We start from the raw sequence: 55,384 nt of genomic DNA, 5'->3' as shown, positions 1-55,384 counted from the left end.
CGGCTGAGCTGCACTGCGCCACGCGCATCTATCAGCCCTGCCCGCCTGCCGGTCGGTCCGGCGGTTTGCTGGAAGGTGTGGCGCTCGCGCACAAGGATGCATTCGAGACCGGCGCGCATGCGCCTGGCCGTGGCCGGCCGTTGCGCGACGATGCGCCGGGACCGATGGCGACCGTACTGCGGCGCTTGCAGGACCAGGGCGCGCTCAATCTCGGCGCCCTGGCGATGGCCGAGCACGCCTGCGGGGCCACGGCCGAGAATCCGCATGGCCCGGCCCTGGTCAATCCGCTTGATCCCGCCGCCGCGGTGGGCGGCTCTTCCAGCGGCTGTGCGGTGGCGGTGGCGGCCGGCCTGGTGCCCGCCTCGCTCGGCACCGACACGGCCGGCTCGGTGCGGATGCCGGCGGCTACCTGCGGCCTGGTGGGGCTCAAGCCGACCCAAGGGGTGATCCCGGCGGACGGCGTGGCGGCCTTGGCGCCGACGCTGGACACGGTGGGGGTGATCGGCCGAGACGCGCTGGACGCCGCCTGCGTCTATGTCGCGTTGCTGCCATCGGCGACGGTCGCGCCGGCGCTGCCCACGGATGCGGCGGGTATCGAACAGGAACTTTCCAGGCCCCGGCGCTGGCGGGTGGCGTCCACGCTCGCGACCGCCGGCGCGCGCGCCGACGTGGGCGCGGCGATGGCGTGCTTCGAACAGCGATTGCGGGATTCGGCGCGGATCGATGCCCAAGCGGGGCCCGATCTGGACCGCCTCAACCGCCTGGCGCAGATCGTGCTGCACGCGGAGGCTGCTGCCACGCTCGCCGGCAGCGTGCGCCGCGAGTTTGCGTCGCTGGCGCCCGCCACCCAGGCCATCGCGCTGCCTGGTTGGGCCATGCCGGCGATCTGGTATCGGCATGCCCTGTCTCAAATCGCGTTGTCGCGCGCCGCGTTCGTGGCCACGTATCTCGCCGATGCGGACCTGCTGCTCACGCCCTGCCTGCCGCAAGGGGTGCCGGACCGCTCGGCGGTCACCACCAGCAGCCCTGCTTTCGAGCCGCGCGTGCTCGCGGCGCTGCATCGCCACCACGCCTACCTCAACTATCTGGGCCTGCCCGCGCTGGTACTGCCCGTCGGCATCGACGCGCTGGGCCGCCCCGTCTGCGTGCAAGCGGTCGGCGCGCCTGGCAGCGATGCCCTGCTGCTGGCCTTCGCGCACCAGTTCGCCCTGCCCTTTTCCGCCATCCTGCAACGCTAATCCACGGACTCATCATGGCCAGAATCAATGCCTCCCCCACCCTTGCGCGTTTTCGCGTGCTGGACCTTTCGCGCGTGCGCGCCGGCCCGACCTGCGTGCGCATCCTGGCCGATTTCGGCGCGGACGTGATCCGCATCGAGCCGCCGGCCGGAATCGATCCCAACGAAGCCATGTTCGCCGCCGACCGCACCGGCGGCGACTTCCAGAACCTGAACCGCAACAAGCGGTCGATGACGCTGAACCTGAAGAAGCCCGAAGGCCTGGCCGTGTTCAAGCAGCTGGTGGCCACGGCCGATGTGGTGGTGGAGAACTGGCGTCCCGACGTCAAGGCGCGCCTTGGGGTGGACTACGAGGCGCTGCGCGCCATCAATCCCCGCGTCATCCTGGCCAGCATTTCCGGCTTTGGCCAGGACGGTCCCTACGCGGATCGGCCAGGCTTTGACCAGATCATCCAGGGCATGGGCGGCCTCATGTCGGTCACGGGCTTTGCCGGCGGCGGTCCGCTGCGCGCCGGGCTGGCGGTCGCCGATTGCGGCACCGGCATCTACGCCGCGGTCGGCGTCCTGCTTGCCTTGCTGGAACGGGAACAATCCGGCGTCGGCCAGTGGGTCCACAGTTCCCTGCTGCACACGCAGATCGCGCTCATGGATTTCCAGGCGGCGCGCTACCTGAACGACGGCGACACGCCGGTGCAGGCGGGCAACGATCATCCGACCAGCAGCCCGATGGGCCTGTTCGAAGCCAGCGACGGCGCCTTCAACCTGGGCGCGTCGGGCGAAGGCAACTGGCGCCGCCTGTGCCAGTGCCTGGACGCGCCGCAATGGCTGGAGGATCCGCGCTATGCGACCGAGAAGCTGCGCGTGGCCAACCGCGCCGCTCTCAATGAATCGCTGGCGCAGCGCTTCCGCCAGCAAAGCGTCGCGCATTGGGTCGGGCTGCTGAACGGCGCCGGCGTGCCGGCAGGTCCGGTCTACAGCATCCCGCAAGTATTCGAGGACGAGCAGGTCCGCCATCTGGGCGTGGCGCAGCCGGTCGCGGACGAGACCGGACATGAATACCGCCTGATCTCGCAGCCCGTGGCGTTGACGCGCACGCCCGCCCAGATCGCTCGGCCTGCCCCCGGCTGGGGCGAGCACACCCGCGAGATGCTGGCGGAGATAGGCTATGCCGAGGGCGACATCGAGCGCCTGTATGGCCAGGGGGTGGTATGAGCGGCGGCCAGATCCAGGTGGACCTCCGGGAAGGTATTGCGACCCTGACGGTCTGCCATCCGGAAAAGCGCAATGCGATGACGCTGGCCATGTGGCAGCAATTGGCCGCCGCACTGCGTGAACTGGAGGGCGCCGGGGTCCGGGTGCTGGCGCTGACCGGCGCCGGCACCCGGGCCTTCGTGTCCGGCGCCGACATCAGCGAGTTCGACCAGGCGCGCGACGGCGCCGCCGCGGTCGCCAGGTACAACCAGGCGGTGGCGGACGCGCAACAGCTGCTGGCGGAGTTCGCGGCCCCGACCGTGGCGCTGATACAGGGCGCCTGCATGGGCGGCGGCATCGGCCTGGCGCTGGCCTGCGACCTGCGCTATGCCAGCGCCAGCGCCCGTTTCCGCATGCCGGCCGCGCGGCTGGGGCTGGGCTACTCCTATGCCGACATGCGCCGGCTGGTGGACGTGGTGGGCGCGGCATCCGCGTTCGATCTGTTCTATACCGCCCGCAATCTCGACGCCGAGCAGGCCGAACGCCGCGGCCTGGTCCATGAACGGTACGCCGACGACGATTTCGCCCGTCAGACCCAGGCCCGGGTGCGCGGCATTGCCGCCAATGCGCCCCTCTCCCTGCGCGCGGCAAAGGCGGCCATACTGGCGACCATGAATCCGCCCGCGCCTGCCCGGCTTGACGCGATCGATGCCCTGGTGGCCGACTGCTTCGCCAGCGAGGACTACGCCGAAGGCCGGCGGGCGTTCGCCGAAAAACGCGAGCCGGTCTTTCTCGGCCGTTGAGACGTCTTTGAACCATGAGCAAGATGCCATGAACAACCCACGCATTCCTTTCATGCTTTCCAGCCAGCGCCCCCCCTTGGCGGCGCTGGACGGCCGGCCCATCCTGGTGCACCTGGTGGTCAATGTGGAGCACTGGCCGTTCGACCAGCCCATGCCCCGTACCTTGCTTACCGCGCCGCATGGACGCGAGACGGTGCCGGACGTGCCCAACTACAGCTGGGCCGAATACGGCCTGCGCTGCGGGCTGCCCCGGATGATCGACGCCATACGCGGCCGCGGCCTGCCGGCCTCGGCCAGCCTGAATGCTTCGGTCATCGATGCCTATCCCGAGGCGGCGCAGGCGCTGCTGGAGGCCGGCTGGGAATTCATCGGCCACGGCATCCACCAGCGGGCGCTGTCGCAAGAGGACGGCGACGGCCAGGCCCGCACCATCGCTGCGGCGCTGGACCGGATCGAGCGCTTCAGCGGCAGCCGTCCGCGCGGCTGGCTCTCGCCCGGCCTGCGCGAAACGCTGGACACGCCGGATCTGCTGGCCCAGGCCGGCATCGACTACCTGTTCGACTGGTGCCTGGACGATCTGCCCAACTGGATGCAGACCGCCGGGAGGCCGTTGCTGGCGCTGCCCTACGCGCTGGAGCTGAACGATTCCGTCATCCACGCGGTGGAAAAGCATGCCACCGGGGAATTCAGCCGGCGCCTGGAACGGACGCTGGACCTGTATGCCCAAGAGGCCCAAGCCGCGGGCTGTCCGCGCGTCCTTACGCTGGGATTGCATCCGCATCTGATGGGCGTGCCGCACCGCTACGCCGATCTGCTGGCCATGCTGGACCTGTTGCAGCGGCATCCGATGACGACCTTTGTCACCGGCGCCGCGATGTATGACTGGTACGCCAGCCAGGTTGCCGCCAAATCCGCCGGAGCCGCCGCATGAACGCCATCGATACCTTGGTCGCGCACTTGCTGCGCACCCGCTACCAGGACCTGCCGGCGGCGGCGGTGGCGGCGGCCCAGACCTTCATCCTCGATGCGGTCGGCGTCGGGCTCTCCGGCTCGCGCCATCCCCGCATGGCATCGCTGCGCCAGGCGGCCCAGACTTTGGGCCAGGGCGCGGAGGCCACCGTCTGGGGCAGCGGCGAGCGGCTGCCGCTGGCCAGCGCGGTCATGCTGAACGCCTATCAGGTCTTCAACCAGGAGTTCGACGCGATTCACGACCGCGCCGTGGTGCATGCGTTTGCTTGCATCGTGCCCGCGGCGCTGGGCTACGCCGAGCGCGAAGGCGGCATCGATGGCCCTCAGCTGATCACGGCGGTCGCGGCCGGATTGGACTTCGCCATCTACGTCGCGCTGGCCCAGCGCGCGCCCATGCGCTTCTTCCGGCCCGCCATGTGCGGCGGCCTGGGCGCCACGGCCACGCTGTGCAAGCTGGCGGGACTGGATGAAACCGCCACGCGCGACGCGCTGGGGCTGGCATACAGCCATCTCTCCGGCACCATGCAGGCACATATCGAAGGCTCTCCCGCAGTCGGCCTGCAGGTCGGCCTGAACGCCAGGGCCGCCGTCACATCGTTCGAACTGGCGCGCGCGGGCTTCCCCGGGCCGCGCGACATCCTGGAAGGCCCCTACGGCTACTTCGCGCTCTACGACGCTGGCCAGGCCGACTGGGACGCGGTCCGCGAGGATGTGGGCCGGGTGTTCCAGATCACCCGCATGAGCCACAAACCGTATCCGACCGGCCGCGCCACGCACAGCGGCATCGGCGCCGTGCTGGACCTGATGCGCGCCCATGCGCTGCAGCCCGAGGACGTGGACCAGATCACGGTTCGCGCGTCTTCATTGATCGTGCGCCTGGTCGGACGCCCGGCCCATCCGGGCATGGATTCCGCCACCGCCAGGCTGTGCATGGGTTATGCCATGGCCACGGCCATGCTGCGCGGCCGGGTCGGCATCCCCGATTTCGATCCGGCCGCGCTGGCCGAAGCCAGGACTTTCGAACTGGCCGCCCGCATTCTGGTGGTGGATGATGGCAATCCCGACCCCAACGCCATGTGCCCCCAGCGGGTCGAATTGCGGCTCAAGGACGGCCGCGAATTCACGGTCGACATGCCGGCCTTTCCCGGCAGTCCGGAACGCCCATTGGGTGTGGCCGAACAGGACGCGAAGTTCGAAGCCTGCTGCGCCTCCGCGCAGCCGCCCTTGCCTGCCGCGCAGACGCGGGAGCTGGCGCGCAGGCTGCGCGGGCTGGAGGACGAACCGGACGTGCGCGGTATCGTCGGGCTGTTGACGGCTCCGCGCGCGTCCTGATTGCGCCTGCCGGACTGGGCGTGTCAGTACTTGAAGCTCAAGCGCGCCCAGACCGTGCGGCCTGGTTCGTTTACCGCGGTGTTGGCGGCATAGCCGAAGCCGGCGTTGCCGGCCAGGTTCAGGTGCTCGCTGTAGGTCTTGTTGAACAGGTTGTCGACGCCCAGCGACAGGCGAACCTGCTTGTTGACCGTATAGCCGCCGTTGATGGAAAACACGCCGAAGCCCGCGCTGGGGCCGAAGTCCTTGCCCACGACATTGCCTTGGTTCAAGGCGTAGCGGCGCTGCGCGGCCACGACGCGCCACAACGCGCCGGCGGACCACGTACCGTCGTCGTAGGCGGCGCTGAGCTTGGCCTCCAGCGGCGGCATCTGCGGCAGCGCGCTGCCGTCGCTGCGGTTCTGGCCCCAGGCATACGCCAGCGTGGCGCCCAGCTTCCATGATGGCGCCGGCTTGTATGAGGCGCCCAGCTCGCCGCCCGCGATGCGCGCGTTGACGTTCGTGGCCTGCGACGTCGGACCCATCATGCCGCCCGAGGTGTAGCTGAACAGGATGTAGTCGTTGACGTAGCCGGCGTAGCCCGAGAACCAGGCGTCCAGCGTTTCTGTCTTGTATTGCGCGCCAAAGTCCAGCTGGGTGGTCTTCTCGGGCTTCACGCCCTGGAAAGCGTTGACGGAACCCGCCGGGCCGCGGTCCGGGGAAAACAGCTCCCAGTAGTCCGGGAAGCGTTCCACGTGGCCCAGGCCGACATAGAGCGTGGCTGGCAGCGAGGCCAGATCCTTTTCGTAGCGCAAGAAGCCGCTGGGCAGCGTGTCGTTGCGGCGTTCATCCGCCGTGGGATTGGGCATGGGCATCATCATCGACCCGTTGTCCTGGCGAAAATCCTTGGCCGAGGCCCAGTCGATCCGCGCGCCGCCGATGACGCGGCTGTCCGGCGCGGCGCGCCAGGTCAGCTCGCCGAACAGTCCGGTGTTGGAAAAGTCCGCGTCCTTGATCCAGCTCTGGCTGCTGTACGGCACGGTGTCGGTGCCGTTGCGGGAGCGGTGGCGGCTCTGCTGGAAATCCAGGCCAGTGACCAGGCTGACATCCTGCGATAGTTCCCAGGTGCCGGCGTAGCGGCCGCCCCAGGTCGCGCGGTCCACGTCGGCGGCCATGGCCATGGGCATGGCGCTCATGGGGTCCGGCGCGCGCAGCGTGTAGTTGTCCATCACGTGGTCGGCGTAGTTGTAGTACAGCTGTGCTTCGACCTTGCTCAGCACCGGACCCAGGTTGCGCTTCTCGAAGCGCAGGCCGAAGCTCTCGCGCTTGAATTGGGAGCCATCCATGCCGCGCCCGGCGTAGCGCGCTTCGCCGTCGCCCGTGCCAGCAGTCAGTTCGTACAGCGTGTCGGCGTCGGGCGTGAAGCCCAGGGTCAGGTCGGCGTTCCACTTGTCCCAGCGCGAAGGCACGGTGTTGCCGTCGCCGTCCTTGTAGTCCTGGGAATGGGAATGGTTGGCCGTGATGCGCGTGTAGACCTTGTCGTTGCCCACGGTCAGATCGGCGGCCTGGTCGTTGCGGCCGAACGAGCCACCCGTCAGGCTGCCGTCGAATCGCACGCCGGCGGCCGTGAATCGCGGCGTGTCGCGGTCGAACTTGACCGTGCCGGCCGACGCGCCCGGTCCCCACAGCACGGTCTGCGGTCCCTTGATGACCGTAAGCTGGTCGAAGTTCTCGGGCGAAATATAGGAGCTGGGCGCGTCCATGCGCGCCGGGCAGGCGCCCGGCATGGAGGTGCCGTTGGTCAGCAGATTCAGGCGCGAGCCGAACATGCCGCGCAACACGGGATCGCCATTGGTGCCGCCATTGCGGATGGCCGAGAAGCCGGGAATCGTCTTCAGATAGTCAGTCCCGTCGCTGGCCGGCAGCGGCTGGCGCGGGATCTTGGGATCCGTGGTGAAGGTCAACGGCGCGCTGGGTTCCACGCCCGTAATGACCACGGGATCGGTGGTGTAGATCTTGTTCGTCTCGGCGGCTTGGGGCCAGGCGGGGAATGAGGCAGCCAGGGCGGCGGCCAGGCAACTCATACGCAGGAATTCCTCTTTCTTGGTCATGTCAGGTTTCTATCGATCGGGAAAGTTTTGTAGCGGGCGCGGACTGACGGCAACGCGCGCCTTCAGGGGTGAAGGCCCGCAGTCGCCACGTCTGAGGCGCGCATCGATGGCACGTGGACGCCCCTCCCCGCGGCGCGCGGGACCCGTGGTCCGGTGCGTGCCGGCGATGCTGGCGCAGCCGTTCAGGCCCGCAGGCTTGCGGGCTGAGCGGATGGCCTGTCGATAACGTCAGGGAAGGAGGTCAGGCGGACTGAGGCGGCGCTCGCGACCGTTGTGGCAGCCGGGCTAAAGCGCTGGAGAATTGCGGTTCCGCGGCCGGAGGATGGACGGCGGGCGCCGCCGCCGGCAGGAACCAGGCGAGCAGGAGAATTTCGGGAGGCGTGGCCCCGCTGAGCATGGCGCAGCCTGCGCTGCAGCAATGCGGCAAGGCGCCGCTGTGCTGCTGTGCGCCCTGCCCCTGCCCATCGACATCCAGCGTGACCACGCGCGGGCCGCTGGCGGTGCAGACGATGGTGGTGACTCCCGCCTTGGCCGTTCCCATGCCGGAGGCCGCCAGCGCGGAGGACGCGATCAGCGCCTGAAAGACGAACAGGGCCATCGCGACCAGCGCGACCCAACGTCTACGGGCATAGGCAGATGCGTGCATCAGGGATTCCTTATCGGCGCAGATGCTATCACGCAGGGCGGAGCAGATGCCGCGGATGCATCGGGTCTTGCGGTCAATTCGGATTGCGACATGATGTAGATCAGATATCGTGAGCGGTTCTATCCATACGGACGGCCAACGTGGCAATGACACGCTTGATTGACGAAACGCGGCTCGTGGCGGCAACCGCGATACCCGTTGCATGTAACGACTTCCCCGTGTACTCTGTTACATGCAACAGGGAGGCTGCCATGGTGACATCCAGTGTGAACGACCGCGTGAACAAGCATCGCACCGCGCTGCGCATGGCCGGCTTGCGTCCGGTCCAGATCTGGGTGCCTGATACCCGGCGGCCGGATTTCGCCGAGGAATGCCTGAGGCAATCGCGCCTGGCGACCGAGGCCGATGCGGCAGATCACGCAACGCATCGCCTGATGCATCAGGCGATGTCCGAGCTGGAAGGCTGGGAGCCCTGATGCGCGGCGAACTGGTGACAGTCGTGGCGCAAGGCGATTTTGGCAAACCGCGTCCGGCCCTGGTCATTCAGGCTGACCTGTTCAGCGAACATGGAAGCATCACCGTCCTGCCGGTGACCAGCAGTCTGGTCGAGGCTCCCTTGCTGCGGGTCAACGCAAGGCCGACTGCTCAGAACGGTTTGCAACAGCTATCTCAAATCATGGTCGACAAGGCGCTGACCGTAAGGCGGGACAAGCTTGGCCCTGCTTTCGGCCGCATCGAGGCTGCAACGCTGCTGGAAGTCGAGCGCTGTCTGGCCGTCTTTATTGGAATCGCCAAGTGATCCGGCTACCCTATCGCGGGCAGCTTGTTGTGGCGACCCGGCTTTTCACCCATTGAACAAAGAGGATGCAGATGTCCCGTTGGACTTTTTATTCCGCCCCCGGCACCTGTGCGCTGGCGACGCATATCGCGCTGCACGAAGCAGGCGCCGATTTCGAACTGGTCAAGCTTGATATGGGCGCCCAGCAGCAGCAGAGCCCCGAGTACCTGCGCGTCAATCCCAAGGGCCGCGTGCCGGCGCTGGCGACCGAACATGGCGTGCTGACCGAGACCCCCGCCCTGCTCGCCTTCGTGGCGCAGAGCTTTCCGGACGCGCAGCTGGCGCCGGTCGACGATCCGTTCGCATTCGCGCGCATGCAGGAATTGGCCAGCTATCTGGCGTCCACCGCGCACGTGGCGCACGCGCACAAGCGCCGCGGTGCGCGCTGGGCGGACGATCCGGCCGCGCACGCCGCCATGCAGGCCAAGGTGCCGCAATCCATGACCGCCTGCGCCGCCTATCTCGAATCGCAAATCGCCGGTCCCTGGGCGGCAGGCGAGCGCTATAGCGTGGTCGACGGCTATCTGTACACCATAGGCAGCTGGCTGGAGGGCGACGGCGTCGACCTGACGCAGTTTCCCAAGCTGACGGCCTATCTGGCCCGGGTCGCCGCCCGGCCGGCCGTGCAGCGAGCGCTGGCCGAAGCGCAGGCCGCCGCCTGACGCCCATGCAATGAACCCGCGGGGACTGGCCGGCATGCGATGTCCGGCCAGCACGGCCTGCGGGGCGCGTCGATGCTCCAAGCAACGGGTTTGATTGCCACCAAAGTTTGATTGCCATCAAAAATGGAACGCTGCGGCCAGTTCCTTGCGGCTACCGCGATATTGCATCATTTCCTATCCTTCTTTCGTGCCGTCTTTGTCAGCTCGGTTTAAGCCAGCAGACGACGGAATGAGCGCCCGGACTTCTCCGGGCGCCGAACATCAAGAGAATCAAATGAAGCACACCTACGCTGCGTTCCTGGCCGCATCCCTCCTTACCTTGGGCAGTCTTCCCGCGCATGCCGCGCCCGTGGACTACCAGATCGATCCGGAACATACGGAAATCGTGGTGACCTGGGACCATCTGGGCTTTTCCAAGCCCACGGCCCATGCCGGCGCCGTGACTGGCGTGATCCGCTACGACGCCGCCCAGCCGGCAAAGTCGGCGGTGGACCTGAGCGTGCCGGTGGCGCGTCTGACTTCCCACGTGCCGAAGCTGGATGAGATGCTGCAAGGCGCGGAATTCTTCCAGGCGGCCAAGTACCCGGACATCCAGTTCAAGAGCACCTCGGTCGCCGACCATGGCGACGGCAAGCTCAGCATCAATGGCGTCTTGCGCATCAAGGGCATCGAAAAGCCGGTGGTGCTGCAGGCGCGCCAGAACAAGCAAGGCATGCACCCGATGGCGCAACGCCCGGCCATTGGCTTTGACGCCATGACGGTCGTGAAGCGCAGCGATTTCGGCGTGGATGCATTCGCGCCGGGCGTGAGCGACGAAGTGCAACTGCGCATCACGGTCGAGGCCGTCGCCAGCGCAACGCGCTGATGCTCGGGGCGCCGGAATCGCGACCGCGCCTGCCGCGGACGCAGGCTCAGGCCGCCTTCAAAGGAATCCGATCCAGCGCCCCGCGACCAGGCAACCCAGCCACAAAAATAAAGACGCGCCTGCTCGCAGGCGCATTCCAGCCGAGGCCATGCCCTGCTCCTGGAGCATCTCCCAGGCTTTGCTGCGCCGTGCCAGCAGCGCGTTGACCGCGCCTGCGGCCAAGAGACCCATCTTGACTCCAAAGGCGGGATTTTCCAGGTATTCCAGCGGCCGCACGCTGAAGAGCATGGCACCGGTCAACACAGCCAGCGCCAGGCCCACGGCCGCCGTGCGTGCCAGCACAGGCGCCAGCATGGCCAGCGGTCCGGGCTTCAGCAGCCCCAGCAGGCGCAGGTCCAGCGGGACGATGGAGCCGATGAGCAGACCGATGGCTCCGATGTGAGCGGCGTTTACCAGCAGATATAGCGTCCCCGACCGCCGCAGCCAGATCGACGGCGGCAGCGATTCAAGCTGTTCCAGCGCCAGGCGCAGCAGCTCAGGCATGGGCGCAGCCGCGCTTCAGGGCTTCTTGATGCGGCTGGGATAGATGTCGTAGGTCTTGCCGCCCACCTTGATCTGAACGGCCTTCATGCGTTTGGTGCCGGCTTCGCTGTCGCGGTTGCCAATGGCGATGATGGCATCGCCCGGCTTGGCGGAACCCTCGACGAATCCGGCGTCCTTGGTCTGGGTGGGATTGCCCAGTTCAACGCGCCAGACGCCGTCGTCGGCGCGCACGTCCAGCCAGGGATGCGGAGGCGCGATCTGCACCTGCTGGACGGTGCCTTGCAGCGTCATCTGTTCGGTCTCGGCCCAAGACCAGCCATGGTGCGCCAGCGCAGCGGGCGTCACGCCCAGCAGCGCGGAAAGCGCCAGTCCTGCCGTTGCCACGCGTATGGATAGCTTCATATCGCTGCTCCTGAATTGCGGTTGGCTCCCTTCCCTTTGCGGCTGCGGCTCGTGTGGCGCGCGTCCGGCGCAATCAGCATAGCGCGGTAAGCGCGGCATATCGAGATCGTCACAAACTTAAGAAATTACTTTAAATAAAGCACTTTCAAGAGCATTAAAAATATAACAAAAACAATGAGTTAAGAATTACTTATTAGGTGGTATCTAATATCTGAATGCAAGCTGAATTAGCGTAATCGACGCACTCCCTGGGAAAACCCGGAGAAACTTTTACGCACCGCTGCCGGTCGCAATTTGTTCAGGTGATTGTCAGGCCCCGTCCCCGAAACGCCGTTGCCTCCCGCGCCCGCCGCGCCCCACCGAGAGCCTCCGATGACACAGCCCACCCTGCGCTCGTCCGCGAATCCGGCCCTGCTGCTCCAGCCGCGCGCGCCTGCCGGCTTGTCGGTAATGGATGCCACCATGGTGCTGGTGGGCGTGGTGATCGGAATCGGCATATTCGGTTTTCCGCCCCTGGTGGCACAGCACGCTGGTTCCGAGGCGGCCTATATCGGGCTCTGGTGCGCGGGCGGCCTGGTGATGCTGGTCGGCGCGCTTTGCTATGCGGAGCTGGGATCGGCCTATCCCGGCGCGGGCGGCGAGTACCTGTACCTGACGCGCGCTTGGGGGCGCCGTGTGGGACTTATGTTCGCCTGGGCGCGTTGCTCCGTCATCCAGACCGGCGCCATCGCGGTCGTGGCCTATATCTATGGCGACTACGCGCAACGTCTCGCGCCACTGGGCACCTATGGCCCGGCGCTGCACGCGGCAATATCGGTGGTGGCGTTGACCGCCTTGAACGTGGCGGGCACACGCTACTCGAAACGCCTGCAATGGCTGTTCACCGCGCTGACGGTCGCGGCTTTGGCTGCGGTGCTGGTCGCCAGCCTGACGGCGGCGGGAGACAGCGCGCCGCGCGCCAATGCCGAACTGGCGCCGCTGACGGGCAATGCCGCGGGCCTGCTGGGCATGGGCATGGTGTTCGTGCTGTTGACCTATGGCGGCTGGAACGAGGCCGCCTATCTGAGCGGCGAGTTGCGCGATCCCGGCCGCAACATGAGCCGCGTGCTGCTGATCGGCACGCTGCTCGTGACCGGGGCGTACGTGTTGACCAATCTGGCGCTGCTGGAGATCTTCGGCCTGCAAGGCTTGCGCGACACGCCGGCCCTGGGCGCCGACGTGATGCAACTGGCCGCTGGTCCGTACGCGGCGGCCTTGCTCAGCCTGACGATCTGCGCCACCGCGCTCAGCACCATCAACGGCACCATCATCACCGGCGCGCGCGTGTATTGCGCGCTGGGCCGCGACGTGCCGCGCCTGCGGGCGCTGGCGGCCTGGAGTGCGCAGGGCCAGACGCCCACGTCCGCGCTGCTGGTCCAGGGGGCGATCACGCTGGCGCTGATCGCGCTGGGCGCTTTCAGCCAGAACAGCGTGCAGACCCTGGTCGCCTACACCGCGCCCGTGTTCTGGATCTTCATGCTGCTGGTCGCGGCCTCGGTATGGCGGCTGCGCCGCATCGATCCCGACCGCCCGCGCCCGTTCCGCGTGCCGCTCTATCCCCTGCCCCCGCTGTTGCTGGCGCTGACCTGCGCCGGCCTGGTGTACTCCAGCGCCATGTACGCCGGGGCTGGCGCCTTGATCGGCCTGGCAGTGCTGGCCGCGGGCCTGCCCTTGCTGCGCCTGCTGGAGCCGGCGCAGCCGCAGGCCTAGCCTTGTTTCCCGGGACGGCCGCCAAGCAAGATTCGTCCGTCCGCATGCCTTACCTGCAAGGAGCCCACATCATGCAAATCGCGATCCCGTCCTTCAGGCCCGTGGCCCGGGCAAACCCGCCGCGGCTGCGCGGCGCCCTGCTCGCCTCGGCGATGGCTCTGGCCTTGGCCTCCGTGCCGCCAGCCGCGCACAGCGCGTCCGCAGCGGCGCAGTCCGCCGAACAGAAAGAGTATGTTCCCGACGTCGGCCAGGACGGCAAGGACGTCATCTGGGTGCCCACCCCACAGGCCCTGGTCGATACCATGCTGGACATGGCGAAAGTCACGCCCAAGGACCGGCTGATGGACCTGGGCTCGGGCGACGGCCGCACCGTCATTACCGCCGCCCAGCGCGGCCTTACGGCTCAAGGCATCGAATACAACCCGGATCTGGTCGAGCTGTCGCGCCGCAACGCGGAGCGCGCCGGCGTCGCCGACCGCGCCACCTTCGTAACGGCGGACCTGTTCGCCACCGATCTGTCGAAGGCGGACGTCATCACCATGTTCCTCCTGTCGACCATCAACGAAAAGCTGCGGCCCAGGCTGCTTGAACTGGCGCCCGGCACGCGGATCGTGTCGAACTCCTTCCGCATGGGCGATTGGGAGCCGGACGCCGAGGAAACGATCCGGCAGGATTGCAGTACCTACTGCACGGCGTTGCTGTGGATCGTGCCCGCCAAGGTGGCGGGCAACTGGGAAGTGGACGGCCAGCCCTTGCAGCTGGAGCAGCGCTACCAGCGCCTGTCCGGCAAGCTGGGCAGCGCGCCGATCTCCGAGGCGCGCCTGAACGGCAGCGAGATCTCGTTTGTCGCCAACGGCGTGCGCTATACCGGAACGGTCAATGGCAAGCAGATGAGCGGCAGCGCCGCTGGCCGGGGGAACTGGTCGGCCAGGCGGGTGTAGCGGGCCTAGCGCGGCGGCCGTTGCGGGAAGCTGCGCTCGAAGATGCCTTCGGCGATGCGGTTTTTCAGAATTTCGATCGAGCCGCCCGCGATCATCCAGCCGCGGCAGCGCCGCACGCAGTACTCGACCAGCGATTCGCGGCTGTAGCCCAGCCCGCCCAGGACCTGCAGCGCGTCGTTGGCGACGTCAAAGCCGACCTGGTTGCAGTAGGCCTTGGCGATGGCGGTTTCCGTGGCCGAAGGAAAGCCGGTGTCGGCCGCGCTGGCGGCGCGGTACAGCAGCAGCTGGGCTGCGTCCAGCTTGATGCGCATGTCGGCGAACTTCCACTGCAAGCCCTGGAACTCGCACAGCAGGCGGCCGAACTGCTTGCGCTGCATGGCCCAGTTGCGCGCTTCTTCGTAGGCATAGCGGCCCAATGCCAGCGAGCGCGCCGTGTTGCCGATGCGCTCCACATTGAAACCGGCGATCTGCTTCTTGAAGCCGCCCTCTCCCAGCACCACCATGTCGTCGGCGACAAACACGTTGTCGAAGAAGATTTCCACCCATTCCTCGCCGGACATGAAGGCGGAGCGCTTGCCCAGCTTGACGCCTTGCGCCTTGGTGTCTATCAGCACCGAGCCGATCCCGCCGGTGCCCGGGCCGAAGCGCACATAGGTCAGGATCACGCTGGCGTGCGGACCGTGGGTGGTGAAGATCTTGGTGCCGTTGATGCGCCAGCCGCCATCGGCGCGCGTGGCGCTGGTCTTGAGTTCGGTCACCGCCGAGCCGGCATCCGGCTCCGTCATGCCGACCGAGATCAGTCCTTCGCCCGCCAGCAGCGCGCTCAGGTACTTTTGCTTCTGCAGGCTGCTGCCGTACTCGGCCAGCACGCGGATCGCGCCGAAGTTGCCTGCCTGCACCACGTCGGCGCTGCGCGGACACACCGAGGCGACCGTTTCGATGGCGATCACGGCATCCATCAGCGAACCGCCCACCCCGCCGTCAGCCTCGGCGATGGTGATGCCCAGCAGGCCCTGGCTGGCCATCTTGCGAGCGACGTCCCAGGGGTAGTCGTCGGAATGGGCGCGCTCGACCGCGCCCGCGCGAAGTTCGCCTTGCGCGAAACGCCGCACGGCGCCTTGAAAATCCAGTTGTTCCGGAGTCAGGTTGAAATCCATCTTGGGTTCCTGGTAAGGGGTAATCTGAACGGGCTTCAGGCCAGACGGGCCAGGCCGTCGACCGCGACCACGCCATCGGCGCGGACGAACAAGGGGTTGATTTCGGCTTCTTCGATCTGCACACCGGTGGCGCAAGCCAGGCGGGAAAACGCGGCAATGGCGCGAGCCAGCGCCTCGCAATCGCCCTGGGGCAAGCCGCGAAAGCCGCGTATCAGCCGGGTCTGGCGGACTTCGAGGATCATCCTGCGGGCCTCTTCCTGGTCCACCGGCGCCAGGCGCACGGCGTAGTCGGGCGACAGTTCGGCGGCAACGCCGCCCGCGCCCAGCAGCACGGTCGGACCGACCTGGGGATCATGGCGATAGCCCAGGATCATTTCGATCAGGCGCGTTTCCATGGGCTGCACGAGGATGCCGTCGATCCGCGCGTCCGGGGCCTGGCGCCGGACGTTGTCCAGCATTTCCTGCACGGCGCCGCGCAGGGCGTCGCCATCGGCGATGCCGACGCGCACGGCGCCCAGCTCCGTCTTGTGCGCCAGGTCGCGCGAGCAGATCTTGGCGACCACGGGATACGGCACGGCATGCTGCAGCGTGGCCGGATCCACAAGCTGACCCTGCGCCACCGGCACGCCCAGTTCGCGAAACAAGGCGCCGGCCTCGTGCTCGCTCAGCATGCCTGAGCGGGGCAATCCGGCCGGCCAGGCCATCGCCGCGCCAGCCGCCGGCGGCCTGCCACCCGCGGCGAAGTACACCGCCAGGGCGTCCGCACACGCTTCCGGCGTGCGGAATGCAGCGATGCCGCCCGCGCGCAGCAGCGCCAGCGATTCGGGCGCCTCCGGGGCCAGGAATACCGCCAGGGGTTTATCCGCGGGTTTGTCGGCTTCCAGCAGCGGCTGGACCGCCAGCCCGGGATGAAACTGCGCAGACGAGCCGACCACGCTCAGCACCGCATCGCACCAGCCGGCGCGCAGCAAATGTTCCAGCAGCATCTTGTACTGGGCGCTGCTGGCCGCCAGGGTCAGGTCTATGACGGGTGTTTCGCGGATGCGCAGGCCGTGCTCGCCCATGCGTTGCACGAAGTCGGCGGGCGGCGCCACCGCCACCATGCCGTGCAGCCCCAGATTGTCGACCACCGTCGCCGCGCCGCCGCCTGTGGTCGTGATCACCGCGACCCGCGCGGGCTGGTCCGGGGCACGCAGCGAACTGCCTGCGCGGGAATGGCGCGACGCCAGCGGCGCCAACTCGAACAGCGTCTCCAAGTTGCGCACCCGCATGACACCGTAGGCTTTGAGGAACGCATCCACCGCGACGTCATTGCCCGCCATGGCGCCGGTGTGCGACTGCGCCAGCGCATCGCCCTGTTCGGAGCGCCCCAGTTTGTAGGCAATCACGGGCTTGCCCGCGGCTCGCGCCCGACTCAGCGCCCGGGCCAGGGTGGCGGCGTCGCGCAAAGTCTCCAGGAACAGCAGGATGGCCCTGGTCTGCGGATCGTCCACCAGCGCATCGACCACTTCACCGACCGTGATGTCGCTCTCGTTGCCGACGGAGACGGACTTGGCAAAGCCGAAGCCGCGCGCCGCCGCACGCGACAGCAGCGATCCCATCATCGAACCGCTTTGCGACACCAGGCTGAGGTCGCCCGCCAGCAGGGTATCCGCCTCGAATGCCGCGTTGACCGACAGGATGCCGCCGGTATGCAGGTTGGCGGACCCGATGCTGTTGGGCCCCAGCAGGCGCAAGCCCAGCGCCCGGGCCTGCGCCACCAGCGCCGCCTGGCGCGCCTGGCCTTCGGCGCCGGTCTCGCCAAACCCGTCGGAATAGATGGTCACGACCCGGGCGCCGGCCTGGGCGCATTGCGCCAGCATGGCCGCGACTTCGCTGCCGGGGATCATGACGAAAACGTGGTCGACCGGCCCTGGCAGTCCGGCCAGCGAGGGATAGGCTTTTTCGCCCAGGATTTCCGCGCGCCCCGCGTTGATGGGATAGACCGCGCCGGCATAGCCGTGCTTGCGCATGAAGCGCAGCGGCCGGGCGGTATTCTTGCGCGCGTCGCCGGAAGCGCCGACCAGGGCGATGGCACGGGGCGACAGGAGCGCTTCTGCAAAAGAGATGTCTGACATGGATGAGGCTGGTGTCATGGATGGACGGAGGGGAAATGCGTCAGGGCCGGGGCATGTCGGCGGCCAGCCGCAGCGCGCGGACCGGCATGCCGTCCAGGCGCCAGACGGCGTCGCGCAGCGCCAGGGCGCGCTCGCGGCCCAGCACCGGACCGGCAAGTTCTTCGAACTTGTCATTCAGTTCGGCGTCGGAGAGCGGCGCTTCGGGATCGCCCTTGCGGTAGGGAGCATGGTGTTCCAGCGTCTGGCCGCTGGCGGTGGTGATGGAGACGCGGGCGGCGCGCACGCGCGGAAAGCCGGCGGTCAGCGCGGCATCGGCGCGCAGTTCCAGCTTTTGCATCAGCTGGCGCACCTGAGGATCCCGCAAGCGTTCTGGCTCGAAAGCGTCCAGCCGTACCGAGCCGTGGACCAGGGCATGCGCCACCACATAAGGCAGGCTGAACTTGGCCTCGAAGGCCGTGGCGGGGGCGAAGTTGCCGGTGACGTCCAGGGCCGTCTGGTAGGCGTCCACGCGCAAGGATGCGATGTCGTCCGCGCGCACACCGCGGGCCCGCAGCGCCAGCGCGCCGTCGATCGCGGCAAAAGTGTGGCCGCAGCAGCCGTGGTTCTTCTGGGTGATGCGCAGGATGTTGTAGCGCTGGCCCAGGCCGTCGATCGCCAGGTTCCAGTCGGGGTCTTGCGCCAGCGCGGCGCCGAAGCCGACCTCGCCTTCCAGGATGTCCGGTACGCCGGTGATGCCGTGGGCGGCGCCCTGCCCCGCGCGCACGCCGACGGCCGCCGCATGTCCCGCGTGCAGCGCCTTGCTCATGGCGTCGGAGCGGAAAGCCTGCTGCAGGCCGCTAGCGAGCGTGCCCGCCGTAGCCAGCGCATGCAGCATGACCTGGGCGTCGCCCGGCGCGCACAAGGCGGCCGCAGCCGCCGCGCCGCCGAAGCAGCCCACGGTGCCAGTCGTATGGAAATAGCGGTAATGCGCCGGCTGTACCGCCGCACCGATACGGGTCGAGATCTCGTAGCCCACCACGATGGCGTTGAGCAGTTGCTGGCCGCTGGCATCAGCGTCTTCCGCCAGCGCCAGCGCCGCGGCGATGGTCGGACAGCCGGGGTGGTAGATCGCGTCGCGGTAAATGTCGTCGAACTCGACGGCATGGGAGACGCTGCCGTTGATCCAGGCCGCGGTGGCCGGAAAGGCCGTGGTGGCGCAGCCCGGCAGACTGGATTTGCCCGCACCGAGTTCCGCGCCATGGGCGCCCAGCAACTGCAGGCAGGGTTGGCCGCGGGTGCCCGGATACAGGGCCGACAACCAGTCCAGGAAGGCGCGCTTGGCGTGGTGGATGACTTCGTCGGGCAAGCGGGCCCGGGTGTCGTGCGCGCCATAGGCTGCAATCGTGTCCAGCAACATGCATGTCTCCGTTGTCGTCGCGGCGCGGCGGCGCCTCGCTCATATTCATCTCTGCCGATCACTCTATGCGTCGCCGGCCGGCCAGCGTTGATAAAAAGGAAAACGAGCGTTCTTGATCCCGGGGGGACGGAAATGGAGAAGGTTGCTTTGCCAATTTTTCATACCGGCAGCCCGGCGCGCTCCGTAAGCTGCATGCAACAACTAAAAAACCCGCAACACAAAGGAGGAAGTAATGAGCGACAGCAAGACCCCGCTGGGCTTCATCGGCCTGGGCGTCATGGGCGAACCCATGTGCGCCAACCTGGTCCGCAAGTCCGGCCATCCGGTATATGTGACCGATATCAGCCCCGATCCGGTGGCGCGGATCGGCGCGCTCGGAGGCCATGCCTGCGCCTCCATCATCGAGGTGGCGCAAAGCGCGGAGATCGTGTTCCTGTCCCTGCCCAGCATCGTGCAGGTGGAACAGGTGTGCACCGGTCCGGGGGGCCTGGTGGAGGCGGCCGGACGCGTGCGCATCGTGGTGGATATGAGCACCAGCGACGTCACCCGCACGCGCAAGCTGGCCGAGACCTTGCGCGACCACGGCATCCTGCTGATCGACGCGCCCGTCGCCCGCATGCGCGAGGCCGCCAGGCTGGGCACGCTGATGATCACCGTGGGCGCCACGCCCGAAGACTACGAGACCGTGCTGCCCTATCTGTCGTGCATGGGCACCGACGTGCTGCTTTGCGGCGGCGTGGGCAATGGCCAGGTGGTCAAGATCATGAACAACATGGTGGTGTTCATGACGGTGCATGCGCTGGCCGAGGCCATCACCATAGGCCGCAGCGCCGGCGTCGACGGCGCGCTGCTGCTGAACGCGCTGAGCAAGGGGTCGGCCGACAGCTTCGTGCTGCGCAATCCCGGTCTGAAGGCGCTGGCCGCCGAGACTTACCCCGAAAAGACCTTTCCGACCGAGTACGCGATCAAGGACATCCTGCTGGCGCTGGAACTGGCTCGGCAGGGAGAGGTGGACGCCCGCTCCGCCAAGCTGACGCATGACCTGCTGGAACGCACCCGCGCAGCCGGCTTCGTCAAGGAGTACTACCCGGTGATGGTCAAGCTGATATGAAATCACTCTTAGCCAGGTGCGCGCTGCCCGCGCTCGCCGCCATCATCAGTTGCAACGCGGCCGCGGCCGACTATCCCTCCAAGCCGGTCACGCTGGTCATCGGCTTCACCGCGGGCGGCCCCACCGACGCGGTGGGCCGATACCTTGCGCGCAAGCTCGAGGCCGAATTGGGCCAGACCGTCGTGGTCGAGAACCGCGCAGGGGCCAACGGCGTGGTCGCCGTGCAGTCGGTCAAGCGCGCCGCCGCCGACGGCTACACGCTGATGCTGGGCAGCAGCGGCACCCTGTCCATCGAGCCCGTCTACAAGCAGAAGGTCGACTACCAGGTGCTGAAGGACTTCCAACCCGTGGCGCTGGTGGCCAGTTATCCCTACCTGCTGGTGGTGCCCTCCAGCTCTCCCTTCAACACCGTGCAGGAACTGATCGCCGGGGCGCGCCAGAAGCCGGGCAGCTTGACCTTCGCGTCGGCCGGCAGCGGCGCGGTCAACCATCTGGCGGGGGAATGGTTCAAGAGCGCTGCGAAGCTGGACATAACGCATGTGCCCTACAAGGGCGATTCGGCCGCCATCGCCGACCTGGTCGCGGGCCGGGTCGACATGGCGTTCCTGAGCGCGATCGCTGCCATGCCCCAGGTGCAGGCCGGCAAGATGCGCGCCTTGGCGATCGCCAGCGCGGAACCCTCGGCCGTCGCGCCCGGCATCCCGACTGTGGCGCAAGCCGCGGGGATCCCGGGTTTCACCGCCGAACCCTGGAACGGCGTGCTGGCGCCGGCGGGCTTGCCACCCGACGTGACGCTGCGCCTGAACACGGCGGTCAACAAGGTCATGGGCACGCCGGAATCGCGCGAGGCGCTGCTGAAACTGGGCCAGTTTCCGATGACGGGCAGCGCGGATGACTTCGCGCGGCACATCCAGTCCCAGACCGAACGTTGGGCGCAAGTGATCCGGGACGGCAACATCGGCAAGGCGGAATAAATGGATAGCTCATTGCATTACCCCGAACTGAAGCTGTTGATCGGCGGCCATGCCCTGCCGGCGGGAAACCGCCGCACGCTGGACGTGGTGGATCCCGCCACGCAGGCGGTACTGGGCCGCCTGCCCGTCGCTACATCGGAAGATATCGACGCGGCGCTGGACTCGGCGCATCGCAGCTTTCCGCGCTGGCGCGACACGCCCGCGCTGGAACGGGCCGCGATCCTGCGGCGCGCGGCGGCGCTGATGCGCGAGCGCACGCCGCGCCTGGCCTGGCTGATCACCCGCGAGCTGGGCAAACCGCTGGCGGAATCCGAAAAGGAAGTGGCCACGGCCGCCGAAATGTTCGAATGGGCGGCCGAGGAAGCCCGCCGCACTTATGGCCGCTTGATCCCCGGGCGCGTCGCCGGAATCCGCCAGATGGCGATTCCGGAACCAGTGGGACCGGTGGCGGCTTTCTCCGGCTGGAACGCGCCGGCCATCACGCCTTCGCGCAAGATCGCGGGCGCGCTCGGCGCCGGCTGCTCCGTCGTCATCAAGCCTTCCGAAGAGACTCCCGCGATCGCGCTGGAAATCGGCCGCGCGCTAGCCGACGCCGGACTGCCCGCCGGCACGCTCAACATGCTGTTCGGCGACCCGGGCGAAATCTCGCGCCGGCTGATCGAGTCGCCGCTGATCCGCATGGTGACGTTCACCGGATCCACTTCCATCGGGCGCGAGTTGGCCGTGATGGCGGCCGCCGGCCTGAAGCGCGCCACGCTGGAACTGGGCGGCCACGCCCCGGTGCTGGTGTTCAATGACGCCGACGCCGAGGCTGCCGCCGATACCGTGCTGGCGGCCAAGCTGCGCAACTCCGGCCAGATCTGCACTTCGCCCACGCGCATGTATGTGCAGCAAGGCGCATATGAACGCTTTATGGCGCGCTTGGCGGAACGCGCTCGCGGATGGCGGGTCGGCAACGGCCTGGACGCGGGCGTGCAGATGGGACCGCTGGCCAACCCCAGGCGCCTGGCGGCGATGGAGTCCATGGTGGCCGACGCGCTGGCGCATGGCGCGCAACTGGCGGCCGGCGGCACGCGGCCCGATCTGCCGGGCTGGTTCTGGTCGCCGACCGTGCTGCGCGACGTGGCGACCGACAGTCTCGCCGCCAACACTGAACCTTTCGGCCCCTTGGCGCTGGTCAGTCCATTCAGGGACCTGGACGAAGGCCTGGCGCTGGCCAACCGCCTGCCTTTCGGCCTGGCCGCCTATGTCTTCACGCGTGATGCCGCCATCGCGCGGGCCGCGACCGAACGCATCGAAAGCGGCGTCGTCTGCGTCAACCATTGCCAGGCGTCCCTGCCGGAGACGCCCTTCGGCGGCTTCAAGGACAGCGGCCTGGGCAAGGAAGGCGGCATCGAGGGCCTGCAGGAATTCATGCAGATCAAGTACGTAAGCCAGATATAGGCCAAACCAGGAGACAAACCATGAACAAGAAAATCACCGTCCTGCTGGCGCTCGTCGCCGGCACCGGACTGGCGCAGGCACAGGCGCCATCGGCGGAGGGCATATCGGACGGCGTCGTGCGCATCGGGGTGTTGACGGACATGTCCGGCGCCTATTCCGGCAACGTCGGACCCGGATCGGTACTCGCCACCAAGCTCGCCATCGAGGACTTCGGCGGCAAGGTCCTGGGCAAGCCGGTGGAGATGCTCTCCGCCGACCACCTCAACAAGACCGACGTGGCCGCGGGCCGCGCCCGCGAATGGATGGACCGCGAGCAGGTCGACGTGGTGACCGAATTGGGCAATAGCGCCGTGGCCCTGGCCGTCATGAACATCGCCCGCGAAAAGGGGCGGATGACCATGGTGACGGGTGCGGGCGCCACCCGCATCACCGGCGAAGACTGCTCGCCCAACAACGTGCAGTGGGTCTATGACACCTACGCGCTGGCCAAGGTGGGCACCCTGCCCCTGGTCGAGGCCGGCGCGAAGAAGTGGTACTTCGTCACGGCGGACTACGCTTTCGGGCATTCGCTGGAAAGCGATGGCATGCGCTTCGTGAAGGACGGCGGCGGCACGGTCGCGGGAACGGTCCGCTACCCCTTCCCCGGCACCGACTTCGCGTCCTTCCTGCTGGCCGCCCAGTCCAGCAAGGCGGACGCGGTGGCTTTCGCCAGCGCCGGCGCGGACCTGCAGAACGAGATCAAGCAAGCGCGCGAGTTCGGCCTGTCCGAACGGCAAAAACTGGTCGCCATGCTGATGAGCATCACCGACGTGCATGGCGTGGGGCTGGAGGCGGCGCAGGGCATGACCTTCGCCGAGACCTTCTACTGGAACATGGACGACGAGACGCGCGCGTTTTCGCAACGCTTCTTCAAGGCCGCCGGCAAGATGCCTACCGCCTTGCAGGCAGGCCAGTACTCGGCGGTGCTGAACTACCTGCGCGCGGTCGAGAAATCCGGGTCGGACAATGTGGACGTGGTCATGCGGACGCTGCACGGCATGCCGATACGCGACGCCTTTGCGCGCAATGCCCGCCTGCGCGAAGACGGCAAGCTGATCCACGACACCTACGTCGTCGAAGTGAAGTCGCCGAAGGAGTCCACCGCGGCCTGGGATTACTACAAGATCGTCAAGACGGTGCCGGGCGACCAGGCCTTCATGCCGCTGGCCGAAAGCCAGTGCAAACTGGTCAAGAAATGAGCGCAGTGCAACCGGCACCCGAGGCCCCGCCCATCCACGAGGTCTATGCGATCCGCTATGCCAGCGTGGAGCGGCGGGCCGTGGACAACTTCCTGTCGCGCGGCGACGTGCACGATGGGCCGATGCCTCTGGACTTCTATTGCTGGCTGGTGCGCGGCGCCGGCCGCGCGGTGCTGGTCGACACCGGCTTCAGCGCCTGCTCGGCGCGGGCCCGCGGCCGCGCTTTCAGCCTGCAGCCCGAAGCCGCGCTGGCGCGGCTGGGGCTGGCGCAGGAAGACATAGACGATATCGTCCTGACCCACCTGCACTATGACCACGCGGGCAACGTCGAAGCCTATCCGCAGGCGCAGGTCCATCTGCAGGATGCCGAAATGCGCTACGCCACGGGCCGCTACATGTGCTTCGAGGCGATGCGGCATTTTTTCTCGGCCGACGACGTCCAGGCAGTCGTGCGCCGGCTCTATGCCGGACGGGTGCATTTCCACGACGGCGATGCCCAACTGGCGCCGGGCGTGGAACTCTACCGGATCGGCGGGCACACGCCGGGCCTGCAAGTGGTGCGCGTGCATACCGCCCGCGGCTGGATCGTGCTGGCGTCCGACGCGCTGCACTATTACCGCAACTACACTGAACACAACCCCTTCCCTGCCATCTTCCATGTCGGCGACATGCTGGAGGGCTATGCGCGCATCCGGTCGTTGGCGGATTCCGATGCGCACATCGTGCCGGGCCATGATCCCCTGGTGGCCGGGCGCTATCCGCGCGCGGACGCGGGAGACGGCATCTACCGGCTGGATCTACCGCCGTCCTGACAAGGAACCCGATATGCAAGACGACGATTTCATTCTGCATCGCCTGGCTGGCGCCGTGAACGCGCGCGAACCGCTGGTGTGGCGGGGCCGGCACCTGAACACCGTGTTCCTGCTGGAATCCGGTGATACCGCACACCTGATCACGGTGGCGCGCGGCCGCATCGAACAGGTGCGGCGCGGCCCCTTCGTCATGCCGCGCTGGGATTTCGCGCTGCGGGCGCAAGCCGAGGACTGGGCCCGCTACTGGATGCCCAGGCCGGCGCCGGGCTTTCATGACCTGATGGCCATGATCAAGTTCCGCCGCCTGCGCGCCGAGGGCGATCTCTATCCCTTCATGTCCAACCTGCTGTATTTCAAGGAGGTGCTGGCCTGCCCGCGCACCCCGGGAGCATCCTCGTGAACCCGCAACAAGCCGTATTCGAACCTGTCGTCGGCCGCTACCTGCGTTTGGCATTGGGCGGGCGCGAGCACCGCGTCTACGTTGAAGAAGCCGGCGCCGGCGCGCCCCTGCTGTGCCTGCATACCGCGGGCGCCGATACCCGCCAGTACCGTGCGCTGATGAACGATCCGGAGATACTGCGGAATTTCCGCGTCATCGCCTTTGATTTGCCCTGGCATGGCAAATCCTCGCCGCCCGAGGGTTGGCACGAAGAGACCTATCGCCTGACCTCCAAGGACTATGCCGAGGCGGTCCTGGGCGTGGCCGACGCGCTGGCGCTGGAACGCCCGATCGTCATGGGCTGCTCCATCGGAGGCCGCATGGTGCTGCATCTGGCGCTGGAACATGCCCAACGTTTTGGCGGGGCCATCGGCCTGCAATCGGGCGCCCACGTGGACCCCTACTACGACCTGGAATGGCTGAACCGTCCCGACGTGCATGGTGGAGAAGTCTGCGCCGGCATCGTTTCGGGCCTGGTGGGCCCGGGCAGTCCCGACAAGCACCGCTGGGAGACGCTATGGCACTACATGCAAAGCGGACCGGGCGTGTTCAAGGGCGACCTGCACTTCTACACCGCGGACGGCGACATCCGGGAACGCGTGGCCCAGATCGACACGCAGCGATGCCCACTGTGGCTGCTGACTGGCGAATATGACTACTCATGCACGCCGCAGGACACCGAGTTCCTGGCGGGCCGCATCGCGGGCTCGAAGTGGCAGATCATGGAAGGCATGGGGCATTTCCCCATGAGCGAGGATCCGGAACGGTTCCTGTCGTATCTGCGGCCGGTGTTGCAGGAAGCCGCCACGGCCCGTTTGGGGAAATAGCTGCGGGCGGCTAGCTGCGGGCGGCGGGCAGGCGCCCGTCAGCCGCGCACGCTGCGGCGCCTAGCTTGCGTCCGCCGCCGGCGCCGTCAGGGCGCGCAGCAGTTCTTCCACGGGGCGCGCCAATTGCGTCGCGTCGCGCACGCAGACATAGAACTGGCGCTCGGCCCAGGCATCGCGCAGCCGCAGCAGCACCAGTCCCATCGAGGCCAGATAGGTGCGGGCGATGCCTTCGGGCACGATGCCTATCCCCAGCCCTTCGCGGATCATGCGGCAGCGGGTTTCAAAATTGGAGACCTGCAACTTGACGTTGGGCGGGCGCGTCAGCGTCTGGCCCGCATAGGCCAGGAACTGATCGAGAGAATGGCGCGGAAAGTAGCCCAGCAGGTCATAGTCCAACGCGTCCTCGAGGAACAGCTCGGCGCGTCCGGCCAGGGGATGCCCCACCGGGACGACCAGTCCGACGCGGTCGCGGCGGAACGGGAACGAGGACACGCCCGGCACCGGATGATCGGCGTGATAGATGCCTATGTCGACCGACGCTTCCGCCACCATGCGCGGAATGTCGTAGCTGTGGGCATCGAGCAGGTCGACGCTGACATCGCGCCGGTCGGCCAGGAAGCGGCCCATCACGCCAGGCAGGAACTGCAGGATGGTCGATGGATTGGAAGCGAGGCGAATTTTCGCCTGACCATCCGTCGAATAGCCATTGATGGCGCTTTCCGTCAGCTGCACGCTGCGCAGGATGGCTTTGGCGCGCTGGTAAAGCAAGGCGCCGGCCGGCGTCGGCTCGACCCCGCGTCCGTGGCGGTGCAGCAGCGTCCGCTCCAGGTGGCGCTCCAGTTCCGCCACGCGCTTGCTGGCGGCGGAAGTGACCAGGTTTTCGCGCTCGGCCGCTTTCGACAGGCTCTTTTCTTCGACGGCCGCGACGAAGATCTCCAGTGCGGGAATATCCAGCTTTTTCATACCGGCAATATACCGTGGCGCCACGCCATCAAGGACGCTTCCACGTACCCGATTTCTTCCGCCGTCATGCCGGCCATGGCGTAGTAGCGCTGGCGTGCGGCTACCACCTCGCGCACATGATCGAGGATGGCGCGCGCGACGGATTCCGAGCGCAGGCCGAAGCGCCGGTACTCGCTCAAGCAGTTCTGGAACGAACTTTCCCGGCCGGCCGCGCCGATGTGCAGATAGTGCCTGGCGGAGCCTTCCTGCGTCACCACGTCGAACAAGGGCGACAGGCGGTAGGTCTGCGCGCCCGCGTCCTTCAGGAAGCCGACGTTCTTCAGGTGGTCGTCGGTGTTGTGGACGGCCACGTTCAGGATCATGCGCGCGTACAGCTCCTTCAAGTCCTGCACCGGGTTGGACGACACGCGGCGGACCACGTCCGCCAGCCGGGCGTAGGAATAGGTGGCCTTGCCGCGCGGCCCGTCCAGTTCGCGCTTGCCGATCTGGGCCGACGGGCTGATGAGCGAGGCGCCGCTGAGGAAATGCCGGCGGGAGACCACCGGATCTCCGCCCTTCCCGGCCGGCAGCAATTCGCGGTCGAAGCGGTGCGTCAGCAGCACCGCGCCCAGGTGCGTCTCGACCAGCCGGATTTCGGGCACGGTCAGGCCGATAGCCCGGGCCATCTCCAGGTTGGCGTACTCGACGCGCTGGCGGTCGTAGGAGTCGCCCTTGCGCGGAAACTTGGCGATCCACATTTCGCCATGCTCGTCGCGCACGATGGTTTTGGGGCGCGCGCCGCCTATGTCCCAGGAGCTGCCCAGGATGTCGCGGTACAAGCCCTTGGGTTTGACGCCCTGGTCAATGTCCGTAAGCAGGCCCGCGAGCGATTCGAGCTGGCCGAGTTCCGGCAGGCGATAGGTCTTGCGCATGTTCGGCGTGAGCGGGCGGGCGCTGAAGAACAGCGCCCCCACGCCCATGCCGCGGCCCTTGAGCAGGACTTCGTCTTCCGTCACGCGGGCGCCGGCGTTGTCTACGCGCATGACGTTGCGGCCCCAGGCGTCCGGGGCGGCGTCGAAGATGGCGCCCAGCGTTTCGTAGCGGCTTTCGGTGCGGAACGTGGTGCGCGCGTCCACAAGCGGCAGATTCAGCGGATCCAGCGCAAAGGCGCGCGGGTCGTTCACATAGGACTGCACATAGGTGAATTCGGCGTAGAAGTGATTTTCGTCCGTGTCGTCCAGCGTCAGCAGGCCAGCCAGCACCGCCTCGCCGCGGATGTCCACGTAGACATACAGCTCGCTTTCCACCGACTTGTGTTTTCGGGTCTGCACCATAGGCCGGCGCTACAGCTGGGTGGGATCGGCGCGGTGCGCGTTCGGCGCCTTGCCGCTGCCGCGGCTGGGCCGGCGCACCGCGTCCAGGCGCTTGCCCACGCCGTCGAGTTCGGGGTCGCCCAGGGCGTAGACCTGGTCGGCGTAGCCGTACTGCAGCAAGGCTTCGATGGCCAGCGCCAGGGACACGCCGCCGTCGCCGCGCTCCAGGCGCGTGATGGTGGCGCGCGACACGCCCATGCGGCTGGCCAGCGTGGACTCGGTTTCGGCGCGCCGCAATCTGGCGGTGCGGATGTTGGCGCCGATCCGGGCAAGCGCTTGGGCGCCATCGAAGCTGGGTTCGATCTTCTTTTTCATGACTCAATAATAGCGCTTGATTGAAGGAATTGCACTATTAATGAGTCATGGCAAAACCTGCTAAAGATCTATTAATAAGTCATATCTTAAATTTATGACTTATTAATAGTGCAAATTTTGCCTAAACGACTACCGCCTGCTCCAGGCGCAACCCGCCGCGCCGCGTGTCCAAAGTCACTTGCGCGCCCAGCGGCAAGGTCAGGTTCGGATCGCCGTGGCCGCTGGGCCATCCCGCCAGCACGGGAATCCCGCGGGAGCGGAATTGGTCCAGTATCAGCGGATACAGCAGCCCCTGGGCCTGGGCATCGTCGCCAGACACGCCCAGGATCCGGGTGAAGTTGCCGACCAGCACGCCTTTGAGCTCGTCGAATTTGCCGGCAGCCGCCATCTGGCTCAACAACCGGTCGATGCGGGGCAAGGCTTCATTGACGTCCTCGATGAAGAGGATGGCGCCTCGAGTGTCGATTTCGCTGTCGGAGCCCATCAATGCGCCGATCAGCGCCAGGTTGCCGCCGATCAGCCGTCCGGTCGCCGTACCCGATATCAGTTCCGTGGCGGTCGCATACGGGGGCGGCATAATCCATGCCCCCTGCCCCAACTGGCCGGTGATCATCGACAGCAAATGCGATTCGGTGGGCTCGCGTTTGCCGGCCAGCAGGTCCTGCGCCAGCATCGGCCCATGGAATGTGACGAAGCCTGCGTGTCGCTGCATGGCCAGGTGCAATGCCGTGATATCGCTGTAACCGATGAACGGCTTGGGATGGCGGCGCAGCAGATCGAAATCCAGCTGGTCCAGCAGGCGCCAGGAGCCGAAGCCGCCCTGCAGGCACCAGACGGCGCCGATCTCGGGCGAGGCGAAGGCGGCGTGCAGATCGGCCAGCCTGTCGGCGTCCGCGCCGGCCAGATAGTCATAGGGCGCGTCCAGCCGCGAGCGTGACGCCGGCATGACCTGCGGGTCGTAGCCGCGCGCCAGCAGCCATTCGGCGGCATCGTCCGCGGCATTCAGCGCGGCGGACGCCGGCGCCACGATGGCGATGCGCGCGCCGGGCTTGAGCGCGGGCACTGGCGCCACGCTGCCGTTGACTAGCAGGGGCGCCGCCGATCCGGGCTTGGCCGATTGCGGCATACGGCGCGGCGGCTTGGGCGCAGCGCAGCCGGCCAGGGCGGCGGACAGGCACAGCCCCCCTGCGGTGATCAGAAAACTCCTGCGTCCGGGACTAGGCTCCGGTCGCCGGTCTTGCGGCGCTTGTTCCATGGTCATTCCTGCTGCCGTCAGAAGCGTTCGTATTCCAGGCGGTAACGCCACTGTCCGGGAACCAGCCCTGCCATGGGCAGACGGCCGATGCGGATGCGCCGCAGGGCCTGCAGGCGCAATCCGGCCGCGTCGCATACGTATTCGATGAATCCGGGCGCAGGCGTCTTCAAGGCGAAGCGCAGGTGGGTCTCGTTCTGCCAACTGACCTTCATGGGCGTGGCGGCGCGGCCGTCATAAGCCATCCCGCGCTGCAAGCGCGCCAGATCGGCAGCGCTGAGCTGGCCGGATACCTGCGCCACGTACTCCTGCTCGACGTAGCGCCCTTCCTCCACCAGCTTGCGCGCCACCGGATATTCCTGCGTGTAGACGACCAGGCCGCTGGCCGCGCGCTCCAGCGGCGTGACAAGCTTCAGGCCGTTGAACATGCGCTTCAGATAGCGTTGCCCAGAGCGGTCGCCGGGCATCAGGTTTTCCGGCAGGATCAGGTCGCGCGCGGAGCCGGGCTCGTCATTGGCGTAAATGCCCGCGGGCTTGTGCAGCAGGATGGTCACGGGCCGCACATCTTCCAGGCGCGCGCCGGGCAGGAGGCCGACGGACTGGCCGGGCTCGACGCGAAAGCCTGGTTCCTCGACCGGCTTGCCGTCCACCGCGGCCCATCCGCCTTCTATGTATCGTTCGGCGTCGCCGCGCGAGCACGACAGTTCCTCGGCCAAGCGCTTGGCCAGGCGTACGCTTGCGCTCATTGCGTCACCGCCTTGTGGAAGGAGGCTGCGCAATCGGTCCAGGTAGCGGACCAGAAAGGAAAGCCGTCTTGGAGCGGCGCCAGAGGGTGCATCGTCATGAAGTATTGCCGGGGTGTTGCCAGGAAAGCGGGCCATGGGCCCGCGACGTGAGGCAGATGTTACGCCCTTCCCTGGCCTGCTGCCCGGCGCGCCCGATTGATCTTGGAGGCCGCCTGCCGTTCTAGACCGGTGGGAATCCGGCCCGCTCCGCGGGCGTCTCGGTCGGCTGCGCTTCGGTGGCCAGCGCGCTCGGCGGCGGCACTTCGTCGATCCAGGCCTTGAGCAGCGTATGGGTCACCGCCAGGATCACCGGGCCGATGAACAGACCGACGATGCCGAACGCGAACAGCCCGCCCAGCACGCCCACCAGGATCAGCAGCAGCGACAGGTTGACCCCGCGCTTGATGAGCAGCGGCCGCAGCAGGTTGTCCAGCATCGCCACCAGCACCGCCCAGACCAGCAGCACCGCGGCCGCCAGCTTCATGTCGTTCTGGAACAGCCAGACCACGCCGCCCAGCATGGGCAGAAAAGGCCCAAGCTGCGCCAGGCACAGCATCACCATCAGCGCGGTGAGAATGCCTGCGGCCGGCACGCCCGCGATCCACAGGCCGATGCCGCCCAGGCCGGACTGCACTACGGCGGTCACGACGATGCCGAGCGCCACGGCGCGTATCGCCTGCCCGGCCAGCTTGACCGCCGCCAGGCCGCGCTGGCCCGCCAGCCGGTTGAAGAAACGCCGCACGAAGTCGACCGCCACCTCGCCCTTGGTATAGAGGATGCCGGCCACGACCACCGTGATCAGCATGTGCATCATGAAGGCGCCGACGATGGCGGCGTGCCCCAGCAGCCATGTCACGGCGCTAGTCAGATAAGGTTCCAGCTTGGCCAGCAGGCCGTCAGCGCCGGCGTCGGAAAGCGTCTGCCATTCGTGCGCGATCTTGGGGCCGACCAAGGGAATCCCCTGGACCCAGGCGGGCGGCGCCAGCAGCGCGTAGTCGGGCAGGCTCTTGACCGCCGCCATGATGCTGCTGCTATGCAGCGCCAGCGTCGAGATCACCTCGTACAGCGGCAGCACAATGACGAACAGGAGGATGACCAGCATGGTCATCGTGCCGATCCAGCGCCGCCCGCCGCAATAGCGCTGTATCGCCAGCATGACCGGCCAGGTGGCCACGACGATGGTGGTGGCCCAGACCAGCCCGGGCAGGAAGGGGCGCAGGATGTAGAGGCTGCCCGCCATGAGGCCGGCCAGGATCACGATGACGAGGATGATGCGGGCGAGATCGACCGTCTGGCGTGGAAGAGGATTCAACCGCTGCTCCTGACAGGGCCCGTGGCCCTGATCTGTGGCGCATCGATGCCGGCGGGGCGTCTGCCGGATGGGTGCATGCGGATGCGCCTGTGGCGAATTTATCCGAAATTCCCGCGGACATATACCGCGGACGCCCGCAAGCCGTGGGAACGCCCCGCCCTAGCCCGGCGCCGCGCCCGCGCCCTGGGCGCGGATCAACGTATAGGCGATGTAGTACTTGTAGATGTTGCTCACGTATTGCACCGTTTCGCGCCCGATGCGTTCGGCCGCCACGCGCTCGACGTTGTCGAACCAGACATTCGGGTCCAGTCCCTTGGCGGCGGCTTCCTTGCGCAGCTGGTTGATCCGGCCCGGTCCGGCGTTATAGGCCGCGAAGGCGAACAAGCCCTTGTTCAAATCGGTCATGGGTTCCTTGGCGTAGTACTGGTCGATCATGAAGCGGATGTACTTGACGCCGCCATGGATGTTGTATTCCTCGCGCCGGATATCGCCGACTTTCAGTTCCTTGCCGGTGGCCGGCATGATCTGCATGACGCCGATCGCCCCGACCGAGCTCTTGGCGTCCTGGTCCAGCCTGGACTCCTGGTAGCCCTGCGCCATCATGAGCAGCCAGTCGATGTTGTATTGGTCGCCGTACTTGCGGAAGAAGTCCGCCAGGCGGTGGAATTTCTCGATTTCATCGGGGTCGGTGGCGGCCTTTACCCACTTTACGGATTTCAGGTACTTGGTCAGCTGCTGATTGCCGAACGACGTGCCGATGCGGTTCTTCTCCATAAAGGGGTTCAGCACCGCCGCGAGCTTGGGGGAGTTCTTGCGGAAGGCGAAAGCGATATCGTTGCCGCTGTCGACCTCCAGGTTTTCATAGACCCGGATCTGCGGGAATATCTGCTTCCAGAAATTGGCCAGATAGCGGTCGGCGACGGTGTACTTCACCAGGTCCGCGCTGGCCATCTCCAGGATGTCATCGGTCTCGAAGGTGCCAGGCGCGTCGCGGATGATGGCAGGCTTGAGCCCCCGGGACTGGAGGTCCGCGTTCAATTGCTTGACGCTGCCGTAGTAGCTGCTGACCGGGCTGATGAAGATCTCCTGCCCGGCCAGATCGTCCAGCGACTTCAGCTCGGGCGCCCCGGGCGAGGCGACTATGAGTTCCCGCACGCCACTCGCCAGGGGCGTGGAGAAGTCCACCAGCTTCTGGCGCTCGTCGGTGATCGTCAAATTGGCCGCAATGATGTCGCCCTTGCCCGCCAGCAGGTCGGGAATGAGGCGTTCGCGCGAGGTAGGCAGGAACACCACGTACACGCGGATGTTCTTGGTCTTGAGCTGCTTGTTCAGGTCGTTCTCGAACGCAGTCATCATGTCCGCGATGATGCCGCGCTGGGTGCCGCCCTTGTCCAGGAAGTACAGCGTCTTGTTGTAGGGCACCAGCACCCGGACCTGGCGGCGCTTGACCATGCCGTCGAAATCGCCGGTCCAGGGTTTGACGTTGTAGGCCAGCGCCAGCGGGTCGCCCTTGCCCTTCGCCGGCTGGGCATACCCGGCCGTTGGAGGCAACCATTGCAACAGCGCGCAAAGCATCAAGGCAATCACGCGAAATGACATAGTTCCTCCGGCAGGCCCGGTCGTGCTGCTACGCTTTTCGTACGCCGCGCGGCGAGGCGCTTTGCGCGGCCCGCCGTGTCTATAACAATAATCCGAATCGAGGCGCTAGGGATGGGAATTATCGGGCGGGGCAAGCGCCGCATCCTGCCGCTGGACTTGCGCCATCAGATGCCGGGTCAATTCGCCCAGTTGCGCGTCCTTTCCTTTCAGTTGCGCCAGGTACTCGGACGAGCGCTGCTCGGCGGTCGCGAGCCTGGCTTCGAGCGATTGTTCGCGCTCACGGGCCGCTGCCAGGGCTGCGCTTGCCGCTGTCTGTTCAGCCTGCTGGCGCATTTGCAGGGCCTGGACGTTGGCGCGTAAGCCCTGCGCGTCCTGCTCTGCCTGCCGGCGCTGATCTTGCTCCTGCTCCAATCCCTTGCGGGCCTGAGCCGCCTGTTGTTGGCTGGCCGCTTGCGCTTCGTCCAGCCGCGCTTGCAGCCGCTTGACGGCGCCGCGCTCGCCGTCAAGTTCGTTCAGCCAGCGGCGCTCATGGGCGGCGTGACGGGCTTCGGTTGCTGCGAGCGCCTGGGCATGTTGCGCGCGGATATTCTCGTTTTCCGCCAGCGCAGCCTGGGTGGCGCTGCGGGCGTCTTCCAATTGCAGCTGGTTCCGCTTGAGCAATTCGTCACGCTGCCGCAGCTGCTGTTCGGCTGCTTGCAGCCGATCTTCGGCGGCGGCCAATTGGGCAGTGGCTACCCTGAGCGCTTCCTGCAAATCCTGTTCGCGATGCGCAAGCTGGGTTTCGCGTTGTTGTAGCTGTTCGGCGTCGGACGCCAACTGCTCCCCTTCCCGCGCAAGTTCTTCCCAGCGTCCGCGATAAGCCTGTTCCTGTTGTGCGCGGGCCTCGGCCAAGGCGGCTTCCCAGAAGTGGGCCGCCGCCTGGGCCACTGGGTCCGGCACCGCTGCGGGCGCCGCGAACGCGCCCGGGTCCTTGATGCGCGCGCCTAACGAGCGAAACCAGGTTTCCAGGTAAGGACTGACGGTATTGGGCGATCCGCGGCCTATCTTTTGCCGCACGCGCTCGATGGTGGGCCGCGCGCCCTCCAGCAGCAAGGCGTCGGCGGCGGTCCAGACGTCAGTTTCGGTAATTCCGGTGGCCATGCGCTTGCTCCGTGCCCGATTCGGCATCTGTAGGATATTTACTCACGATAATGGAACCTTATCGCGAGTAATTTCATATTTATGTTAGATATCATACAGCATACATAATAAAATGCATGAAATATGATTTCCTACAGATTTCCGACCCGGGCGGCCCTGCTGTCACGCACTTCGCGCCGCCCATCCAATGAACACGCGCGGTAGGGAGTCCAGCCCTCGCCGAGCGCGGCCGCACCCTATTCGTCCGGGAACGCGAGCTACTGGGGGCGGCGGTGGCGCGTTTTGGCGCCCTACCGCTGCGTGCCGGAGCCGGCGACGAGCGGCGGGACGGAGGCATGGCGCAATGCGATTCCCTGTTGCCGCTTGTGCTTTTTGTCAGACGGATGCGGGCGACTGCAGATGCGCTTCTTTGCCAGCGTCCTGATCCAGCGCTTTGCGTGTTTTCTCGGGATCCAGCACCATCAAGGCGAGGATGCTCACCCCTACCGCCACCGCCCCGCACACCGTGAAGAACTGTCCGAAGCCGGCGAGGACGTCTCCGCCGGTGGCGGAGATCATGTAGCCGATCAAGGCGGGGGCCAGGATCCCGCCAGTGGTAATAATGCCGTTGTAGATCGCCAGCATGGAGGCTCGTTGCGAATCCGGCGACAGGTACGCAACGATTGCGAACCCGAACGCGGGCATGATGTTTATGGCGATCGAGCCGGCGAAGAACAACGCCAAGGTCGCCGGCATGCTTCCGCCTACGTACTGCAGTCCAAGGTATATCGCGCCCCCCACCATGCAGGCAAAGAGTGGAGGCCGGACCATTGCCTTCCTGAACGAGGCGCCTCTCTGCAATGCCCTCTTGCTGCGCGCCGACGCAATCAGATTGGTGAGAATGACCGCCAGGGTCGTCGATATGAGGTAGGCAGACATCTGCGCAGGGCTTAGCCCCACTCCTTTCTGCAGAAAGACGGGCAGCCAACTGACGGCCAGGACGTTCGGTATGTATCCGATGAAACCCATCACCGCAATCATCAGGAACGACCTGCTCAGCAACATCCGGCGGTACGACACCCTTGAGTGTGCTTCGCCCGCCGCCTGCTCGCCAATCGAGCCTTCCCGGCCAAATGGCAGCCAGAGCGCGACCCAAACCACGCTGACCACGCCTAGCAACAGATAGGAGAGCCGCCAGCCTAGGTGCTGGATGGACAACGGCATGACTGCGCTGGCAAGCAATCCGCCCAACAGCATGCTGACCTGTATCAGCGTCGAGACGCCGATACGCTCATTGGCTGGATACCACTTGAAGCCGGCATGCTGAGTGGTGGCGGTTGCAGGCCCCGTTGCGGCTCCCAGCAACACTCGGCTGGCGACGAGCGCGGCGAAGCTGCTGACGAAACTGACGATGAACTGCGCAGCGGCCCACAGCAGCGACATGGCCAGCAAGATCCATTTGGTCTTGACTCTATTGGCGAGGAAGCCAACCGCCACGCCGGCAAAGGAGTAAACGAAGTAGAACGCACTGCCTGCGAATCCAAACTCCACGGGCGTCAAGCCCAAGTCGTGGATGATGGACGGACCGGCAAAGGCAAAAATCAGCTTATCCAGGGTGCAGATGACCGCAACGGCCATCACCATGGTCAGGGTGACGCGTCGATAAGGAGGGTTTTTCATGGCAGTCTCGATCCTTGCCCAGCACTGTTATATCGATTTCCATATTCGAAAAACATTACGAATATGGATAAATTGATTGATGGATTCTTGAAATCGCCATCGCTGAGAAAATTCTCGGTAAAAATCGGCAGCGATTGCCGATCGATCATGTCACCTTTGTTGGGCAGGTCTCGCGACTTTTTTTTGATCAAAAAACTTTTGGTTGTGGCCCAAGTCAGGTGCAAGGGAAAATTCCTCACAAGGGTGCGGTAGCCAGAAGTAGAATCCTCCCGCTTAGGAGCGCCACAGAATGAAGAAATCGGGGATTACGTATCGTTGGATCAGAGAGGCCAGCAGCCGCGCGAAACCCGGATCGACGCAACCCGTGCCCCAGGTTTCATGAAACTAAACCAATTGCGGGCCTTTCTGGCTGTTGTGGAGACACGCAACATCAACCGCGCAGCCGATCGATTGCATCTCACTCAATCGGCCGTAAGTAAATCGCTGAGAGAACTGGAAGCAGATCTGGAAGTGCCGCTCCTGGTGCGGACCGCGCAAGGGATGCGGCTGACAGAGGCCGGCGCCGCGATTGCAGACCGGGCGCGCTTGATAAATGCGGAGGTCGCGCGCGCTCGCCAGGATATTGCGGCGCTAAAGGGACGCCTCACTGGCGCATTGACCATCGGCGTCGCGCCAGTGGCTGGCACTGCCGGTGTGGCGAAGGCGATTCTGGAATTCAGGAAACGGAACGCCGATGTCCAGATCACGATTGTCGAAGAGAGGCCAGGCAAACTGCTCACTTTGTTGCGGGATGGGACGCTTGATTTCGCCATATCGACCGAGATGCCTGCGGAGTCTGCCGCCTGCTCGGCGATTCCACTGTCGACGGTAAAGACGATGATTGGGGTCAGGCCCGGCCATCCCGCCCTGAACGCCACCACTCTTGAGGAAATCCTGCGCTATGAGTGGATTACACTCGACCCGATAAGCGACGAGACCTCGCCCTTGGTCAGATGTTTTCAGATGCTGGGCTGCGCATTGCCCGAACGGATTATTCATTGCGCGTCGATCGGACTGTATATAGAGCTGGCAAGGAATTCGGACGCAATCAGCATATGGTCGGCTACGCCATTCAACATGGCCGCATTTCGTCAGGTCCTCTCCCCGCTTGCTCTCACTGATAATCTCCCGGACCGAAACATCTGTTTATTGAGCAGGGATTTTCACCTCCTGAGCCAAGCCGCCAAGGGTCTTATGAAGGAAATAAAGGCTGCTTTTTTCCAGGCCTGACGGCAACGTCATAATGCTTTCCGGGGCAATCTATAATGCATCCGAAAGATCATGCCAAGTACACAATAATAGGCATGAAGGAAGATTGCCCCTACTCATCCGCCCATGACACAGCTGAAATCGCAGGCGCCGCTGCCCGCCTTGGACCCGCTCACCCTGGACGCCCAGGCCGATGCCGCGGCAAGCGTCCTGCTGCGCGAAGGCAGCTCGGCCAACACGCTCGCCAGCTACCGCGCCGCCATCCGCTATTGGAGCGCGTGGTTCGAGCTGCGCTATTCCCGTCCCTTCGCCCTGCCCGTCCCGGAAGCCGCGGTGATTCAGTTCGTGGTCGACCATGCCCAGCGCTCGACCGAGCAAGGGCTCAAATGGGAGTTGCCTTTGGCGCTGGACCAGGAGCTGGTCCGGCTCAAGGCCAAAGGCAGGCTGGGCGCGCCTAGCCTCAACACGCTGTTGCAGCGCATATCGGTGCTGTCGAAGGCGCATGAACTGCACGGCCACCCCAACCCCTGCCGCGCCGCGGCGGTGCGCGAATTGCTTTCCAGGACGCGCCGCGCCTACGCCCGGCGCGGCGTGGCGCCGGCCAAGAAGGTGGCGCTGACGCGCGAGCCGCTGGAAGCCATGCTGGCGACCTGCGACGATTCCTTGCGCGGAGTGCGCGACCGCGCCCTGCTGCTGTTCGCCTGGGCCAGCGGCGGCCGCAGGCGCTCCGAGGTGGTGCGCGCGACGATGGAAAACACGCGGCGCACGGCCGATGGCTTTCTGTTTGCGCTGGCGCATTCCAAGACCAATCAATCGGGCGCCGCCCGTGCCAACGACCAGAAGCCCATCGCCGGCGTGGCGGCCCAGGCGCTCGATGCATGGCTGCGCGCCAGCGGCATCACGCAAGGCCCGCTGTTCCGGCGGGTGCGGCGCGGCGACGTGCTGGGCGAGCCGCTGGCCGCGGCCGCGGTGCGGGACATCGTGCTGGAACGCTGCAAGCTGGCCGGGCTGGAGGGCGACTATTCAGCTCACAGCCTGCGTTCCGGATTCGTGACCGAGGCGGGCCGCCGGAACGTGCCGCTGGGCGACACCATGGCCATGACCGGCCACGCCAGCGTGGCCACCGTGATGGGTTACTTCCGCGCCGGGGCGGCGGCCGAATCACCCGCGGCCCGCTTGCTGGACGAACCGGACGCTCCGCGCGGGTAAAATCGCGCGCACTCGCCGCAATCCGAATTCAGCCTGACACGATCCACATGCGAATCAACCTACGCGGGCTGGTGCTTGCGCTTACCGTATTCAGCGCCCTCGCCGCCACCGCCAACGCCCTGTACGCCAGCTATCGGGTGCAGCGCGAACAACTCATCGCCAACACGCTGGAAGCCAACCGGGTCTACGCCGCCAAGCTGGCCGCAAGCGCCGGCACCTTTCTGGATTCGGCCCTGCGGCAGCTGGAATACAGCGCCCGCTACGTGGCGGCGCGCTTCGATTCGCGGGAATTGCTGGCCGTGGAAGTTGAGCGCCTGCGCGAGCAGACCGACAGCTTCAACTCCGTGGGCATCGTGCGCGCCGACGGCATCATGCTGGCCGCCAGCCAGGGCATCCGCAACTTCGAGGGTTCGCGGGTCGACAATGCCAGCAGCCGCATGGCGCTGCAAACGCGCAAGCCGCTGATCAGCAAGCCCTATGTGTCCATTGCCGGCAATCTGCTGATCAACGTTTCCCATCCGATTCATTCGGAGAGCGGCGCCTACCTGGGTTATGTCTCAGGCACGATCTACCTGCGCGACGAGGGAGCCTTGCATAATCTGTTGGGCAAGCATCCCTACCAGGACGGCTCCTATCTGTATGTGGTGGACAGCGATGGGCGGCTGATCTATCACCTCGACAGTAAACGCGTGGGCGAGGATGTGAGCGGCAACCCGGTGGTGGCGGCGGTGATGCGGGGCGAGGACGGCGCGCAGCGCCTGGTCAATACGCACGGCGTGGACATGCTGGCGGGATATGCCCACGTGTCGCGCAGCGGCTGGGGCGTGGTCGCGCAGCGTCCCGCGCAGGCCACGCTGGAACCCTTGAACGACCTCATCTGGGCGCTGATCCGCTACGCGGCGCCCTTCGCCCTGCTGTTCCTGCTGGCGATCTGGTGGTGCGCGCGCAAGATCTCGCAGCCCTTGTCGCAGTTGGCGACCAATGTGGAGCATCACGACATGGCGGTGGCGATGCAACGGGTGCGCTCGGTGCAAGCCTGGTATTTCGAGGCCGAACGCCTGAAGCGCGCAGTGATCAGGAGCTACACCAACCTGCAGGACAAGATCGGCAAGCTCAATCAAGCCAGCATCACCGATCCCCTGACCGGGCTGCGCAACCGCCGCGGTACGCTGCAGGCGGTGGAGACGTTGCAGGCAGCCGAAACGCCCTTTGCCGTGATCGCGCTGGACATCGACCACTTCAAGCGGGTCAACGATACCTACGGCCACACGGCTGGCGACGAAGTGATTCAGGGCATGGCGCAGCTGATGCGCGACTGTTCGCGCCCGACCGACATACTCTGTCGTAGCGGGGGCGAGGAATTCCTGATCCTGCTGCCCGGCGCGGGGGCCAAGGAGGCGGCGGGCATGGCCGAGCGCCTGCGCAGAAGGACGGAGACGCACCGCCTGAAGGGCGCGCTGGAGATCACGGTGTCGGCCGGCGTGGCGCAATGGCCGGCGGGCAGCGCGGATGTCGACACGGTGTTTCAAGCCGCCGATGCCGCGCTGTATGCGGCCAAACAGCAGGGGCGCAACCGCGTGGTGACACACGCGGCCTGACGCCCCTGCCCGCCGGGCGGCAAACTCAGGGGCTGATTTGGCGCCGGGTCAGGCGTCCTTGTCTTCGGCGGAGTCCGCGTCCACGGCAGCGACCTTGATGTCCGCTTCCTTGTTGGTCTCGGGCGCCTTCCAGTCCAGGGGCGGAATCTCGAATTGCCACTTCTTGCCGACGAGTTGATGAGACATGAACGTTCTCCTGTTCAGGGCGCATGGCTTTCCCCCGCACTAAGCGCAATGCATGAGATTCGTGCGTGCCATGGATGCTGTTCCAATGGATGCCATTGGGGCGCGGGGGGCATGCGCGCAGGCAACGCAAACGAAAATGGCGGCCGCAGCCGCCAGCGACTTTTTCGGCGCTTGGTTTTGTTGTGATTTTGCCGAAAGTTGTCGTATTTTAGCATCGTATTGCCTGAAAAAGCAATGCTGCCGCTGGCGGCCGCCCTGCCTAGGCGGCTGCCGGACGTTCGCTTTCGGACGGAAGGCCAGGCCCCGGACGCGTGCGCATGGGCCTCGGCCGCCGCGATATTGACGCAAATCCCCCGGCATCGTGACGCGATTGCCACTGCCCGCCCGCCTGCCGCCTCAATACACTGGCTGCACCCCTTCAAAGGAGACTCATCGTGACCCAAGCTCCCATCGAAGGCGGCTGCGATTGCGGCGCTGTGCGTTACCGCCTCGCCAGTCCGCCCATGTTCGTGCATTGCTGCCATTGCACCTTGTGCCAGCGCCATTCCGGCACCGCCTTCGCCATGAACGCGGTGATCGAATCCAACCGCGTGCGCAGCTTGCAGGGCGAGGTGTGCCGCCATCCCGCGGACCGGACCGCCGATGACGGCGAGACTGTCGTGATCGTGCGTTGCGCAGCCTGCGCAGGATTGTTGTGGAGCCATCATCCGGGCTATGGCGAAACGGTGGCGCTGATATACGCCGGCACGCTGGACCGCGCCGCCGATTTTCCGCCTGGCGCGCATTGCTTTGTGCGTTCCAAGCATCCGTGGGTGGGCATCCCGGACAATGTGCCGGCGGCCGACGAGTTCTATGACATGGACGCCTGCTGGCCCGAGGCAGCCAAGCAGCGCCTGGACGCCGCCTTGGCCGGCAGCCAGCGCAAGCCCTGGGTGCCCAAGGGCTGAACACGCGCCGCGACTCAATTCCTTCTTCTCATCGTTGTAGCCGTCTGCGCATTGCGCAAGGCATTGCCCTGCCCGCGGTTCCCACGCGGCCTAGGGATTTCCCCCGTTTTGGCCGGAAAAAGGCCTGTTTTGCACATTGCCCGTCCACCTGAAAGGTGAACGGAAGTTTGGATTCCTAGACTTCCGCGTTCAATCAAAAGTCAGCTTTTGTTCAGAACGTAGTCAGGCAAAAGCACAACAACGGGAGGACTACAGATGCAATCCAAACGCAGCGCCGCGCGGCGCGAGGCCTGGGCGGCCGGCACGATGATCGTGCTGGGCCTGGGCGCCATCGCGCAGGCATCCACCTACAACATCGGCAGCCTTGCGCGCATGGGGCCGGGCATGTTCCCCGCCATCCTGGGCGTGCTGCTGGTGCTGCTGGGCTTGATGATCGCGCGCATGGCCGCGGCTCCCGCGGCCGTGGAGGAAGAGGCCGAAGACGAGCCGCCGCCAGACTGGCGCGGCTGGGGCTGCATCATCGGCGGACTCATGACCTTCATCCTGTTGGGCAAGTACGGCGGTCTGGTGCCCGCGACCTTTGCGCTGGTCTTCATTTCCGCAATGGGCGACCGTCAGCACACGCCGCGCAGCGCGGCCTTGCTGGCCACGGGCGTGACCGTGCTGGGCGTGGCCGTGTTCTCCTGGGCGCTGCAGTTGCAGTTCCCGCTGTTCCGCTGGGGCTGATCGATGGAAATCCTCAACAACCTGATGCACGGGTTCTCCGTCGCCTTCGCGCTGGACAACCTGATGTGGGCCGCCTTCGGCGTGTTCATGGGCAACCTGATCGGCGTGCTGCCGGGCATGGGCGTGCTGGCCGCGATCTCCATCCTGCTGCCGCTTACCTACACCATGACGCCGACGGCGGCGCTGGTGATGCTGTCGGGCATCTACTACGGTTCGCAGTATGGCGGCGGCATTACCTCCATCATGCTGAACCTGCCCGGCACCGCCTCGCACGCGGTGGCCTGCCTGGACGGCAATCCGCTGGCGCGCAACGGCAAGGCAGGCTCGGCGCTGTTCATGCTGATGTTCTCGTCGTTCTGCGGCGCGTCGGTGGGCATTCTGGCGATGATCCTGTTTTCGCCGATGCTGGTGGACGTGGCCTTCAAGTTCGGTCCCGCCGAGTACTTCTCCATGATGATGCTGGGCCTGCTGGCTGGCGCGGCCCTGGCCAAGGGGTCGGCGATCAAGGGCGTGGCGATGGTGGTGGTGGGACTGCTGCTGGGCGTGGTGGGCACCGACGTCAACACGGGCACGATGCGCTTTCACTTCGGCATTCTTGAACTGTCCGATGGCCTGCAGATCGTGGCGCTGGCCATGGGCCTGTTCGGCGTGGCGGACTTCCTGAAGAACATCAACCGCATCGGCGGCGACGCCAAGGTGACCACCGCCAAGATCAGCATGAAGTCGATGCGGCCCGAAGCCGGCGACATCAAGCAATCGCGCGGCGCGCTGGTGCGCGGCACGGCCATCGGCGCGGCTTTCGGCATCCTGCCTGGCACCGGCCCCACCATCGCCTCGTTCATTTCGTATGCGACGGAAAAGAAGGTGGCGCGCGAGCCGCGCCGCTTCGGGCGCGGCGCCATCGAGGGCATCGCGGGGCCGGAAGCGGCGACCAGCGCATCGACGCAGACCAGCTTCATTCCCACCATGAGCCTGGGCATCCCGGGCGACCCGGTGATGGCGCTGATGCTGGGCGCGCTGATCATCCACGGCATCCAGCCGGGACCGCAGATGATGGTGGAGCACGCCGACATGTTCTGGGGGCTGATCGCCAGTTTCTGGGTCGGCAACGTGCTATTGCTGCTCTTGAACCTGCCATTGATCGGCATGTGGGTGCGGTTGTTGACGGTGCCATTCCGCTATCTGTTCCCGGCGGCGCTGTTCTTCGTCTGCGTCGGTGTCTACAGCACCAACAACAATCTGTTCGACGTGGCCATGGTGACCTTGTTCGGCGCGGCAGGCTATGCGCTGATCCGCCTGCGCTTCGAGCCCGCGCCGCTGTTGCTGGGTTTCGTGCTCGGCCCCATGGTGGAAGAGAACTTCCGCCGCGCCCTGCTGCTGTCGCGCGGCGATCTGGCGATCTTCGTGACGCGGCCCATCAGCCTGGGTTTCGTGGCGGCCTGCGTGGGATTGATCGCTTTGCTGGTGATGTCGGCGGTGCGCCAACGCAAGGGCCGCGAGGCTTTGAAGCAGGCGCAGTCTTCGGTGTAGCCGCGCGAGCCCGCACCTTACGTCGGCCGGCCTCGCGGGGCCGGCCGTTCACGGGCGCTGGAGCCTGTGTAAGGCTCCGCTGGATCAGAACAGGCTAGGCGTCAGGCGTGGCCAGCGGCCCGGCAGTGTGGCCGTCGATATGGCCCAGTGTGCGTCCAGGATCAAGACGGTCGCGCACGCGCTGCTTCAGCTCTTTGGCCGAGGGAAATCCGCCATCGCTCTTGCGGTCCCAGATCAGGTCGCCGTTGTAGGTGACCTGGAAAATCCCGCCGGTGCCGGGCTGCAGCACGACCTCGCCCAGGTCGGTGGAGAACGTCGACAGGAGTTCCTGAGCCATCCAGCCGGCGCGCAGCAGCCACTGGCACTGCGTGCAGTAATGGATGACGATGCGGGGTCGGAGGGCGGGTGCATTCATAGGAAGAAGATTCTACGCCGGTTCATGGATAATATCGGGTTTTCCCGGGTTCGCTACGGACCCCGAGCCTGCCATGAAGTCTGCATTATCCCCTCGCGGCCAACGCTGGCTGATCGGTCTCTTGATGGGACTGGTCACGCTCACGCCGATGGGCATCGATATCTATCTGCCCTCCCTGCCCACCATGGCGCAGGACTATGGCCAGCCCGTCACCGCGCTGCAAGCCAGCATCACTTTGTTCATCTTCGCCGTGGGCGTGGGCCAGATCCTGATCGGCCCGCTGGCCGACCGATATGGCCGCCGGCCCGTGGCGCTGGGCGGTGCGCTGGCCTATCTGCTGGGCTCGGCGCTGGGCGCCTCGGCCAGTTCGCTGGAGGTGTTCTACGTCGCGCGCGTGATCCAGGGGCTGGGCGCCTGCTCGGCCTCGCTGGTGGCCTTCGCGGCGGTGCGCGACTGCTTCAGCCCCGCGGTGGGCGCACGCGTCTACAGCTATCTCAATGGCGCGCTGTGCACCGTGCCCGCGCTGGCGCCCATGGTGGGCGGCGCATTGGCCGTCCACGCGGGTTGGCGCAGCACCTTTGTCTTCATGGTGCTGTTCGCGTTGACGCTGGCGGGTTTTCTGGCGATCCGTTTCGAGGAGACGCGGGCCAAGCCCGCCAAGCCGCAAGGCGCGCTCTACAGCCTGCGCCGCTATGCGCCGATCGCGGCCAGCGGCCGTTTTCTGTATTTCGCGGCGTTCGGCATGGCCGGCATGGCGATGATCCTGGTGTTCGTCTCCGCTGCGCCGGTGGTGCTGGTGCAGCAGCTGGGTTATTCCGAGCTGGGTTTTTCCGCCTGGTTCGGCGGCAACGCGGCGATCAACATTGGGGCCTTCTTCCTCGCGCCCGCCTTCATCTCGCGTTTTGGCCGCCATACCATGGTGCGCGTGGGTATGGCCGCTCTGCTTGCGGCGGCGGCCATGCATCTGGCCGCGTGGCTGTGGCTGCCCTTGTCGGCCTGGGTCTTCATGCTGCCGGTGGCCGTGCTGACCGTGGGCTTTTCATTGGCGCTGGGTTCGGGCCTTAGCCTGGCGCTGGAGCCGTTCGCCGAGCGCGCCGGCACCGCGGCCGCGGTGTATGGCCTTTTCCAGATGAGCGGATCGGCCGTCATCGCCACCGTCCTGCTGGATAGCGGCATGTCGCCGCAATTGGCCATGGCGCTGATCGGCGCCGTCATCGTCGGGCCGCTGTTGTGCCTGTCGCCCGGCATGGCGCGGCGCTTGGCCGCGGGCTGAGGGCCCAGCCCCGCTCCGCCAGGCGCCATATCCCTCTACTATCCAGGAATAGCCCATCCTGGAGACGACATGAATATCGAAGAAGCGGCGCAAGAGCCGGTCCTGGCGCGCCATGCCGAAGGCGGCGTGGTGACGCTGCGGCTGAACCGCCCCGGCCAGTTCAATGCGCTGTCCGAAAGCCTGCTGGCTGCGCTGCAGGCCGAACTTGACGCCCTGTCGCGCGATGCGAGCGTGCGCTGCGTGGTGCTGGAATCCAGCGGCCGCGCGTTCTGTGCAGGCCATGACCTGCGCGAAATGCGTAGCCAGCCCTCGCTGGATTACTACCGCGACCTCTTCAGGAAATGCAGCGCCGTGATGCAAGGCCTGCAGGCCCTGCCCGTGCCGGTGATCGCCAAGGTGCATGGCATTGCCACGGCCGCCGGCTGCCAATTGGTGGCCAGCTGCGACCTGGCCGTGGCTGCGGACACGGCGAAGTTCGCGGTATCCGGCATCAACGTCGGCCTGTTCTGCTCCACGCCCGCGGTCGCCTTGAGCCGCAACGTGTCCGCCAAGCGCGCCTTCGAAATGTTGGTGACGGCGCGCTTCATCGACGCCGGCCAGGCCAGGGACTGGGGCCTGGTCAATGACGCGGTGCCCGAGGCGCAGCTGGACCAGCGCGTGCGCGCGCTGGTGGACGACATCTTTGCCAAGAGCCCCGCCGCAATCCGCTACGGCAAGCGCATGTTCTACCAACAGCGGCAGATGGCGCTGGCGGACGCCTATGACTACGCCGGCGACGTGATGGCGCGCAACATGATGGAAGCCGACGCCTGCGAAGGCATAGACGCCTTCCTGCAGAAGCGCCGGCCGCGCTGGCAGTCCTAGCGCTGTCGGGCGGGGTCGTGCGCGCGGCCCCGCTACGCCAGCGCCCAGCCGCCGGCAGCGGCCACCAGCACCACCCACACGGGCGACCAACGCGCGTAGACCAGCAGGCCGAACAGCAGCAAGGCCAGGCCGAAGTCGGCGCGGTCGCGGATGGCGCTGGTCCAGACCGGGTCGTACAGCGCCGACAGCAGTATGCCGACGACGCTGGCGTTCACGCCCGCGATCAGATTGCGCACGCCTGGACGCCGCCGCAGGCTTTCCCAGAACGGCAGCGCGGCGGTCACCAGCAAGGCGCCCGGCAGGAAGATGGCGACCAGCAGCATCAGGCCGCCAGCCCAGCCCGACAAGGGGCCGGACGACATTGCGCCCAGAAAGGCGGCGAAGGCGAATAGCGGCCCCGGCATGGCCTGCGCCGCGCCATAGCCCGCCAGGAAATCGGCGTTGGACACCATGCCGCCCGCCACCGCCGCGGAATCCAGCAAGGGCAGCACCACGTGGCCGCCGCCGAACACCAGGGCGCCCGCGCGGTAGAAACCGGATAGCTGCTGCGCCAGCGGCATACCGCTGATCGCGGCCCAGGCCGGCAAGCCCGCCAGCAGCAGCACGAACAGCGCCAAGGCCGTGTACCCGGCACGGCGCGACACCTTCAGCGGCTGCACCGCCAACGCCGGACGCGGCGGCACCTGCAGCGCGGCCATGCCGGCGATGGCGCCCAGCAAAATCGCGCTCAATTGCCCCAGCGTGGTCGGCATCAGGATGGTGATCAGCGCCGCCGCCACCGCCAGTCCGGCCCGCTCGCGGTCAGGACAGAGCGAGCGCCCCATGCCCCAGACCGCCTGCGCGATGATAGCCACCGCCGCGACCTTCAGGCCATGGATGGCGCCCGAGGCGGACAGCCAGCCGAACTGCGCCAGCCCCAGCGCGAAGAGGATCAGGGCGACGGCGGTGGGCAGTGTGAACGCCAGCCAGGCGGCCGCCATGCCGGCCCAGCCGGCGCGTTTCAAGCCTATCGCCATGCCGACCTGGCTGCTGGCCGGCCCCGGCAGGAACTGGCACAGGGCCACCAGGTCGGAATACGCGTAATCGTCCAGCCAGCGCCGGCGCTCCACGAATTCGCTGCGGAAATACGCCAGGTGCGCGACCGGCCCGCCGAAGGACGTCAGCCCCAGGCGCAGGAAAACCAGGAAGACTTCCAGACAGGAGCCCTGGCCAGACTGTTCGCGCGTGGGGGTGGCGGGCTTGCTGGCGACGTGTTCGTCTTGGTGGGGTGGCAGCGGCGGCATGGGATTCGGGCTTCATCGGCAGGCGGGGCATGAGGGTCCGGCCCCCGCCCCATGCTTATAGCCGGGCGGCGTGACGGATTCAACCGCCTGAACGGCCCGGGCCATATGGCCGGTTTACCTCGCCGCCCGGCCGCGCTTCAAACAACTTTACAAATACCGTACAAATATCGGCGGACTGCCCCTGGCGCGGCCCTATAGCATCCCAGGTCGCCATTTCCGGTTCAAATCCCCAATGCTCAAGTTCGCGATTCGCATCTTCGTGGTCGCCGCTATCGGTTACATCGCGGGATCGCAGCTGGTGCAGCGCAGCCTCGAGTATCTGCTGGACCCGCTGAGCGCGGACCTCTCATACCAATCGGTCCGGGGGCAGATACACGCCTTGCGCAAGGAACTGGATGGCCTGGCGCAAGGCGCGCGGGCGGATTACCTGCGCGACGAGATACAGCCGCACTACGGCCTGGGATTGAAGCTGCTCACGGACGCGCAAGCCCAGCCCACGCCAGCGGAACGGCAGCAGCTCGCCAGCGCCGGCTTCATCATGCGCGACGAGTACAACGTCTACGTCGCTCCCCTGCCCGGCGAACCCCGTCAGTGGCTGGAGTTGAGCCTGCCACGCGCGCCGCAAGCCGTTGAAAGATGGATCACGATAGCCGCCTGGGCCGCGCTCAGCCTGATCGTGGGCATCATCCTGCTGCTGCTCTGGGCCCTGCCTTTGTGGCGCGACCTGGACCGGCTGCGCAACGCCACGCTGCGCATGGGCCAGGGTGAACTCGGCGCGCGGGTGCGGCTGTCGCGCCTGGCGGGCATGCGGCACGTGGGCGAAAGCTTCAACCAAATGGCCGAACGCATTTCGGCGCTGATCGAAAACCAGCGCAGCCTGACCAATGCCGTCTCGCACGAATTGCGCACGCCGCTGGCGCGCCTGTCCTTCGAGGTCGCGCTGCTGGGCCACGACCAGCACCTGCCCCGGCGGCACCAGATATTGCGCGACATGCAGGCCGACATCTGCGAACTGGAAACGCTGGTGGCCGAACTGCTGGTCTACGCGCGCCTGGAGCGCCCCGCCGACGACACCGTCAGGCTGGAAACGGTGGACACCTGCGACTGGCTGGGCGAAGCCCTGGCCCAGGTCGCGCACCAGGCCGAGGCGCGCGCCATCCAGTGCCATGTGCACCGCGACTACCCGCCGCGCGTGCGGCTGCATCCGCGCTACATGAGCCGGGCCTTGCTGAACCTGGTGCAGAACGCGGTGCGCTACGCCAGCCGGCATGTCGAGGTGAAGCTCAGGCAATGCCCGTCGGGCGGCTTCGAACTCATTGTCGACGACGACGGCAGCGGCATCGCGCCGGCCGACCGCGCGCGGGTGTTCGAGCCCTTCATCCGGCTGGACGACAGCCGCGACCGCGGCACCGGCGGCGCCGGCCTGGGCCTGGCCATTGTCTGGCGGGTGGCCGCCAGCCACGGCGGCGGCATCGAGATACACGACAGCCCCCTGGGCGGCGCCCGCTTCGTGCTGCGCTGGCCGGCCTGAGCGTTGCGGCGGCGCGCGGCCGCGCTCATGGCCCAGATGAAAACTCCATTTATGGCACTTCTGCCCTGGGCCAAGCTGCGTCATCCTGTCGGCACGAGATTCCGCTCGGCTACACGCATCGAAAAGGCAGCAACATGACGCAGCGTTTGAATTACTTCCAGGTATCCGAAGAACAATCCAGGAAGTACCTGGAATTCAGCATGTCGCTGAAAAAGACCCCCATCGTCCGGGAGGTCGGCGAACTGGTGGATATCCGTGCTTCGCAGATCAACGGCTGCGGCTTTTGCCTGGACATGCACATCAAGCAGGCCAGGATCGCGGGCGAACGCGAGCTGCGCTTGCATCACGTCGCCATCTGGCGCGAATCCACGCTGTTCTCGCCGCGCGAGCGCGCGGCGCTGGCCTGGACCGAGGCCGTCACCACCCTGTCCGCGCAGGGCGTGTCGGATGCCGTCTATGAAGAGGCGCGCGCGCAGTTGTCCGAGCAGGAGATTTCCGACCTGACGCTGCTGGTGGTCGGCATCAATGGCTGGAACCGGCTGAACGTGGCCTTCCGCACCGTGCCGGGCTCGGCCGATGCGGCTTACGGCCTGGACAAGGCCGGCCTGAACTAAGACTGCATCAGCTTCAGGATCCGCAGGCCCAGTTCATGGGCCTGCGCCTGCGTGGCGATATTAGTGAAGCTGAGCAGCAGCGCCGATTGCCGCTGCGGGGCGGCGTACCAGCGCGACAGCGCACCCGCGTACATGCCCTGCTCCTCCATCCGTCCGGCCAGCGCCACGTCGCTCTGGCCATCATCCAGGCGCGCCACCATATGCATGCCGCCCGGCTGGGGTTCTATCCGCAGACGTTGCCCCAGCGCCGCGCTCAGGCCCGCCACGGTCGCGGCGCGGCGTTCCGCGTACAGCTTGCGCATGCGCTGGATGTGGCGGCCGAAATGCCCCTCGGCCATGAAGGCGCTCAGGATGGCCTGCGTCAGGCCCGGCGCCGCGCCCGCTTGCAGCCGCGCCGACTGCGCGAAGCGTCCGGCCAACGGCTCTGGCACCACCAGATAGGCCAGCCGCAAGCCGGGAAACAGCACCTTGCTGAAGGTACCGGCATACAGCACCCGGCCCTGCGTATCCAGGCTCTTGAGCGCCGGCAGCGGCCGGCCGACGTAGCGGTACTCGCCGTCGTAATCGTCTTCCACGATCCAGGCCCCGCGACGCTCGGCCCAGTCCAGCAGCGCCTGGCGCCGCGGCAATGACAGCGACATGCTCAAGGGGCTTTGATGGGCCGGCGTCACCACCGCGCCGCGCGCCAGTCCCGCCCGCTCGATGCCGGCGCCGACCATGATTCCATCTTGATCCACCGGCACGGGCGCCGGTTCCAGCCGGGCCTGCTCCAGCAGCGCGCGCGTCGGCGGATACCCCGGATCTTCCATCCAGACCTGGTCGCCGGGCTCGAACAGCGTCTGCAGGATCAGCGCCATCGTGCTGTTGTAGCCCGAGGTGATGAACACCTGCGAAGGCTGGCAATGGATGCCGCGCGCCACTTGCAGATAGGCGGCTGTCGCGCTGCGCAGTGCCGGCAGCCCGCCGCTGGGCGGATAGGCCAGATCCCCGGCCTGCAGGCCGCGCAGCTGGCGGGCGCCCAGCCTGGCCCAGAGCTTGCGCGGAAATTCGTCCAGCGCCGGCAAGCCCAGCTGGAACGGCCGCAGGCCCGATGGCTCGCGCCAGCCTGGGCCGTCTCCGGGCGCCTCCGGCGGGACGGCCGCGGCGGGCGGCGGCGCATGCTGCGGCTGCACGTCGGGCGCCACCACCGTGCCGGCCTGGCCGCGCGCCTGGATATAGCCTTCCGATGCCAGCAACGAATACGCCACTTCCACCGTGCCGCGCGCCACGCCTAGCTCCTTGGCCAGCGCCCGCGCCGACGGAATGCGGTCGCCTGGCTTGAGCGTGCCTTGGGCGATGGCGCCGCGAAAGCGCTCATAGACCTGGCGGTACAGGGGCTCGGCGTCGCCTGATGATGCTGGCAGGGCCTGGGGTTGAGGGCTGATCATGGCATAGTTAAAAATGGATTTTATGGCCCTTCTAATTATGGCATGCGGCACCTAACATGGCTGCTTATGAACTCTCACACCGCTAGTGCATCCATGACAGAAGTCGCCATGCAACACCTCGAAAGCCCGCAGGATCTGCGGGCATGCCTGCCGCTCATGCGCGAGCTCAGGCCTCACCTGAAGGAAGACGCCGATTTCGTCGAGCGCGTCAGCCGCATGCGCGCGGATGGCTATCGTCTGCTGGCAGCCATGCCCGACGGCCAGCCCGTTGCACTGGCCGGCTACCGCCTGCAGGAAAACCTGATCTACGGCCGCTTTCTGTACGTCGACGACCTGGTCGTGGCGCAAGGCCGCCGCGGCGAGCGCTGGGGCGCCCGGTTGCTGCAAGCGCTGGACGCCGTCGCGCGCGACAGCGGCTGCGCCCGCCTGGTGCTCGACACCGGCCTGGGTAACGCCCTGGCCCAGCGCTTCTATTTCCGCGCCGGTCTGCTGACCAGCGCCATCCGATTCAGCAAATCCCTGGAAACTCCCGCCTCATGAACATCCTGCGCATCATCTGCAGCCCGCGCGGCCGCGCCTCCGAAAGCTATCGCCTGTCGCAAACCATCGTCGACCAGCTCACCGCCGCCGCGCCGGACGCGGCCGTGGTCGACGTGGACGCAACCGCCCTGCCCCTGGTCGACACCGACTACGCCCTCACGCTGAGCGCGCGCCAGGATCCCGACGACGGCCGGCAGCACCGCGGCGCGCTGGGCCGTTCATCCGCATTGATCCAGTCCTTGCAGGATGCCACCCATGTCGTCATCGCGACGCCCATGCACAACTTCACCGTGTCGGCCTCGCTGAAGACCTGGATCGATCACGTGGTGCGGGTGCGCAGCACGTTCCAGATCACGGAACGTGGCAAGGAAGGCAGCCTGCCGGACCGTCCGGTCTACGTGGCGATTTCGTCCGGCGGCGAGTTCGGCTGCGGCGAGCACAGCCAGCCGGACTTCCTCACGCCGTATCTCAGGCACGTGCTGGGCACGATAGGCCTGAAGAGCGTGACGTTCTTCTCGGTGCAAGGCACGGCGCGCGGCACGGATGCGCTGCACGAGGCGCGCGCGCAGGCGCAGTCCGAGATCGCCGCGCATCCGTTCGCAACTGGTCCGCATGCGGAACTTGCCGCGGCTTGAGTCCGACACTGCCTGGTGCCGTCGCATCATGGCGCGCGCACCAAGCCGGCTCATGCTTAGGGATAGCGCCGGCGCCGGCCCGGCGTCCGCAAGAAGAACTAGGCAATCGGGCTGCGTTGACACCCCCAAACAGCCGGCACTACGCTCTTTGCAAAACCCTCTAGCCTGAGCAGACTACGCCGTATTTCCTCATTCGGGCATGGGTGCAGGAGGCGTGCAATGACCTTGACCAGATCCGGCATCTTGCTGGCCGCGGCCCTCTCGCTGTCTGCCCTGGCCGCGCCGCGCGTCGAGGCGGCCTGCGCCGACAAGAAGATACTGGCGATGGCCAACGACGGCCGCACGGTGAACGCGATCGCCAAGGCTTGCAACATGCCGTCCGCCAAGATCCGGGGCGTGATCGAGCGCGCCGACGCGGACGACGACGCGCCGGCGCCGCCCGCAGCCAAGGCGGAACGCACCGCCGAGGCCGATCCAATCAAGAAGCTGCCTTCGGGCGCTGGGCTGGCGCAGTGCGACTGCCAAGGCATGGTGCCTTATGGCGAGCGGGCGCCGGATCTGCGCTGTCAGAGCGGCATGTCGATGGCGACGCCCTGCGCCGGTTATTGCTCGCCCCATGGGGTCGCGCCGTGGCGGCGCATATGCAGCTGAGCCCTATTGCCTGGCGCTCGGCATGAACCAGCGGTAATAGGCGTTGTCGCCGTCGTCGCGCGCCAGCTTGTTCATTTCCCTGCCCCAGGTTTCACGATCGCCCACATAGGCCGCCAGCGAGGCTCGATAGAACGTGTCCAGCCGCGCCCGCTCCAGCTGCATGTCGGCGCGCAGCGCCTCGGAGGCGCCGACCAGCGGCGGCTCGCTGCGCAACGCCAGCAGCGCGGGCAGGACTCGCGCCACCTCGCGCGGACGGACCCAGGTCGCGTATTCGATGCCTGGGCGGTCGTCGGTCACGGCCTGCGTGCGGCCGGCAAAGCGCGCCAATCCGTCGCGGTCGGTCACCCAGGTGGACAGCAAGGCGGCGGCCGACGGCACGCCCACCGCCTTCAAGGCGGCGGCGACGTCCGGCTGCTTATAGCGCGCCTCGATGCGGGCGGCGTCCAGCGCCAGCGGCTGCATCGATCCCAGCAGCAGCATTTCATGCAGCTCGCTGGTCCACAGTTGGGCGTGCGGAAAGACCTCGATGAAACTGGCGACCAGCGCACGGGTGTCGTCCTCGTTCTGCGTGGGCAGCGGCAACCATTGCGCCACGATGCCCTGGGGCGCCAGCCGGTTCGCGGCAAGCTGGTAGAAATCGCGCGAATACAGATTGACCACGCCCGCGGCGGACGGCGGCGGCGGCTCCAGCGTGATCAGGTCCCAGCGTTCGGCGCTGGCCTGCAGTTCGCGGCGCCCGTCACGCAGGCGCTTGTCCAGGCCGGGGTCCGAGGCGGCCTGGAACGTGCCTTGGAAATGCGGCGCGGCGCGCAGCACGGCGGGCAGCAGCTCGGCCACCGCGCGCTTTTCCAGGCCGCGATACTGCGACAGCGCTCCCGCCGTGATGCCGGTGCCGTAGCCCACCACCAGCGCGGATTTGGGCTCGGCGTTGTGGACGATGAGCGGCAGCAGCGCCTGCAACCGCATGTAGCGCAGCGATGGCATGGCATCGCCGGAATTCGACACGCCCTGAATGTAGAGCCGATGGAAGCGGTTGCCGTTGCCGGCGCGTTCGACCACGGCCACTGTGCCGCCGTGGCTTTCTTCATAGAACACCAGGCCCACGCCGCTGGCGCCGGGCAGCAGCCGCGCGAACTGATCCACCGGCAACATGGCAACCACGGCCAGCGTGGCGAGGCCCGCGATGCCGGTCGCCCAGCCGGTGGCGGCGCGGCCGTCGGAGCGTCCGCGCCAGGCCGCCACGGCGCCGACCGCGGCGGCGATGGCCGCCAGCACGCTCAAGGTCCGCACCAGGCCCAAGGCGGGCAGCAGCAGGAATCCCGTCAGCAAGGTGCCCGCGATGCCGCCCAGAGTGTTGCAAGCCAGCACGGCGCCGGCCTCCCTGCCCACGCGCTGATCGCCCACCGCGATGCGCAGCACTGCGGGAAAGGCCGCGCCCAGCAGCAGCGTGGGCGCCAGCACCAGGCTGCCTGCCGCCACCGCGAAGCGTGCGCACATGCCGGCGAAGCCGCTGCCGGTCCATTGATAGACCGCCGCTTCCGCCTGGGTCTGCGCCACGATCAACCATTTGCCCAGCACGGCCACCTCCAGTACCGCGATCAGGCCCGCGCCGGCGATCAGAAAGCCAAACACCGGCCAGGGATTGCGCACGCGGTGCGCCCAGCGCGCATACAGCGCCGCGCCCAGGGCCAGGCCGGCCAGATAGGTGGCCAGCACGATGGCGAAGGCGAAAGCGCGCGTGCTCATGAAGGGCACGATCATCTGCGACCAGATCACTTCATAACCCAGCGCGACGGCGCCGGCCACCGCGTACAGCGCCACGGCCAGGCGCGCTTCGCCGGACAAGGGCGCGGCGGCGGCTTGCGCGCTGGCGGCGGGTGTCGCGCTGTCGCCTGCCTTGCGGTCCAGCGCCCAGGCGCCGGCCGCCGCCAGCAGGTTCAACGAGGCTGCGGCCAGGGCCGCGCCCTGCACGCCGAAGCGTGGAATCAACCAGAAAGCGGGCAGCAAGGCGCCCAGGATGGCGCCGCAGGTATTGGCGGCGTACATAGTCCCGCCACGGCGGCTGACGTCCGCGCCCTGCCGGCTGACCGCGCGCAGCAGCACCGGCAAGGTGCCGCCCATCAGGAACGCGGGCATGGCCAGCAGCAGTCCTATCGCCAGCCAGGCCGCCACGCTGCTATGGCTCTCGATCGCGACAAAGGCAGCGGCGCTGCGCGCCAGCAGCCATGTCACCGCGATGCAGGACATGGCCACGGCCGCTTCCAGCATGGCGTAGAAGCGCACCGGCCGCCGCAAGCGGTCCGCCCGGCGGCCCAACAGCCAGCCGCCCAGCGCCAGCCCCAGGAAAAACGCGCTGACCGCGCCGGCGATGGCGCTGACCTCCACGCCCACCACCAGCGATAGCTGCTTGATCCACAGCACCTGGAACACCAGGGCCGCCGTTCCAGACAGGAACAGCAGCGCGGCCGGCCGGGTCGCCGTCAATGGCCGCCCTTCGGCGGCTTTGTTCTCCACGCCAGGTCCTTGCATCGCCTCGCTTGCCCCCACACCC

General features: G+C 66.8%; 52 protein-coding genes (1 of these 52 cut by a window edge). 31 read left to right on the top strand and 21 right to left on the bottom strand.

The features are described from left to right. The 5 genes in view from AC6LKD_RS04435 to AC6LKD_RS04415 are tightly spaced (at most 28 nt apart) and all read left to right on the top strand, a layout consistent with a single transcriptional unit that may run on beyond the window. A protein-coding gene (locus AC6LKD_RS04435; protein WP_498115268.1) for an amidase crosses the window boundary here: on the top strand, positions 1-1,238 show its 3' portion. It extends 118 nt beyond the left edge of the window; 1,238 of the gene's 1,356 nt are visible here — the last part of the coding sequence; the start codon falls outside the window, past its left edge; its stop codon occupies positions 1,236-1,238. 14 nt (positions 1,239-1,252) lie between these two features. Continuing rightward, entirely contained in the window at positions 1,253-2,449 is a 1,197-nt protein-coding gene (locus AC6LKD_RS04430; protein ID WP_498115266.1) for a CaiB/BaiF CoA transferase family protein, read from the top strand. Next, positions 2,446-3,231, top strand: coding sequence for an enoyl-CoA hydratase (locus tag AC6LKD_RS04425; protein WP_013393802.1), 786 nt, complete (start codon positions 2,446-2,448; stop codon positions 3,229-3,231). Before AC6LKD_RS04430 ends, AC6LKD_RS04425 begins: the two co-directional genes overlap by 4 nt. A gap of 28 nt (positions 3,232-3,259) precedes the next feature. Next, positions 3,260-4,162 carry a polysaccharide deacetylase family protein gene (locus AC6LKD_RS04420; RefSeq protein WP_498115264.1) on the top strand — a complete coding sequence of 301 codons (903 nt, stop codon included), beginning with the start codon at positions 3,260-3,262 and terminating at the stop codon, positions 4,160-4,162. Next, positions 4,159-5,532 (top strand): MmgE/PrpD family protein, encoded by a 1,374-nt coding sequence (locus tag AC6LKD_RS04415; RefSeq protein ID WP_498115262.1) that lies wholly within the window; start codon positions 4,159-4,161, stop codon positions 5,530-5,532. The genes AC6LKD_RS04420 and AC6LKD_RS04415 overlap by 4 nt, the downstream gene beginning before the upstream one ends. A gap of 23 nt (positions 5,533-5,555) precedes the next feature. On the opposite strand, the gene AC6LKD_RS04410 is transcribed toward AC6LKD_RS04415, so the two are convergent. Beyond that, positions 5,556-7,619: a TonB-dependent copper receptor gene (locus AC6LKD_RS04410; RefSeq protein WP_498115261.1), complete on the bottom strand. Its 2,064-nt coding sequence runs from the start codon at positions 7,617-7,619 to the stop codon at positions 5,556-5,558. A gap of 241 nt (positions 7,620-7,860) precedes the next feature. Further along, a complete protein-coding gene (locus tag AC6LKD_RS04405; protein ID WP_498115259.1) occupies positions 7,861-8,265 on the bottom strand; it encodes a DUF2946 family protein in 405 nt (134 codons plus the stop codon). A 251-nt stretch (positions 8,266-8,516) separates the two neighbouring features. On the opposite strand from AC6LKD_RS04405, the gene AC6LKD_RS04400 reads away from it, so the two are divergent. The 4 genes from AC6LKD_RS04400 (at position 8,517) to AC6LKD_RS04385 (ending at position 10,630) form a co-directional block, all read left to right on the top strand. After that, a complete protein-coding gene (locus AC6LKD_RS04400) occupies positions 8,517-8,741 on the top strand; it encodes an antitoxin MazE family protein (RefSeq protein ID WP_498115257.1) in 225 nt (74 codons plus the stop codon). Continuing rightward, entirely contained in the window at positions 8,741-9,064 is a 324-nt protein-coding gene (locus AC6LKD_RS04395) for a type II toxin-antitoxin system PemK/MazF family toxin (RefSeq protein ID WP_013393808.1), read from the top strand. The genes AC6LKD_RS04400 and AC6LKD_RS04395 overlap by 1 nt, the downstream gene beginning before the upstream one ends. 71 nt (positions 9,065-9,135) lie before the next feature. Beyond that, complete coding sequence (locus AC6LKD_RS04390; RefSeq protein ID WP_498115255.1) at positions 9,136-9,765, top strand: glutathione S-transferase family protein; 630 nt, start codon at positions 9,136-9,138, stop codon at positions 9,763-9,765. Between the two features lie 274 nt (positions 9,766-10,039). Further along, positions 10,040-10,630 (top strand): YceI family protein, encoded by a 591-nt coding sequence (locus tag AC6LKD_RS04385; RefSeq protein ID WP_013393810.1) that lies wholly within the window; start codon positions 10,040-10,042, stop codon positions 10,628-10,630. Between the two features lie 57 nt (positions 10,631-10,687). On the opposite strand, the gene AC6LKD_RS04380 is transcribed toward AC6LKD_RS04385, so the two are convergent. Together AC6LKD_RS04380 and AC6LKD_RS04375 are read right to left on the bottom strand one after the other, a co-directional pair. Continuing rightward, positions 10,688-11,173 carry a DUF6644 family protein gene (locus AC6LKD_RS04380; protein WP_013393811.1) on the bottom strand — a complete coding sequence of 162 codons (486 nt, stop codon included), beginning with the start codon at positions 11,171-11,173 and terminating at the stop codon, positions 10,688-10,690. Between the two features lie 15 nt (positions 11,174-11,188). Then, on the bottom strand, positions 11,189-11,575 hold the full coding sequence (locus AC6LKD_RS04375; protein ID WP_498115253.1) for a DUF6152 family protein: 387 nt from the start codon (positions 11,573-11,575) through the stop codon (positions 11,189-11,191). Between the two features lie 450 nt (positions 11,576-12,025). Here AC6LKD_RS04375 and AC6LKD_RS04370 point away from each other — a divergent pair, with 450 nt between their 5' ends. Continuing rightward, positions 12,026-13,324 (top strand): APC family permease, encoded by a 1,299-nt coding sequence (locus AC6LKD_RS04370; RefSeq protein ID WP_498115350.1) that lies wholly within the window; start codon positions 12,026-12,028, stop codon positions 13,322-13,324. A 71-nt stretch (positions 13,325-13,395) separates the two neighbouring features. Beyond that, a complete protein-coding gene (locus AC6LKD_RS04365; RefSeq protein WP_498115251.1) occupies positions 13,396-14,265 on the top strand; it encodes an SAM-dependent methyltransferase in 870 nt (289 codons plus the stop codon). 5 nt (positions 14,266-14,270) lie between these two features. Here the strand turns inward: AC6LKD_RS04365 and AC6LKD_RS04360 are convergent, their stop codons facing one another. Genes AC6LKD_RS04360 through AC6LKD_RS04350 form a run of 3 tightly spaced genes read right to left on the bottom strand, consistent with a single transcriptional unit; the run spans position 14,271 to position 18,935 of the window. Further along, entirely contained in the window at positions 14,271-15,422 is a 1,152-nt protein-coding gene (locus AC6LKD_RS04360; RefSeq protein WP_013393815.1) for an acyl-CoA dehydrogenase family protein, read from the bottom strand. Positions 15,423-15,457: 35 nt separating this feature from the next. Next, positions 15,458-17,539 (bottom strand): acetate--CoA ligase family protein, encoded by a 2,082-nt coding sequence (locus AC6LKD_RS04355; RefSeq protein ID WP_498115249.1) that lies wholly within the window; start codon positions 17,537-17,539, stop codon positions 15,458-15,460. A gap of 40 nt (positions 17,540-17,579) precedes the next feature. After that, positions 17,580-18,935 (bottom strand): MmgE/PrpD family protein, encoded by a 1,356-nt coding sequence (locus AC6LKD_RS04350; protein ID WP_498115248.1) that lies wholly within the window; start codon positions 18,933-18,935, stop codon positions 17,580-17,582. Positions 18,936-19,167: 232 nt separating this feature from the next. Between AC6LKD_RS04350 and AC6LKD_RS04345 the strand changes: the two genes are divergently transcribed. The 7 genes from AC6LKD_RS04345 to AC6LKD_RS04315 are packed head-to-tail and all read left to right on the top strand — an operon-like array spanning position 19,168 to position 25,779. Further along, positions 19,168-20,046: an NAD(P)-dependent oxidoreductase gene (locus tag AC6LKD_RS04345; RefSeq protein ID WP_498115246.1), complete on the top strand. Its 879-nt coding sequence runs from the start codon at positions 19,168-19,170 to the stop codon at positions 20,044-20,046. After that, a complete protein-coding gene (locus AC6LKD_RS04340; protein ID WP_498115244.1) occupies positions 20,043-21,020 on the top strand; it encodes a Bug family tripartite tricarboxylate transporter substrate binding protein in 978 nt (325 codons plus the stop codon). The genes AC6LKD_RS04345 and AC6LKD_RS04340 overlap by 4 nt, the downstream gene beginning before the upstream one ends. Next, the gene (locus tag AC6LKD_RS04335; RefSeq protein ID WP_498115242.1) at positions 21,021-22,463 is read left to right on the top strand and encodes an NAD-dependent succinate-semialdehyde dehydrogenase; all 1,443 of its coding nucleotides are present in this window, start codon (positions 21,021-21,023) and stop codon (positions 22,461-22,463) included. It begins immediately after the preceding gene. 20 nt (positions 22,464-22,483) lie between these two features. Continuing rightward, positions 22,484-23,701 carry an ABC transporter substrate-binding protein gene (locus AC6LKD_RS04330; RefSeq protein WP_498115240.1) on the top strand — a complete coding sequence of 406 codons (1,218 nt, stop codon included), beginning with the start codon at positions 22,484-22,486 and terminating at the stop codon, positions 23,699-23,701. Further along, positions 23,698-24,513 (top strand): N-acyl homoserine lactonase family protein, encoded by an 816-nt coding sequence (locus tag AC6LKD_RS04325; RefSeq protein ID WP_498115238.1) that lies wholly within the window; start codon positions 23,698-23,700, stop codon positions 24,511-24,513. Before AC6LKD_RS04330 ends, AC6LKD_RS04325 begins: the two co-directional genes overlap by 4 nt. 13 nt (positions 24,514-24,526) lie before the next feature. Beyond that, positions 24,527-24,913 (top strand): hypothetical protein, encoded by a 387-nt coding sequence (locus AC6LKD_RS04320; protein ID WP_498115236.1) that lies wholly within the window; start codon positions 24,527-24,529, stop codon positions 24,911-24,913. After that, positions 24,910-25,779 carry an alpha/beta fold hydrolase gene (locus AC6LKD_RS04315; protein ID WP_013393824.1) on the top strand — a complete coding sequence of 290 codons (870 nt, stop codon included), beginning with the start codon at positions 24,910-24,912 and terminating at the stop codon, positions 25,777-25,779. Before AC6LKD_RS04320 ends, AC6LKD_RS04315 begins: the two co-directional genes overlap by 4 nt. A gap of 60 nt (positions 25,780-25,839) precedes the next feature. On the opposite strand, the gene AC6LKD_RS04310 is transcribed toward AC6LKD_RS04315, so the two are convergent. The 9 genes from AC6LKD_RS04310 to AC6LKD_RS04270 all read right to left on the bottom strand — a co-directional run bounded on the left by AC6LKD_RS04310 (position 25,840) and on the right by AC6LKD_RS04270 (position 36,156). Continuing rightward, positions 25,840-26,742, bottom strand: a complete 903-nt coding sequence (locus tag AC6LKD_RS04310; protein WP_498115234.1) for a LysR family transcriptional regulator — start codon at positions 26,740-26,742, stop codon at positions 25,840-25,842. Next, entirely contained in the window at positions 26,739-28,055 is a 1,317-nt protein-coding gene (locus tag AC6LKD_RS04305; protein ID WP_013393826.1) for a type II toxin-antitoxin system HipA family toxin, read from the bottom strand. The genes AC6LKD_RS04310 and AC6LKD_RS04305 overlap by 4 nt, the downstream gene beginning before the upstream one ends. 9 nt (positions 28,056-28,064) lie before the next feature. Next, positions 28,065-28,409 (bottom strand): helix-turn-helix transcriptional regulator, encoded by a 345-nt coding sequence (locus tag AC6LKD_RS04300; RefSeq protein WP_013393827.1) that lies wholly within the window; start codon positions 28,407-28,409, stop codon positions 28,065-28,067. A 121-nt stretch (positions 28,410-28,530) separates the two neighbouring features. Then, positions 28,531-29,472: a S66 peptidase family protein gene (locus AC6LKD_RS04295; protein ID WP_498115348.1), complete on the bottom strand. Its 942-nt coding sequence runs from the start codon at positions 29,470-29,472 to the stop codon at positions 28,531-28,533. Positions 29,473-29,681: 209 nt separating this feature from the next. After that, positions 29,682-30,407, bottom strand: a complete 726-nt coding sequence (locus AC6LKD_RS04290) for an RNA pseudouridine synthase (protein WP_013393829.1) — start codon at positions 30,405-30,407, stop codon at positions 29,682-29,684. Positions 30,408-30,627: 220 nt separating this feature from the next. After that, positions 30,628-31,758, bottom strand: coding sequence for an AI-2E family transporter YdiK (ydiK, locus tag AC6LKD_RS04285; RefSeq protein WP_498115232.1), 1,131 nt, complete (start codon positions 31,756-31,758; stop codon positions 30,628-30,630). Between the two features lie 159 nt (positions 31,759-31,917). Beyond that, complete coding sequence (locus AC6LKD_RS04280; protein WP_498115230.1) at positions 31,918-33,357, bottom strand: MltF family protein; 1,440 nt, start codon at positions 33,355-33,357, stop codon at positions 31,918-31,920. Positions 33,358-33,462: 105 nt separating this feature from the next. Further along, the gene (locus tag AC6LKD_RS04275; RefSeq protein ID WP_498115228.1) at positions 33,463-34,497 is read right to left on the bottom strand and encodes a DNA-binding protein; all 1,035 of its coding nucleotides are present in this window, start codon (positions 34,495-34,497) and stop codon (positions 33,463-33,465) included. A gap of 375 nt (positions 34,498-34,872) precedes the next feature. Further along, entirely contained in the window at positions 34,873-36,156 is a 1,284-nt protein-coding gene (locus AC6LKD_RS04270; RefSeq protein ID WP_498115226.1) for an MFS transporter, read from the bottom strand. A 378-nt stretch (positions 36,157-36,534) separates the two neighbouring features. Here AC6LKD_RS04270 and AC6LKD_RS04265 point away from each other — a divergent pair, with 378 nt between their 5' ends. From AC6LKD_RS04265 to AC6LKD_RS04255, 3 genes are all read left to right on the top strand, one after another. After that, a complete protein-coding gene (locus AC6LKD_RS04265) occupies positions 36,535-37,425 on the top strand; it encodes a LysR family transcriptional regulator (protein WP_013393834.1) in 891 nt (296 codons plus the stop codon). Positions 37,426-37,530: 105 nt separating this feature from the next. After that, positions 37,531-38,613: a site-specific integrase gene (locus AC6LKD_RS04260; protein WP_498115224.1), complete on the top strand. Its 1,083-nt coding sequence runs from the start codon at positions 37,531-37,533 to the stop codon at positions 38,611-38,613. A gap of 47 nt (positions 38,614-38,660) precedes the next feature. Continuing rightward, a complete protein-coding gene (locus tag AC6LKD_RS04255) occupies positions 38,661-40,211 on the top strand; it encodes a sensor domain-containing diguanylate cyclase (RefSeq protein WP_492275153.1) in 1,551 nt (516 codons plus the stop codon). Positions 40,212-40,259: 48 nt separating this feature from the next. Here the strand turns inward: AC6LKD_RS04255 and AC6LKD_RS04250 are convergent, their stop codons facing one another. Then, entirely contained in the window at positions 40,260-40,397 is a 138-nt protein-coding gene (locus AC6LKD_RS04250) for a hypothetical protein (RefSeq protein ID WP_013393837.1), read from the bottom strand. Positions 40,398-40,831: 434 nt separating this feature from the next. On the opposite strand from AC6LKD_RS04250, the gene AC6LKD_RS04245 reads away from it, so the two are divergent. From AC6LKD_RS04245 to AC6LKD_RS04235, 3 genes are all read left to right on the top strand, one after another. Next, complete coding sequence (locus AC6LKD_RS04245) at positions 40,832-41,344, top strand: GFA family protein (protein WP_013393838.1); 513 nt, start codon at positions 40,832-40,834, stop codon at positions 41,342-41,344. Between the two features lie 255 nt (positions 41,345-41,599). Further along, entirely contained in the window at positions 41,600-42,070 is a 471-nt protein-coding gene (locus AC6LKD_RS04240) for a tripartite tricarboxylate transporter TctB family protein (protein ID WP_013393839.1), read from the top strand. A 3-nt stretch (positions 42,071-42,073) separates the two neighbouring features. After that, positions 42,074-43,600, top strand: coding sequence for a tripartite tricarboxylate transporter permease (locus tag AC6LKD_RS04235; RefSeq protein ID WP_498115222.1), 1,527 nt, complete (start codon positions 42,074-42,076; stop codon positions 43,598-43,600). A gap of 94 nt (positions 43,601-43,694) precedes the next feature. Here AC6LKD_RS04235 and AC6LKD_RS04230 read toward each other — a convergent pair whose 3' ends face one another. After that, a complete protein-coding gene (locus tag AC6LKD_RS04230) occupies positions 43,695-44,015 on the bottom strand; it encodes an Rdx family protein (RefSeq protein WP_013393841.1) in 321 nt (106 codons plus the stop codon). Between the two features lie 73 nt (positions 44,016-44,088). Between AC6LKD_RS04230 and AC6LKD_RS04225 the strand changes: the two genes are divergently transcribed. After that, positions 44,089-45,288, top strand: a complete 1,200-nt coding sequence (locus AC6LKD_RS04225; RefSeq protein ID WP_013393842.1) for a multidrug effflux MFS transporter — start codon at positions 44,089-44,091, stop codon at positions 45,286-45,288. Positions 45,289-45,357: 69 nt separating this feature from the next. Continuing rightward, complete coding sequence (locus AC6LKD_RS04220; RefSeq protein ID WP_498115220.1) at positions 45,358-46,152, top strand: enoyl-CoA hydratase; 795 nt, start codon at positions 45,358-45,360, stop codon at positions 46,150-46,152. A 32-nt stretch (positions 46,153-46,184) separates the two neighbouring features. On the opposite strand, the gene chrA is transcribed toward AC6LKD_RS04220, so the two are convergent. After that, positions 46,185-47,435 carry a chromate efflux transporter gene (gene chrA, locus AC6LKD_RS04215; protein ID WP_498115218.1) on the bottom strand — a complete coding sequence of 417 codons (1,251 nt, stop codon included), beginning with the start codon at positions 47,433-47,435 and terminating at the stop codon, positions 46,185-46,187. A 232-nt stretch (positions 47,436-47,667) separates the two neighbouring features. Between chrA and AC6LKD_RS04210 the strand changes: the two genes are divergently transcribed. After that, entirely contained in the window at positions 47,668-48,966 is a 1,299-nt protein-coding gene (locus AC6LKD_RS04210; RefSeq protein ID WP_498115216.1) for an ATP-binding protein, read from the top strand. A 134-nt stretch (positions 48,967-49,100) separates the two neighbouring features. Then, positions 49,101-49,580: a carboxymuconolactone decarboxylase family protein gene (locus AC6LKD_RS04205; protein WP_013393846.1), complete on the top strand. Its 480-nt coding sequence runs from the start codon at positions 49,101-49,103 to the stop codon at positions 49,578-49,580. Here AC6LKD_RS04205 and pdxR read toward each other — a convergent pair. Then, positions 49,577-51,007 carry a MocR-like pyridoxine biosynthesis transcription factor PdxR gene (pdxR, locus tag AC6LKD_RS04200; protein WP_498115214.1) on the bottom strand — a complete coding sequence of 477 codons (1,431 nt, stop codon included), beginning with the start codon at positions 51,005-51,007 and terminating at the stop codon, positions 49,577-49,579. The genes AC6LKD_RS04205 and pdxR overlap by 4 nt on opposite strands. 108 nt (positions 51,008-51,115) lie before the next feature. On the opposite strand from pdxR, the gene AC6LKD_RS04195 reads away from it, so the two are divergent. The 3 genes from AC6LKD_RS04195 to AC6LKD_RS04185 all read left to right on the top strand — a co-directional run bounded on the left by AC6LKD_RS04195 (position 51,116) and on the right by AC6LKD_RS04185 (position 52,833). Then, a complete protein-coding gene (locus tag AC6LKD_RS04195) occupies positions 51,116-51,547 on the top strand; it encodes a GNAT family N-acetyltransferase (protein ID WP_498115213.1) in 432 nt (143 codons plus the stop codon). Continuing rightward, positions 51,544-52,182 (top strand): FMN-dependent NADH-azoreductase, encoded by a 639-nt coding sequence (locus AC6LKD_RS04190; protein WP_498115212.1) that lies wholly within the window; start codon positions 51,544-51,546, stop codon positions 52,180-52,182. The genes AC6LKD_RS04195 and AC6LKD_RS04190 overlap by 4 nt, the downstream gene beginning before the upstream one ends. Before the next feature lie 219 nt (positions 52,183-52,401). Then, a complete protein-coding gene (locus tag AC6LKD_RS04185; protein WP_498115211.1) occupies positions 52,402-52,833 on the top strand; it encodes a hypothetical protein in 432 nt (143 codons plus the stop codon). A gap of 3 nt (positions 52,834-52,836) precedes the next feature. Here the strand turns inward: AC6LKD_RS04185 and AC6LKD_RS04180 are convergent, their stop codons facing one another. Continuing rightward, positions 52,837-55,380: a fused MFS/spermidine synthase gene (locus AC6LKD_RS04180; protein ID WP_498115347.1), complete on the bottom strand. Its 2,544-nt coding sequence runs from the start codon at positions 55,378-55,380 to the stop codon at positions 52,837-52,839. Positions 55,381-55,384: the final 4 nt, after the last annotated feature.

The sequence above is a fragment of the Achromobacter sp. D7-1 genome, assembly GCF_059760445.1.
This window is presented reverse-complemented; position numbering and strand designations above follow the sequence as displayed.

Excerpts from the sequence above, each read along its gene's own strand:
- AC6LKD_RS04430 (WP_498115266.1), top strand. The coding sequence starts at position 1,253 with ATGGCCAGAATCAATGCCTCCCCCACCCTTGCGCGTTTTCGCGTGCTG.
- AC6LKD_RS04425 (WP_013393802.1), top strand. The coding sequence starts at position 2,446 with ATGAGCGGCGGCCAGATCCAGGTGGACCTCCGGGAAGGTATTGCGACC.
- AC6LKD_RS04420 (WP_498115264.1), top strand. The coding sequence starts at position 3,260 with ATGAACAACCCACGCATTCCTTTCATGCTTTCCAGCCAGCGCCCCCCC.
- AC6LKD_RS04415 (WP_498115262.1), top strand. The coding sequence starts at position 4,159 with ATGAACGCCATCGATACCTTGGTCGCGCACTTGCTGCGCACCCGCTAC.
- AC6LKD_RS04410 (WP_498115261.1), bottom strand. The coding sequence starts at position 7,619 with ATGACCAAGAAAGAGGAATTCCTGCGTATGAGTTGCCTGGCCGCCGCC.
- AC6LKD_RS04405 (WP_498115259.1), bottom strand. The coding sequence starts at position 8,265 with ATGCACGCATCTGCCTATGCCCGTAGACGTTGGGTCGCGCTGGTCGCG.
- AC6LKD_RS04400 (WP_498115257.1), top strand. The coding sequence starts at position 8,517 with ATGGTGACATCCAGTGTGAACGACCGCGTGAACAAGCATCGCACCGCG.
- AC6LKD_RS04395 (WP_013393808.1), top strand. The coding sequence starts at position 8,741 with ATGCGCGGCGAACTGGTGACAGTCGTGGCGCAAGGCGATTTTGGCAAA.
- AC6LKD_RS04390 (WP_498115255.1), top strand. The coding sequence starts at position 9,136 with ATGTCCCGTTGGACTTTTTATTCCGCCCCCGGCACCTGTGCGCTGGCG.
- AC6LKD_RS04385 (WP_013393810.1), top strand. The coding sequence starts at position 10,040 with ATGAAGCACACCTACGCTGCGTTCCTGGCCGCATCCCTCCTTACCTTG.
- AC6LKD_RS04380 (WP_013393811.1), bottom strand. The coding sequence starts at position 11,173 with ATGCCTGAGCTGCTGCGCCTGGCGCTGGAACAGCTTGAATCGCTGCCG.
- AC6LKD_RS04375 (WP_498115253.1), bottom strand. The coding sequence starts at position 11,575 with ATGAAGCTATCCATACGCGTGGCAACGGCAGGACTGGCGCTTTCCGCG.
- AC6LKD_RS04370 (WP_498115350.1), top strand. The coding sequence starts at position 12,026 with ATGGATGCCACCATGGTGCTGGTGGGCGTGGTGATCGGAATCGGCATA.
- AC6LKD_RS04365 (WP_498115251.1), top strand. The coding sequence starts at position 13,396 with ATGCAAATCGCGATCCCGTCCTTCAGGCCCGTGGCCCGGGCAAACCCG.
- AC6LKD_RS04360 (WP_013393815.1), bottom strand. The coding sequence starts at position 15,422 with ATGGATTTCAACCTGACTCCGGAACAACTGGATTTTCAAGGCGCCGTG.
- AC6LKD_RS04355 (WP_498115249.1), bottom strand. The coding sequence starts at position 17,539 with ATGTCAGACATCTCTTTTGCAGAAGCGCTCCTGTCGCCCCGTGCCATC.
- AC6LKD_RS04350 (WP_498115248.1), bottom strand. The coding sequence starts at position 18,935 with ATGTTGCTGGACACGATTGCAGCCTATGGCGCGCACGACACCCGGGCC.
- AC6LKD_RS04345 (WP_498115246.1), top strand. The coding sequence starts at position 19,168 with ATGAGCGACAGCAAGACCCCGCTGGGCTTCATCGGCCTGGGCGTCATG.
- AC6LKD_RS04340 (WP_498115244.1), top strand. The coding sequence starts at position 20,043 with ATGAAATCACTCTTAGCCAGGTGCGCGCTGCCCGCGCTCGCCGCCATC.
- AC6LKD_RS04335 (WP_498115242.1), top strand. The coding sequence starts at position 21,021 with ATGGATAGCTCATTGCATTACCCCGAACTGAAGCTGTTGATCGGCGGC.
- AC6LKD_RS04330 (WP_498115240.1), top strand. The coding sequence starts at position 22,484 with ATGAACAAGAAAATCACCGTCCTGCTGGCGCTCGTCGCCGGCACCGGA.
- AC6LKD_RS04325 (WP_498115238.1), top strand. The coding sequence starts at position 23,698 with ATGAGCGCAGTGCAACCGGCACCCGAGGCCCCGCCCATCCACGAGGTC.
- AC6LKD_RS04320 (WP_498115236.1), top strand. The coding sequence starts at position 24,527 with ATGCAAGACGACGATTTCATTCTGCATCGCCTGGCTGGCGCCGTGAAC.
- AC6LKD_RS04310 (WP_498115234.1), bottom strand. The coding sequence starts at position 26,742 with ATGAAAAAGCTGGATATTCCCGCACTGGAGATCTTCGTCGCGGCCGTC.
- AC6LKD_RS04305 (WP_013393826.1), bottom strand. The coding sequence starts at position 28,055 with ATGGTGCAGACCCGAAAACACAAGTCGGTGGAAAGCGAGCTGTATGTC.
- AC6LKD_RS04300 (WP_013393827.1), bottom strand. The coding sequence starts at position 28,409 with ATGAAAAAGAAGATCGAACCCAGCTTCGATGGCGCCCAAGCGCTTGCC.
- AC6LKD_RS04290 (WP_013393829.1), bottom strand. The coding sequence starts at position 30,407 with ATGAGCGCAAGCGTACGCCTGGCCAAGCGCTTGGCCGAGGAACTGTCG.
- AC6LKD_RS04280 (WP_498115230.1), bottom strand. The coding sequence starts at position 33,357 with ATGTCATTTCGCGTGATTGCCTTGATGCTTTGCGCGCTGTTGCAATGG.
- AC6LKD_RS04275 (WP_498115228.1), bottom strand. The coding sequence starts at position 34,497 with ATGGCCACCGGAATTACCGAAACTGACGTCTGGACCGCCGCCGACGCC.
- AC6LKD_RS04270 (WP_498115226.1), bottom strand. The coding sequence starts at position 36,156 with ATGAAAAACCCTCCTTATCGACGCGTCACCCTGACCATGGTGATGGCC.
- AC6LKD_RS04265 (WP_013393834.1), top strand. The coding sequence starts at position 36,535 with ATGAAACTAAACCAATTGCGGGCCTTTCTGGCTGTTGTGGAGACACGC.
- AC6LKD_RS04260 (WP_498115224.1), top strand. The coding sequence starts at position 37,531 with ATGACACAGCTGAAATCGCAGGCGCCGCTGCCCGCCTTGGACCCGCTC.
- AC6LKD_RS04255 (WP_492275153.1), top strand. The coding sequence starts at position 38,661 with ATGCGAATCAACCTACGCGGGCTGGTGCTTGCGCTTACCGTATTCAGC.
- AC6LKD_RS04250 (WP_013393837.1), bottom strand. The coding sequence starts at position 40,397 with ATGTCTCATCAACTCGTCGGCAAGAAGTGGCAATTCGAGATTCCGCCC.
- AC6LKD_RS04240 (WP_013393839.1), top strand. The coding sequence starts at position 41,600 with ATGCAATCCAAACGCAGCGCCGCGCGGCGCGAGGCCTGGGCGGCCGGC.
- AC6LKD_RS04235 (WP_498115222.1), top strand. The coding sequence starts at position 42,074 with ATGGAAATCCTCAACAACCTGATGCACGGGTTCTCCGTCGCCTTCGCG.
- AC6LKD_RS04230 (WP_013393841.1), bottom strand. The coding sequence starts at position 44,015 with ATGAATGCACCCGCCCTCCGACCCCGCATCGTCATCCATTACTGCACG.
- AC6LKD_RS04225 (WP_013393842.1), top strand. The coding sequence starts at position 44,089 with ATGAAGTCTGCATTATCCCCTCGCGGCCAACGCTGGCTGATCGGTCTC.
- AC6LKD_RS04220 (WP_498115220.1), top strand. The coding sequence starts at position 45,358 with ATGAATATCGAAGAAGCGGCGCAAGAGCCGGTCCTGGCGCGCCATGCC.
- chrA (WP_498115218.1), bottom strand. The coding sequence starts at position 47,435 with ATGCCGCCGCTGCCACCCCACCAAGACGAACACGTCGCCAGCAAGCCC.
- AC6LKD_RS04210 (WP_498115216.1), top strand. The coding sequence starts at position 47,668 with ATGCTCAAGTTCGCGATTCGCATCTTCGTGGTCGCCGCTATCGGTTAC.
- AC6LKD_RS04205 (WP_013393846.1), top strand. The coding sequence starts at position 49,101 with ATGACGCAGCGTTTGAATTACTTCCAGGTATCCGAAGAACAATCCAGG.
- pdxR (WP_498115214.1), bottom strand. The coding sequence starts at position 51,007 with ATGATCAGCCCTCAACCCCAGGCCCTGCCAGCATCATCAGGCGACGCC.
- AC6LKD_RS04195 (WP_498115213.1), top strand. The coding sequence starts at position 51,116 with ATGCAACACCTCGAAAGCCCGCAGGATCTGCGGGCATGCCTGCCGCTC.
- AC6LKD_RS04190 (WP_498115212.1), top strand. The coding sequence starts at position 51,544 with ATGAACATCCTGCGCATCATCTGCAGCCCGCGCGGCCGCGCCTCCGAA.
- AC6LKD_RS04185 (WP_498115211.1), top strand. The coding sequence starts at position 52,402 with ATGACCTTGACCAGATCCGGCATCTTGCTGGCCGCGGCCCTCTCGCTG.